Origin of the sequence: Pseudomaricurvus alkylphenolicus (genome assembly GCF_011683955.1) — a bacterium.
In the GTDB taxonomy this organism is placed as follows: Bacteria; Pseudomonadota; Gammaproteobacteria; order Pseudomonadales; family Cellvibrionaceae; genus Pseudomaricurvus; species Pseudomaricurvus alkylphenolicus.
The window spans coordinates 230,685-288,355 of sequence record NZ_JAAQPI010000001.1 but is presented as its reverse complement, the minus strand read 5'-3'; the positions used below and the strand labels follow the sequence as shown (position 1 = coordinate 288,355).

General features: G+C 53.2%; 43 protein-coding genes (2 of these 43 cut by a window edge). 19 read left to right on the top strand and 24 right to left on the bottom strand.

Going from position 1 to position 57,671, the window contains the following annotated elements; genetic code table 11:
• Window positions 1–1,260, bottom strand: the 5' portion of a protein-coding gene (gene glnT, locus HBA55_RS01135) for a type III glutamate--ammonia ligase (RefSeq protein WP_166985705.1). The gene continues 72 nt to the left of window position 1, outside the view; only the first 1,260 of its 1,332 coding nucleotides appear in the window; its start codon is at window positions 1,258–1,260; the stop codon falls past the left edge of the window.
• Window positions 1,261–1,546: 286 nt separating this feature from the next.
• Here glnT and HBA55_RS01130 point away from each other — a divergent pair, with 286 nt between their 5' ends.
• A complete protein-coding gene (locus HBA55_RS01130; protein ID WP_166985701.1) occupies window positions 1,547–2,143 on the top strand; it encodes a helix-turn-helix domain-containing protein in 597 nt (198 codons plus the stop codon).
• 128 nt (window positions 2,144–2,271) lie between these two features.
• Here the strand turns inward: HBA55_RS01130 and HBA55_RS01125 are convergent, their stop codons facing one another.
• The 9 genes from HBA55_RS01125 to HBA55_RS01085 all read right to left on the bottom strand — a co-directional run bounded on the left by HBA55_RS01125 (window position 2,272) and on the right by HBA55_RS01085 (window position 15,310).
• On the bottom strand, window positions 2,272–3,417 hold the full coding sequence (locus HBA55_RS01125) for an acyl-CoA dehydrogenase family protein (RefSeq protein WP_166985698.1): 1,146 nt from the start codon (window positions 3,415–3,417) through the stop codon (window positions 2,272–2,274).
• A gap of 148 nt (window positions 3,418–3,565) precedes the next feature.
• A complete protein-coding gene (locus HBA55_RS01120) occupies window positions 3,566–5,716 on the bottom strand; it encodes a 3-hydroxyacyl-CoA dehydrogenase NAD-binding domain-containing protein (protein ID WP_166985695.1) in 2,151 nt (716 codons plus the stop codon).
• Window positions 5,717–5,822: 106 nt separating this feature from the next.
• Window positions 5,823–7,031 (bottom strand): acetyl-CoA C-acetyltransferase, encoded by a 1,209-nt coding sequence (locus HBA55_RS01115; RefSeq protein ID WP_166985692.1) that lies wholly within the window; start codon window positions 7,029–7,031, stop codon window positions 5,823–5,825.
• 55 nt (window positions 7,032–7,086) lie between these two features.
• Window positions 7,087–9,078: an acetyl/propionyl/methylcrotonyl-CoA carboxylase subunit alpha gene (locus HBA55_RS01110; RefSeq protein WP_166985689.1), complete on the bottom strand. Its 1,992-nt coding sequence runs from the start codon at window positions 9,076–9,078 to the stop codon at window positions 7,087–7,089.
• Window positions 9,079–9,094: 16 nt separating this feature from the next.
• Complete coding sequence (locus HBA55_RS01105; protein WP_166985686.1) at window positions 9,095–9,919, bottom strand: enoyl-CoA hydratase/isomerase family protein; 825 nt, start codon at window positions 9,917–9,919, stop codon at window positions 9,095–9,097.
• Window positions 9,920–10,037: 118 nt separating this feature from the next.
• A complete protein-coding gene (locus tag HBA55_RS01100) occupies window positions 10,038–10,673 on the bottom strand; it encodes a glutathione S-transferase family protein (RefSeq protein WP_206019478.1) in 636 nt (211 codons plus the stop codon).
• Window positions 10,674–10,678: 5 nt separating this feature from the next.
• The gene (locus HBA55_RS01095; RefSeq protein ID WP_166985683.1) at window positions 10,679–11,851 is read right to left on the bottom strand and encodes an acyl-CoA dehydrogenase family protein; all 1,173 of its coding nucleotides are present in this window, start codon (window positions 11,849–11,851) and stop codon (window positions 10,679–10,681) included.
• Between the two features lie 22 nt (window positions 11,852–11,873).
• Window positions 11,874–13,496, bottom strand: coding sequence for an acyl-CoA carboxylase subunit beta (locus HBA55_RS01090; RefSeq protein ID WP_166985680.1), 1,623 nt, complete (start codon window positions 13,494–13,496; stop codon window positions 11,874–11,876).
• An 8-nt stretch (window positions 13,497–13,504) separates the two neighbouring features.
• Complete coding sequence (locus HBA55_RS01085) at window positions 13,505–15,310, bottom strand: acyclic terpene utilization AtuA family protein (RefSeq protein WP_166985677.1); 1,806 nt, start codon at window positions 15,308–15,310, stop codon at window positions 13,505–13,507.
• 177 nt (window positions 15,311–15,487) lie between these two features.
• On the opposite strand from HBA55_RS01085, the gene HBA55_RS01080 reads away from it, so the two are divergent.
• Complete coding sequence (locus tag HBA55_RS01080) at window positions 15,488–16,486, top strand: AraC family transcriptional regulator (RefSeq protein WP_166985674.1); 999 nt, start codon at window positions 15,488–15,490, stop codon at window positions 16,484–16,486.
• A 13-nt stretch (window positions 16,487–16,499) separates the two neighbouring features.
• On the opposite strand, the gene HBA55_RS01075 is transcribed toward HBA55_RS01080, so the two are convergent.
• Window positions 16,500–17,531 carry a helix-turn-helix domain-containing protein gene (locus tag HBA55_RS01075; RefSeq protein ID WP_166985671.1) on the bottom strand — a complete coding sequence of 344 codons (1,032 nt, stop codon included), beginning with the start codon at window positions 17,529–17,531 and terminating at the stop codon, window positions 16,500–16,502.
• Window positions 17,532–17,808: 277 nt separating this feature from the next.
• On the opposite strand from HBA55_RS01075, the gene HBA55_RS01070 reads away from it, so the two are divergent.
• From HBA55_RS01070 to HBA55_RS01050, 5 genes are all read left to right on the top strand, one after another.
• Window positions 17,809–19,971, top strand: coding sequence for a TonB-dependent receptor (locus HBA55_RS01070; protein WP_166985668.1), 2,163 nt, complete (start codon window positions 17,809–17,811; stop codon window positions 19,969–19,971).
• Between the two features lie 16 nt (window positions 19,972–19,987).
• Window positions 19,988–21,283 (top strand): serine hydrolase domain-containing protein, encoded by a 1,296-nt coding sequence (locus HBA55_RS01065; RefSeq protein WP_166985665.1) that lies wholly within the window; start codon window positions 19,988–19,990, stop codon window positions 21,281–21,283.
• 21 nt (window positions 21,284–21,304) lie between these two features.
• A complete protein-coding gene (locus HBA55_RS01060; protein ID WP_166985662.1) occupies window positions 21,305–21,676 on the top strand; it encodes a nuclear transport factor 2 family protein in 372 nt (123 codons plus the stop codon).
• A 141-nt stretch (window positions 21,677–21,817) separates the two neighbouring features.
• Window positions 21,818–22,591 carry a 3-hydroxyacyl-CoA dehydrogenase gene (locus tag HBA55_RS01055; protein WP_166985659.1) on the top strand — a complete coding sequence of 258 codons (774 nt, stop codon included), beginning with the start codon at window positions 21,818–21,820 and terminating at the stop codon, window positions 22,589–22,591.
• A gap of 13 nt (window positions 22,592–22,604) precedes the next feature.
• Entirely contained in the window at window positions 22,605–24,050 is a 1,446-nt protein-coding gene (locus HBA55_RS01050; protein WP_166985656.1) for an amidase family protein, read from the top strand.
• A gap of 50 nt (window positions 24,051–24,100) precedes the next feature.
• Here HBA55_RS01050 and HBA55_RS01045 read toward each other — a convergent pair whose 3' ends face one another.
• Window positions 24,101–25,153 carry a helix-turn-helix domain-containing protein gene (locus HBA55_RS01045; RefSeq protein ID WP_166985653.1) on the bottom strand — a complete coding sequence of 351 codons (1,053 nt, stop codon included), beginning with the start codon at window positions 25,151–25,153 and terminating at the stop codon, window positions 24,101–24,103.
• A 263-nt stretch (window positions 25,154–25,416) separates the two neighbouring features.
• On the opposite strand from HBA55_RS01045, the gene HBA55_RS01040 reads away from it, so the two are divergent.
• The 6 genes from HBA55_RS01040 to HBA55_RS01015 all read left to right on the top strand — a co-directional run bounded on the left by HBA55_RS01040 (window position 25,417) and on the right by HBA55_RS01015 (window position 33,323).
• Window positions 25,417–26,583: a M24 family metallopeptidase gene (locus HBA55_RS01040; RefSeq protein ID WP_166985649.1), complete on the top strand. Its 1,167-nt coding sequence runs from the start codon at window positions 25,417–25,419 to the stop codon at window positions 26,581–26,583.
• A gap of 5 nt (window positions 26,584–26,588) precedes the next feature.
• Entirely contained in the window at window positions 26,589–26,999 is a 411-nt protein-coding gene (locus HBA55_RS01035) for a hypothetical protein (protein ID WP_166985646.1), read from the top strand.
• A gap of 56 nt (window positions 27,000–27,055) precedes the next feature.
• A complete protein-coding gene (locus HBA55_RS01030) occupies window positions 27,056–27,916 on the top strand; it encodes an alpha/beta fold hydrolase (protein WP_166985644.1) in 861 nt (286 codons plus the stop codon).
• Between the two features lie 54 nt (window positions 27,917–27,970).
• Entirely contained in the window at window positions 27,971–29,212 is a 1,242-nt protein-coding gene (locus tag HBA55_RS01025) for a serine hydrolase domain-containing protein (RefSeq protein ID WP_166985639.1), read from the top strand.
• Window positions 29,213–29,385: 173 nt separating this feature from the next.
• Window positions 29,386–31,560, top strand: a complete 2,175-nt coding sequence (locus tag HBA55_RS01020) for a TonB-dependent receptor (protein WP_166985636.1) — start codon at window positions 29,386–29,388, stop codon at window positions 31,558–31,560.
• Between the two features lie 200 nt (window positions 31,561–31,760).
• Window positions 31,761–33,323, top strand: a complete 1,563-nt coding sequence (locus HBA55_RS01015; protein WP_166985633.1) for a long-chain-fatty-acid--CoA ligase — start codon at window positions 31,761–31,763, stop codon at window positions 33,321–33,323.
• 227 nt (window positions 33,324–33,550) lie between these two features.
• Here the strand turns inward: HBA55_RS01015 and HBA55_RS01010 are convergent, their stop codons facing one another.
• From HBA55_RS01010 to HBA55_RS00990, 5 genes are read right to left on the bottom strand one after another with little or no spacing between them, the layout of a single operon-like run.
• Window positions 33,551–35,512 (bottom strand): acyl-CoA synthetase, encoded by a 1,962-nt coding sequence (locus HBA55_RS01010; RefSeq protein ID WP_166985630.1) that lies wholly within the window; start codon window positions 35,510–35,512, stop codon window positions 33,551–33,553.
• A gap of 10 nt (window positions 35,513–35,522) precedes the next feature.
• On the bottom strand, window positions 35,523–37,523 hold the full coding sequence (locus HBA55_RS01005; RefSeq protein WP_166985626.1) for an acetyl/propionyl/methylcrotonyl-CoA carboxylase subunit alpha: 2,001 nt from the start codon (window positions 37,521–37,523) through the stop codon (window positions 35,523–35,525).
• A gap of 14 nt (window positions 37,524–37,537) precedes the next feature.
• Window positions 37,538–38,356 carry an enoyl-CoA hydratase/isomerase family protein gene (locus HBA55_RS01000; protein ID WP_166985623.1) on the bottom strand — a complete coding sequence of 273 codons (819 nt, stop codon included), beginning with the start codon at window positions 38,354–38,356 and terminating at the stop codon, window positions 37,538–37,540.
• 36 nt (window positions 38,357–38,392) lie between these two features.
• Window positions 38,393–40,015, bottom strand: coding sequence for an acyl-CoA carboxylase subunit beta (locus HBA55_RS00995; RefSeq protein WP_166985620.1), 1,623 nt, complete (start codon window positions 40,013–40,015; stop codon window positions 38,393–38,395).
• Window positions 40,015–41,847 carry an acyclic terpene utilization AtuA family protein gene (locus HBA55_RS00990; protein ID WP_166985617.1) on the bottom strand — a complete coding sequence of 611 codons (1,833 nt, stop codon included), beginning with the start codon at window positions 41,845–41,847 and terminating at the stop codon, window positions 40,015–40,017. The genes HBA55_RS00995 and HBA55_RS00990 overlap by 1 nt, the downstream gene beginning before the upstream one ends.
• Window positions 41,848–42,036: 189 nt before the next feature.
• Between HBA55_RS00990 and HBA55_RS00985 the strand changes: the two genes are divergently transcribed.
• Window positions 42,037–43,041 carry an AraC family transcriptional regulator gene (locus HBA55_RS00985; RefSeq protein ID WP_338109358.1) on the top strand — a complete coding sequence of 335 codons (1,005 nt, stop codon included), beginning with the start codon at window positions 42,037–42,039 and terminating at the stop codon, window positions 43,039–43,041.
• A 304-nt stretch (window positions 43,042–43,345) separates the two neighbouring features.
• On the opposite strand, the gene HBA55_RS00980 is transcribed toward HBA55_RS00985, so the two are convergent.
• Window positions 43,346–44,395: an AraC family transcriptional regulator gene (locus HBA55_RS00980; RefSeq protein WP_166985611.1), complete on the bottom strand. Its 1,050-nt coding sequence runs from the start codon at window positions 44,393–44,395 to the stop codon at window positions 43,346–43,348.
• A 100-nt stretch (window positions 44,396–44,495) separates the two neighbouring features.
• Here HBA55_RS00980 and HBA55_RS00975 point away from each other — a divergent pair, with 100 nt between their 5' ends.
• Window positions 44,496–45,434 carry a phytanoyl-CoA dioxygenase family protein gene (locus HBA55_RS00975; protein ID WP_166985608.1) on the top strand — a complete coding sequence of 313 codons (939 nt, stop codon included), beginning with the start codon at window positions 44,496–44,498 and terminating at the stop codon, window positions 45,432–45,434.
• 18 nt (window positions 45,435–45,452) lie between these two features.
• Window positions 45,453–45,824 carry a DUF1330 domain-containing protein gene (locus HBA55_RS00970; RefSeq protein WP_166985605.1) on the top strand — a complete coding sequence of 124 codons (372 nt, stop codon included), beginning with the start codon at window positions 45,453–45,455 and terminating at the stop codon, window positions 45,822–45,824.
• A gap of 167 nt (window positions 45,825–45,991) precedes the next feature.
• Here HBA55_RS00970 and HBA55_RS00965 read toward each other — a convergent pair whose 3' ends face one another.
• The 4 genes from HBA55_RS00965 to HBA55_RS00950 all read right to left on the bottom strand — a co-directional run bounded on the left by HBA55_RS00965 (window position 45,992) and on the right by HBA55_RS00950 (window position 52,721).
• Complete coding sequence (locus HBA55_RS00965) at window positions 45,992–47,542, bottom strand: carboxylesterase/lipase family protein (protein ID WP_166985602.1); 1,551 nt, start codon at window positions 47,540–47,542, stop codon at window positions 45,992–45,994.
• A 69-nt stretch (window positions 47,543–47,611) separates the two neighbouring features.
• Window positions 47,612–49,966, bottom strand: a complete 2,355-nt coding sequence (locus HBA55_RS00960) for a TonB-dependent receptor (protein WP_166985599.1) — start codon at window positions 49,964–49,966, stop codon at window positions 47,612–47,614.
• A 246-nt stretch (window positions 49,967–50,212) separates the two neighbouring features.
• Window positions 50,213–51,802: a class I adenylate-forming enzyme family protein gene (locus tag HBA55_RS00955; protein WP_166985596.1), complete on the bottom strand. Its 1,590-nt coding sequence runs from the start codon at window positions 51,800–51,802 to the stop codon at window positions 50,213–50,215.
• Between the two features lie 10 nt (window positions 51,803–51,812).
• The gene (locus HBA55_RS00950; RefSeq protein WP_166985593.1) at window positions 51,813–52,721 is read right to left on the bottom strand and encodes a LysR family transcriptional regulator; all 909 of its coding nucleotides are present in this window, start codon (window positions 52,719–52,721) and stop codon (window positions 51,813–51,815) included.
• Window positions 52,722–52,839: 118 nt separating this feature from the next.
• On the opposite strand from HBA55_RS00950, the gene HBA55_RS00945 reads away from it, so the two are divergent.
• Genes HBA55_RS00945 through HBA55_RS00935 form a run of 3 tightly spaced genes read left to right on the top strand, consistent with a single transcriptional unit; the run spans window position 52,840 to window position 56,591 of the window.
• Window positions 52,840–55,218, top strand: a complete 2,379-nt coding sequence (locus HBA55_RS00945; protein WP_166985590.1) for a TonB-dependent receptor — start codon at window positions 52,840–52,842, stop codon at window positions 55,216–55,218.
• A 9-nt stretch (window positions 55,219–55,227) separates the two neighbouring features.
• Window positions 55,228–56,058, top strand: coding sequence for an SDR family NAD(P)-dependent oxidoreductase (locus HBA55_RS00940; RefSeq protein ID WP_166985587.1), 831 nt, complete (start codon window positions 55,228–55,230; stop codon window positions 56,056–56,058).
• A 38-nt stretch (window positions 56,059–56,096) separates the two neighbouring features.
• On the top strand, window positions 56,097–56,591 hold the full coding sequence (locus HBA55_RS00935; protein ID WP_166985584.1) for a hypothetical protein: 495 nt from the start codon (window positions 56,097–56,099) through the stop codon (window positions 56,589–56,591).
• 30 nt (window positions 56,592–56,621) lie between these two features.
• Here the strand turns inward: HBA55_RS00935 and HBA55_RS00930 are convergent, their stop codons facing one another.
• Window positions 56,622–57,431 (bottom strand): alpha/beta hydrolase, encoded by an 810-nt coding sequence (locus HBA55_RS00930; RefSeq protein WP_166985581.1) that lies wholly within the window; start codon window positions 57,429–57,431, stop codon window positions 56,622–56,624.
• A protein-coding gene (locus HBA55_RS00925) for a Zn-dependent alcohol dehydrogenase (RefSeq protein ID WP_166985578.1) crosses the window boundary here: on the bottom strand, window positions 57,431–57,671 show its final stretch. Its footprint extends 872 nt past the window's final position; only the last 241 of its 1,113 coding nucleotides appear in the window; its start codon lies off the right edge, out of view; the stop codon is at window positions 57,431–57,433. The genes HBA55_RS00930 and HBA55_RS00925 overlap by 1 nt, the downstream gene beginning before the upstream one ends.

The following is a 57,671-nucleotide window of genomic DNA, read 5'->3' as shown; positions in this document are numbered from 1 at the left end:
CTTGAGCGCGATAAATTCCCGGCAGATGTCCTTGCCGATCAGCTCCTGTAACAAGGTGTTCTGTTCCAAAGCCGTAACGGCTTCCCCCAGGTTTTGCGGCAGCAGTTCAATCCCCTTGTCTTTACGCTCGTCCTCGGAAAGGCTGTAGAGATTGATGTTGGTGGGTTCGCCGGGATCGAGTTCGCGCTCGACGCCGTCCAGCCCGGCGGCAATCAGAGCCGCGTGTACCAGATAGGGATTGCAACCGGCATCGGGCAGTCGAAACTCCAGGCGACCGTAAGGGATACGCACCATTGCCGAGCGGTTGTTATCACCGTAGCAGATATAGGCCGGCGCCCAGGTGGCACCGGAAGCGGAGCCACCCACCACCAGACGCTTGTAGGAATTGACCGTGGGTGCGGCAAAGGCGCAGAGTGCCCGGGCGTGATGCATCAATCCGCCAAGAAAATGGTAGGCCATCTTCGACAGGCCCATGCCATGGGCATCACTGTCGTCGCCGAACAGGTTGGTGCCCTGATCGTCAGTGATGGACAAATGGAAGTGCATGCCATTGCCGGTACGGTCTGATGAAGGCTTTGGCATAAAGGAGCAGACCATGCCCATGTCATGGGCAATTTCGCCGGCGGCCATACGCACAAAGGTAAAACGGTCGGCGGAAGTCAGCGCGTCGCTGTAAGTGTAATTGATCTCGAACTGCCCGTTGGCGTCTTCGTGATCGATCTGGTACACATCAAAGTCGACCTGCTGCAGCGCCCCGACAAAGGTTTCCAGAAACGCCCGGGAGCGAGACAGGCCTTTGTAGTCGTAGCAGGGTTTGTCGAGCGTATCCGACTTATCGACCAGCGCCAGACTGCCGTCTTCGGTACGTTCGAACAATGACATCTCCGGCTCCAGGCCGGTATTAAGCGTCCAGCCTTTTTCAGTGAGTTTGCTGATTTGCTTCTTCAGGACCACCCGTGAGCAATAGTCATAGGGTTCGCCATTGACGTGTCCGTCACAGGCGATGCGGGCGTAGCCCGGTTGCCAGGGGACGATGGACAAGGTGTCCAGGTCACCACGGGCAAGAAAGTCGGGGCTATGTGGCTCCATACCCAGCCCCCAGACGGCAAAGCCGGCAAATCCCGCACCATCTTCAACAACATCCATCAGGTTCTTGGCGGGTACGGATTTGGTTTTGGCAACGCCGTGGATATCCACGAACTGGGCCAGGACAAATTGAATGTCATTTTCCTCGATAAACTGTTTTGGCTGTTTCGACATAGCGGGCTCCCGTAGCGAGTTGCTTGATCAGGACATAGAAACTGAAAATTCCTGATGGTTAATTTATTTTCTCTTTGGGAAAGGCAATAATAGCGCCAAATATTCCTAACAGGAATAAAAAATTCAATAAATTGGTAAGCTACTGATTTGTATGCAATAGTTGCGTATGCGGATAGTTGAAGGTTATAAAACGTGGCATGATGAGCGGCATTCGGTGCCCCCGGCAGGGGGCCGGCAGGAACTAAAATGGCGCAGCAGCGACCCCAATGCACCAACAGTGAGCACAATGACGGACGTTACAGGAAAGCAGTTTAACCTCGATCAGTTTATTGCCATGAAGGTCAAACAGGCTCGACTCAAGGAAAACCTGAAGATCACCGATGTCTCGCGCATCTCTGGCATCAGCCAGGGAATGATCAGCAAAATCGAAAATGCTCAGGTGTCCACCAGTCTGGAGACGCTCAGCCGCCTGTGTCTTGCCATTGGCTTACCGATCTCCAAATTGTTTCAAGACTTCGATCGCCCGGACGGTACCGCGCAGTTCACCAAGGCCGGGCAGGGGCTGGAGGTGGTACGCCGAGGCACTGACAAGGGCCATACCTACCACCTGCTCACCTATCAGCGCGGTGCCACCAAATCGTTTGAACCGTTCCTGGTGACCATGGATGACCTGGCGGAAGTTTTCCCCACATTTACGCATCCTGGCGAAGAGTTTATCTATGTACTGGAAGGGAAGTTATCCTATCGCCACGGCAATCATATTTACCATATGGAGGCCGGTGACAGTTTGACCTTTGATGGGGAGGTGCCCCATGGTCCTGAAACTTTGGTTGAGGTGCCGATCAAACTACTGTCGTTTATTAATTACTCTGCGGCGCATTGACTGTCGCGTGTTCTACTGGATGTTTGTAGCAGCCCGAGGGCGATGGGCTTGGCACTCCGTATCATTCGCGCTCAGAGCCCGCTCCTACAGGGATCGTGGTTGTAGGAGCCCGCTCCGAGGGCGATCAGCTAGTCGGCGAGTAGTTCGCGGCCAATAATCAACTTCATAATTTCATTGGTGCCGCCATAAATGCGTTGAATCCGGGCGTCGGCGTAGGCGCGGGCTACCGGATACTCCCACATATAACCATAACCGCCGTGCAATTGCAGGCATTCATCAATCACCTTGCCCTGCAGGTCCGTCGACAGCATCTTGGCTTTTGCCGCCGTTACCGGGTCGAGCTTTTTATCCAGATGCAGTTCCAGACAGCGGTCCACAAATACCCGCATTGCGGTGATTTCAGCATCCAACTGCGCCAGCTTGAATTGGGTATTCTGGAAGCCGGCGATCGGCTGACCGAAGGCTTTGCGCTCTTTCACATAAGCCACCGTTTGCTCCAGAATCGATTCCATGCTGGCCATAGCACCAATTGCCACGCCAAGACGCTCCTGGGGTAATTCCTGCATCAGGTAAATAAAGCCCTTGCCTTCCTCGCCCAGCAAATTTTCCTTGGGAACCCGAACATCCTGGAAGAACAGCTCGGACGTGTCCTGGGCTTTCAACCCGATTTTTTCGAGATTGGCACCTTTTTCGAATCCTGGCGTACCGGCTTCCACCAGAATCAGGCTGATGCCTTTTGCACCGGCAGATGGATCAGTCTTGCACACAACAATCACCAGATCAGCGTGCTGGCCGTTGGTGATAAAGGTCTTCGAACCGTTGATTACATAGTCATCACCGTCCAAGACCGCGGTGGTTTTTACGCCTTGCAGATCCGAGCCAGTCCCCGGTTCTGTCATGGCGATCGCGGTAATAATCTCACCGGAAAGGCAGCCCGGCATGTATTTTTGTTTTTGTGCTTCGGAACCGTTGTTGATGATGTAGGGTACGCCAATGTCGGAGTGGAGACCAAAGCCGGGGCCAGACAGACCCAGTCTGACCAGTTCTTCGTTGACGATCGCGTTATAACGAAAATCGAGGCCGAGTCCACCATAGGCCTCGGGTACGGTGGGGGCTAAAAAGCCCATTTCACCGGCTTTGGTCCACAGGGCGCGGTCAACTTGGCCGTCCTTTTCCCATTGGGCGTGGTGGGGCACGGCTTCAGCTTCCAGAAATTTTCGTACACTGTCGCGAAACTGCTCGTGTTCGGGTTCAAATAATGTTCTAGGAATCACGGTGTCTTCTCTTTGTCTATCATCTTCGTAGGGTGGATTAGCGAAGCGTAATCCACCGGTTCCTATTCACATTCGTAGTAATTTGGTGGATTCCAAAAGTAGGCGCTCTAGGCGACGCTTCGCTAATCCACCCTACGGGAATATGGAGCTAGTTGAATAATTCACCAGCTTCGAGTTTTTCAGCCACAATCGCCGGCGTCTTAAAGCGGTCGCCATACTTTTCCGCCAGCTCATCGCAACGATCGATAAATCGCTGCAAGCCGTAGGTATTCACGAACTGCAGATACCCTCCGGTCCAGGTGGGTGCACCAATACCCAAGAGAGAGCCAATATTGCCGTCAGCGACAGAGCGCAGTACGCCCTCCTGCAGACATTTAAGGCTTTCGATAACATTGCTGAACAGCAGGCGGTCTTTGATATCGTCGTCGCTGACCTTAAGCTCTGGTTTGTAATAGAGTTCGTGCAGTTTTGGCCAGATGATTTTGCCGGCATCGCTGTATTCGTAAAAACCACCGTCTCCGTGGTAACGGCCACCGTGGTTGTATTCCTTGACCAGGGTATTGATCAAATCGGTGGCGAGGGGACGCAGGTCGTCATCAGCTGAAATCAGACCTTGAGATATCTGGGTTTCGCGAATCTCCATCCCGAGACGCATGCTGATTTCATCGTAGATGGTCAGGGGACCGACGGGCATACCGATGGCTTTACCGAGATTATCAACTCTCAACGGGTTAATCCCCTCGGCGACCATCTGTGCCGCTTCATTGAGTTGCGAGGTAAACGTCCGGGAGGTAAAGAATCCCAGGCTGTCGTTGACCACAATTGGTGTTTTTCGAATCTGCCGCACAAAGTCAAAGGCCTTGGCCAGGGTTTCATCGCTGGTCTTTTCACCACAGATGATCTCCACCAACGGCATTTTGTCCACCGGCGAAAAGAAGTGAATACCAATAAACTTCTCCGGGTTGGCACTGGCTTCGGCCAACTGAGTAATGGGCAGCGTGGAGGTATTGGAGCCCCAGACGCCGTCCTCGGCCAGCTGGCCTTCGGTACTGCGGGTAATCTGGTGTTTCAGTTCCATTTTTTCGAATACGGCTTCGATAATCAGATCACAACCAGCCAGATCTGTATCCTGATCGGTGGCTTTGATCAGGTTCAGCACGGATTCCTTTTTGGCCTCGTCGGCACGGCCGCGCTGGATGGCCTTATCCATAAGTTTGGCTGTATAGGCTTTACCTTTTTCCGCCGCTTCGAGAGAAACATCCTTAAGTACTACCTCGATTCCCGCCATGGCGGACACATTGGCAATACCTTGACCCATCATGCCGGCACCGATCACACCGACCTTGGTAACCTCACTGCGTTCGATGCCCTCGGGACGACTGGCGCCACCGTTGACCTGCCCCATCTGGAAGAAAAAGGCCGTGATCATATTTTTGGCAACAGCGCTGGGCACCAGTGACATAAACTTGCGTGTTTCGATACGCAGCGCGGTATCAAAATCCACGGTCACCGCTTCCACCGCCGTCTCCAGTATACGCTCCGGTGCCGGCAACAGCCCACGGGTTTTCTGCATCAGCTGTTGTGGTGCCATGCTGGCCAGTTGGGCGACCTTGGGGCTCTTGATATTGCCGCCAGGTACCTTGAAACCTTTTTGATCCCAGGGTTGCAGGGCGGCGGTGTCGTCGCCTTTTTGCGCCAGTATCCAGGCTTTGGCACGGGGTACCAGCTCATCGACGGTGTCGACAGTTTCGTTGATCAAACCTTCGCTTAACGCCTTGGCGGCCTTGATCTTTTTGCCTTCCAGCAAATAGGGCAGGGCTTTTTCCAGACCGAGGAGATTGGTGAGACGTACAACACCACCCGCACCAGGCAATAAGCCTAATCCTACTTCCGGCAGGCCTACAATGACGGCTTTGCTGTCCCAAGCAATGCGGTAGTTGCAACTCAGGCAGATTTCAAAGCCGCCGCCCAGTGCTGCACCGTTGATGGCCGCCACCACGGGTGCTGGCAGTTTCTCAATCCGGCGCAGGAAGTTCTTGGTTTCGACACCTTCCTTAAAAAAGTCCTCGATTTGATCAGCTTCCACCTGCACCAGGTCGTTGAGGTCTCCGCCGGCGAAAAAGGTTTTTTTGGTGGATGCGAAAATGACGCCGGTGAGTGCCGGTTCCGCTTCGAGGCGCTCGATGGTGGTTCGCATCGCATCGTTGTATTCCGCGTTCATGGCATTGACCGGTCCGGTCATGTTCATGGTGATGGTGACGATGTCGTTGTTGTCTTTGTCGTAGTTGAATACACTCATTTTGGTTTCCTGAATTGTGTTTGAATCCTTTTCCAGGATATGGTGGATTACGGCTTCGCCTAATCCACCCTACAAAATTTTTCCCGGAGGGTGGTGGCGTTGGTCTTTAGAGACGCTCAATAATGGTGGAGATACCCATGCCGCCGCCGACACAAAGGGACAGCATCGCGCGTTTCAATCCACGCCGCTCCAGCTCGTCCAGCATGGTGCTCACCAGAATGGCTCCGGTAGCACCCAGCGGGTGGCCCAGGGCGATGGCGCCGCCGTTGACGTTGGTGATCTCTGGGTCAATATTCAGGTCTTTCATATAACGCAGGGCCACCGAAGCGAAGGCTTCGTTGATTTCCCATAGATCAATATCACTCTTCTTCAGACCCGCAATTTTCAGGCACTTTTGCGCCGCCGGCCCCGGGCCGATCAACATGATTGAGGGCTCGGTCGAGGTGACCGCTCCGGCGACAATGCGACCGCGAGGCGTCAGGCCAAGGTCTCGACCGGCCTGCTCGCTACCAATCAACACCGCACTGGCACCATCGACGATACCCGAGGAGTTGCCCGGGGTGTGAACGTGGTTGATTGATTGCACCTCGGGGTATTTGGAGAGCAGCATATCGTCCATACCCATCGCTCCCAGCTTTTCGAACGAGGCATTGAGCCCGGCCAGGCCCTCCATGGTGGTATTGGGCTTGATAAAGTTGTCTTTTTCCAGGATGGTGAGGCCGTTAACATCTTTTACCGGCACTACCGACTTGTCGAAGTAGCCGCTATCGCGGGCAAAGCTGGCACGATGCTGGGATTGCAAGGCATAGGCATCCACATCTTCGCGACTCCAGCCTTCCAGGGTGGCAATCATATCGGCGCCTATGCCCTGAGCCACAAAACGTTGACTCATCACATATTCAGGATCACCACCAAAGGCCCCCCCGGCAGAGCCCATAGGAACGCGGGACATGCACTCAATACCACCGGCTACCATCAGCTGGTTCCAACCCGACATCACGTTCTGGGCCGCGGAGTTAACCGCTTCCAGGCCAGAGGCGCAAAAGCGGTCCATTTGCACGCCGGCGACACTCTCATCCCAACCGGCAAACTGCACAATCGACTTGGCGACGTCCGCCCCTTGATCGCCCACAGGCTGGGTACAGCCCAGCATCACGTCATCGACATAGGCGGTGTCCAGCTGGTGACGCTGCTGCAGCTCGCGCAGCAGGCCTGCACCCAGCTCGATCGGTTTGACTTCATGCAGCGAACCATCCTTCTTACCCTTGCTGCGCGGCGTTCGAATAGCGTCGTAGATATAGGCCTGATTAGTCATGATTACCTCGTTCTGTCATGGCGACTGTTTTGTGTTTGTGTTTCATTTTGTGGCGTCATTCCGCCGCTTCGACTTGGATCAGCAGTTCGTCCGCTGCCACCTGGGTTCCGGCTTCCACCAGGATATCCGTCACCGTGCCCGCGGTTTCCGCCGTGAGTTCATAGAACATCTTCATCGCTTCCAGAATCGCCAGGGTTTGACCGGCCTCGACGCTGTCGCCGGTCTGCACCTTGAGCTCCAGCAATTGGCCGTGCATCGGGGCGATAATATTGCCGCCTCCGGCAGTTTGATCTTGTAAGCCGTCGAACGGAATTTCATCCCGATAGACGCTGGAGACACCACCCTCGGACAGATAGAGTTTATCTGCGGTCTTCTGGAAGCAGGCTTTGACTCGTCTTCCATCCACACTCAATTTTGCGATACCGTCGTTGATGCTGATGACATTAACAGTGCAGGTATGATCGCCTTCATCGGTAACGATGTAAGTATCTTCATCGTCAGGGGTGATCCACAAATCGAGAGCTTTCTCACCGTGCTGGTAGCGCTTGCGGGAAGGCATTGGTGTTGAACTGGACCAGTTTTTTAAACCGGCGGCGACATTGACGCTGCTGGCAAAAGCCTGTTGATGTTGTAATTGCAACTCGATGACGGCGGCAATGGCATTGTTGCAGAAGGACGGGGGGCGCTGCTCCAGCTGCTCGGGGGAAAACTCCTCGCCAATAAAGGCGGTGGTAGCGGCGCCTTCGATAAACACTTCGTTTTCAATACAGGCCTTAAGAAAGTCCCGATTGGTTCGGGTGCCAAACAACAAGGTCTGGTTCAATGCCTCAATCATGCGCAGACGGGCCACCTCCCGCGACGGACCACTGGTGATCACCTTGGCGATCATGGGGTCGTAGTAGGGGGAGACTTCCTGGCCGCTGCGGATACCGTGATCCACCCGAATACCTTCGCCTTGTGGAGGCGACCAGAGATGAATTGGGCCGGAGGTGGGTAGAAAATCCTGGCTGGTATCTTCCGCATAGAGCCGCACCTCGATGGCATGCCCCTGCAGCTTAATGTCTTCCTGAGTCAGACCCAAGGGCTCACCTTGGGCAACTTGAATCTGCAGAGCGACGAGATCAAGACCGGTGATTAGCTCAGTGACCGGATGCTCCACCTGCAGGCGGGTATTCATTTCCAGGAAATAAAACGCTCCGTTTTCAGCCAACAGGAATTCAACGGTACCGGCGCCCTGGTAGTTTATGCTTTTGGCGGCGGCCACGGCGGCGGCTCCCATTCTTTCCCGCAGGGCATCGGTCATGATGGGGCAAGGGGCTTCCTCCACAACCTTCTGGTGACGTCGTTGCACCGAACAGTCTCGTTCACCCAGGTGAACGGTGTTGCCCTGACTATCGGCGAACACCTGCACTTCTACATGGCGGGGTCGAATAATGGCCTGTTCCAGAATCAGCTCATCGGAACCAAACGCCGACAGGGCCTCCGCCCTGGCCAGTTGTAGGGTATCGGCCAGCTCTTCACGATTGTGCACCAGGCGCATGCCACGACCGCCACCTCCAGCGGCAGCTTTTACCATCATCGGCAGATCAATCTTTCCGGCTTCGCGCAACAGTGTGTCATCGCTCTGGTCGACGCCTTCGTAGCCGGGTACACAGGGCACATCTGCCTGGATCATGCGGCGCTTGGCCTCAGCCTTGTTACCCATGAGGTTGATGGCCTCAGCGCTGGGACCAATAAAGATGATGCCTGCGTCGACACAGGCTTGGGCGAAATCGGCGTTTTCGCTGAGAAAGCCGTAGCCGGGATGAATCGCCTGGGCACCCGTTTGCCTGGCTGCATCCAGGATACGCTCTGCAAGCAAATAGGATTCATTCACCGGACCGGCACCGATACACACGGCATCATCGGCCATTTGCACATGCAAGGCGTTGCTGTCGGCCTCAGAATAGACCGCAATGGTGCGATAACCGAGCGCCTTGGCGCTGCGGATAACCCGGCAGGCGATCTCACCACGGTTGGCAATAAGTATGCTGTTAAATCGTGACATGGGTGACTCTCCGAGGTTACTGTTCGGCCCAGGATGGGATGCGTTTTTCCACAAAGGCGGCAATGCCTTCCTTGCCTTCGTCGCTAAACATGCAGGCGGCGAACTGTTCAGAGGCGAAGTCCAGCACGTCATTTTTGGATTGACGGGTGGATTCGAAAATAAGATTTTTTGTCACCGCGTTGGCGTTAGGAGCGCAATGGGCGATCTGATCAAGTACTTCCGCGCACTTCGCTTCAAGGTCATCACTGTCGTCGGCAAGGATGTGGGCCAGTCCCAGATTAACCGCTTCTTCCCCTTTAAAACTGGCCCCAGTCAGCATCAGGCGACGGGCCTGGGTTAAGCCAATTCGTTCGGTGACAAACGGAGAGATCTGCGCTGGAGGGATACCGAGGCTGGTTTCGCTGAGACGAAAACGGGTGTCGCGGGTAACAATGGAAACATCACTCAGACAAGCCAGCCCCAGGCCACCGCCAATCGCGGCACCCTCAATTAGAGTAATGACGGTCTGTGGTTGCTCATTAAGTTTTACCGCCAGGAAACCAAAGCTGCGATTGTAGCGGGCCATGGCGACCTGGGCACCGGCATTGGAGGCCTGGTCGCCATCACCCTGGTCTGCTTTGAAACCCTTGATATTACCGCCGGCGCAGAAAAACCCACCCTTGCCGCGAATAATCAGCGTGCGAATGCTGCGATCGTCTGCAATGGCATCCAGCGTCGCGTGCATCTCGTCAATCACTTCGTCGGTGATTGCGTTTCTGGATTCAGGTTGATTGAACCAGAGCGTCAGGACGCTGGCGTTTCGTTCCAGCAAGATGCTGTTTGTTTCCGGAAGATTTGACATATTAATTTATCTCTCTATAGCCACCAAACCCGTAGCAGCGGGCTCTGACCGCGACTGACTCGAAGTGCCAATCCCAGTCGCCCTCGGAGCGGGCTGCTACAGGTAAGTGGAATAACTCTTAAACACCAACCGTGTTATGTTCTTCGCCAACCATCGCCGCTCGCTGAAACCCGGGCCGGGCTTTCATGCGTTGCAGGTAATCGTCAACCTGGGGCTCATAGTCACTGCCAATGCCCAGGTATTCACCCAGGTACAACGCATAAGCGATATCGATATCGGCGATGGTAAAACGCTTGTCTACTAAAAACTCTCGATCCAGCAGGTGACGATTGAGACGTGTCAGGCGTTTCAGATACCACTTGCGATAGTCCTCTCCGGCTTCGCCCAGACCGCGATCCGACTCAAAGCGGGAATAGCGAAGGAAGATGGTCTGCGGGAAGGTCAGGGTGGCGTCACTGTGAAACAACCAGTTGAGGTAATCGCCGTACTCGGGGTGATCCGGTTTCAAACCAAACTCTTGCTTGCCGTAGCGCTCCACCAGGTACAGCGGTATGCCGGAAGACTCGGTCATATGGGTCTCACCATCGATCATATAGGGAATGGTGCCCAGATCATTGACCTCCAGGAAATCTTTCTGCAGAAAACGTGGCGGAAACGGCATGGACACAACCTCGTACTCAATGCCCATTTCCTCCAGGGCCCAGAGTGCGCGCATGGAGCGGGCCTTGTAGCAATGCCAGACTTTGATGGTCATGCCGATCAGACCCCGTACTGTCGCGACGACAAGTCTCGCAGAATTTCTTCAGAGCCTCCGCCAATCGCATTGACACGAACCTCGCGGTAGATGCGCTCGACCCGGTTATCGCGCAGGTAACTGGCGCCACCCAATATCTGGCTGGCCTCGCGGGCACAGAATTCCATGGTCTCGCTGCACATCACCTTGAGCATGGCAATGTCGGCGGGGTTGGGTTTGTTCTCCATAATTTCCCTGGCGCAGTGATTGATAGTGGCCTGGCAGGCGTTGATGCGTTTCTTCATCTCTGTGATTTTGTGGCGGATCACCTGGTGATCGGCCAGTCGCTTGCCGAAGGTTTTGCGCTGCTGGGCCCAGTTCACCGCTTCTTCCAGGCACACGCGCGCGCTGGCTTCCATCACTATCGACATATTGATGCGCTCGGCGTTGAGGTTATTCATCACTACCTTGAAGCCCTGGTTTTCCTCACCCAGTAAATTGCTTACCGGTACCTTGACGTTGTCAAAGTAAATGGTGGCAGTATCGGAACACCACCAACCCTGTTTGCGATCCAGTGGCGTGCGAGAAACGCCCTCAGTGTCTGTGGGAATCAACAACGCGGACACCCCCCTGGGACCCTCACCACCGGTACGCACGGCGGTGGTGATCCAGCTGGCGCGCATGCCTCCGGTGATAAAGGTCTTGGAGCCGTTGACGATGTAGAAATCACCCTCACGGCGGGCGGTGGTCTGCAGATTGGCCAGGTCAGATCCGCCACCGGGCTCGGTCAGTCCCAGGGAGATACCCTTGCTGCCATCCAAAACGCCGGGAACAACATCCCGCTTTATCGCTTCGTTGGCAAAGTTGGCAACCGGAGGCAGACCAATACTGTGTACCATCATCATCGATTGAACACCGCCGCAACCAACCCGGGCCAGCTCTTCGTAAAGAATACCGTGATAGAGGATATCGATCCCCTCACTGATGCCGCCATAAGCCTCCGGGTAGCCCAGGGCCATCACACCGGCGGCTCCCGCTTTGGCAAACAGCTCCTCAGGTATTTCTCCAGCTTCATCCCACTCAGTTGCGTAGGGCATAATTTCCCGTTCAATAAAACGACGGATTTGCGTGCGCCACTCCTCGTGTTGCGGGGTGAGCAGTGGGTTTGAGATACGGGCACTATCAAAATTTAAAGACATGGATTTGTTTCCTGAAAGACATTTATATGCGGGCAATACCAAAGCTGTTGTCGCGAACTTTTCGATGCCGCGCTTCCCACACGGTTTCCAGCAGGAAGCCCAGTGTCTGGCGCGTGTGCCTGGGGTCGATCATGCCGTCGTCGAGCATGCGGCCGGAGGTATAGAAGGCACTGGATTGAGAGTCGAAGATTGCGGTGATCTTTTCTTCTTGCCTGGCCAATGCTTCTTCGTCAACAGCGGTGTTGGTCGCCGCTGCTTTACCGCGCGCTACCATCGACATGGTTTGCGCCGCCTGGGCACCACCCATCACGCCCGTGGAAGCGTTGGGGAAGGTGTAGAGGAAATCTGGTTCATAGGCGCGACCGCACATGCCATAGTTTCCGGCACCGTAGCCGGCGCCGGTCATCAGGGTTATGCGCGGGACTTCGATATTCTGCACCGCCTGAATCATCTTGGCGCCGTGTTTGATCATGCCGGCCTGCTCGGACTTGGTGCCAACGATATAGCCGGTGGTATTCTGAAGAAACACCACGGGGGTATCGGATTGGTCGCACAGCTGCAGGAACTGGGTTGCCTTGGTCGCGCCGTTGGGATCAATGGAGCCGTTGTTGCCGACGATGCCGCAAGGCATGCCCATGATTTCCGCTTGCAGACACACGGTTGAGGCGCCGTAACGGGGTTTAAAGTCCATAAAGTCCGAACCATCCACCACCCGGGCAACCAGTTCGCGCATATCGTAAGGGGTACGATAGTCGCAGGGGATCACGCCGGCGAGTTCATCGGGATCGTATACAGGTTCGAGAAAACTGCGACGGTTGGGGCGGTCGCAGCCTTTGTTCCATTCCAGCCGGTGGGTCAACTCACGCAGCATATTCACCGCCTGCCCATCGTTTTCTGCAAGGTATTCCACCAATCCGGAGGTGGTGGAGTGCATTTCGGCACCACCCAATTCCTCTTCGGTGGCGATTTCTCCGGTCGCGGCCTTGAGCAGAGGCGGACCGGCGAGAAACGCGCGGCCGTTGTCCTTGACGGCAATGACATAATCACTCAGCCCTGGCATATAGGCGCCGCCCGCCGTGGAGGAACCGTGCAGAATGGAGATGACTGGAATGCCGGCCTTACTCAGCTTGGCCTGGCGGCCAAATAGCTTGCCGCCGTTGATAAAGTTCTCCACCGAATAGTTCATCAGGTCGCCGCCGGCGCTTTCCACCAAGTGGATAAAGGGGAGCTTTTGTTCAAGCGCTATCTCTTCGGCACGCAGCACGCGGTAGCTACTGGCCGTGGTGATCGAGCCGGCCATAATGCCGCTATCGTCCACGACGATCATGGCGCGAATGCCATTGACGAAACCAATACCGGTAATCACAGTACTGCCGGGAATGGATTTTTCCGGATCATCGGTGTCCATCAGATAACCGGCCAGGTTGGCAATTTCAAGAAAGGGCATACCGGGATCAAGCAGGCGTGAAAGGCGCTCTCGCGGCAGTAGCTGGCCGCGAGCCTCAAAGCGAGGCTTACGCTTAGCGGAGATGGCAGCGCCACGACGATTTAAGCCCTTCAGCTTTTCCACCAGCGACAACATTTCGGCACGATTGTTACGGTAGGCGTCAGAGTTGGTTTTGATCTTAGAGTTAAAAACAGTCATAGCAGGCTTTACACCAAAGATGAAGGAATGAGAACCGGGCAGGCCAGCAGCAATTGGGCGTAGCCTTTGGCTTGAGGGTCATTGCGAAGACTGGCAATGCCACCGCCGGCCAATACATCGTGCAGTAAAAAGTTAATAGCGTTGAGGCCGGGCAGCTGAAATTTTTCGACGTTTACTTCCTTGCCATCATCAAAAAAATGCTGAAAACGTGAGGCTACGACGTCGGTTGAAAGGGCCTCGTTAATGTAGGGCAGGTACTCTGGTTTGCGTGCAATAATGCCGATATTGGCCTTGTTGCCTTTGTCGCCGCTGCGGCCCCAGGCCAGTTCGATCAGTGGCACGGCGATCAGTTTTGCGGGTACCCCGGCTTCACTGGTGGCCTTGCCAAGGTTACCGCTCTCAGGCGGCTTGGCTTCAAAGGCCTGGCCGTCCGGGTCAGGGCATGCGACGCTGCAACCGTCTATGTGAACCTTGATGTCGATGCCGGTCTTTGGCACCAGGAACGAAAACAGTCGTACCTCCGGCGAGGCTTTGGCACGGTTGCCGCCAAAGCTCGACAGACCCGGCGGTGTGGCCAGACCTAAACCGGTGCTTTCCTTGAGCATAATGTCGATACCGCGCTTTTGTGGGTGCTTGGCGGCAAACTTCAGTATCAATTCCCGACAGTGACTGTGTTCCTGGTACTGACCATACTGGCTTTCGGCACCGATCAACTCTATGGAGGTCTCGCTGAAATCTGGCAGTCGTTGTTTGGCAAATGTGTTGCGCGAGGCCTTGAAAATGGACTCGGCGAAGGCCGCCGCTTTTTTGTCCGCATCGACACCGTAAAATGTCCAATAGCTGCCGCCGCGAAACTGGTCGGCATAGGTTGCGCTGACCTTGTAGCTGTCGGGAGCCGCACGACCTTTGGCGCCGCTGACCAGGACGCGATCGGGCCCCAGCTGTTCCAGCTTGACGTCGGTGAAGTCACAGACTACGTCCGGCAACAGGTAAGCGCCAGGGTCACCGACTTCGTAGACCAGCTGTTCAGCCACGGTGCCGATATTAACCAAACCACCGGTGTTCCGGGGTTTGGTGGTCACAAAACTACCATCAGCGTTAATTTCGGCGATCGGGTAGCCGATGGTGTCTCTGTCGGGTACATCTTCCCAGTCAGTGAAATTACCACCGGTGGCCTGGGGGCCGCATTCCAGGATATGTCCCGCCAGTGATCCCAAGGCCAGCTGGTCAAGGTCTTCCCGATGCCAGTTGAAGTGGTGAATGCAGGCGCCGAGAGTGACGGCACTGTCGACACAGCGGCCGGTGATAACGATATCGGCCCCCCGGTTCAGAGCTTCGGCAATGGGGAAGGCACCCAGGTAGGCGTTGATACTTTGAATCTTGTCCGTAGCCGGGAAAACATCGCCGGAGAACATTTCTGTGATCTTGTCTCCGGCAAAACTCTCCCGCTGGGCGATGAGATCATCGCCTTCCACCCAGGCGACCTTAAGGTTCAGGCCTTTTTCATCCAGCCCTGATTGCAGGGCCTTGGCGCAGGCCTCGGGATTGACACCGCCGGCATTGGCAATGACTTTTATGCCCAGCTCGGCGATTCGGTGCAAGTTGGGTAACATCGCTTCGGTCATGAAGCTGACTGCATAGCCCATGCTGCTGTCCTTGGCGCGGGCGCGAGCCATAATCGACATGGTGATCTCGGCCAGGTAGTCGTAGACGATATAATCCGGATGATCGTCTCCGAGGAATTGAGCCGTCGCGTGGGCGGAATCCCCCCAGAAGCCACTGGCACCGCCGATTCTAACTGTATTTGGGTTCATTGCTGCCTCGTTTCACCGATATCAATTTGATTAAGCGTTGATTCTAAAGAACCGGGTTGCAGCCGGCGTCCGATAGAGCGCCATGGATTTCAGAAAACACGCCATCCATGGGTTCGGACTTGGAGGGAATACTGCTATTATCAAGTACAGAACAGGGTGTTAAGGAGGATTCTCGTCTTGTCAGTTGTCTATGCGCGGTCGTTAAATTTATTGAGTAATTTGGCCGAAGCGCTGGGAGTGCCATTTGAACCACTGGCGCGAGAAGCGGGTGTCGATCCGAGATTAGTTGATCTCGTCGACGCCACCATTCCAGCTGAGAATTACCTGCGGTTGCATAAAGCCATTCTGCATGCAACGCAAAACCCGGACTTTGGTTTGTTGATGGGGCGAGTCGCCTATATCGAAAATTTTCATCTCTATATGTATCTGGCGTCCGCCAGCAAAACCCTGAAGGAGTGGATTAATCTGGTGCCCAACGCCCCCAATACAATGAGCGACCTGGTCAAAACCGCGGTAACGCGCAAGGGCGAACACCTGATCCTGGCCATGGAATTTAACTGCCCACCCGATCCCGTTCGATGCCTGGTTACGGATCACCTGTTATCACTGACCGCCATGTTAATGGATGGTTTCAGTCTGCTTCCGGTGCGGCCGACCAGGGTGAACTTCTCCTATCAGCACCCAGGCGATATCAGCGCACTTAGCGACGTCTTTCGCGCTCCGCTGTATTTTGAGCAGCCTGTGAGTGCCCTGTACTATGACGTGGGCATTCTGGAACTGCCTCAAGTGCATGTGGCAACCCAGGTTTATGATGGGGTCAGAAGAGAGCTCGATAATTTTCTTCCAGACTTACCATGGAGTTCAGATCCGTTTAGCGTAAGCTTGTATTCGGCGATTCGACACCAGTTACCGGCCGGAAACTACTCAGTAATCAGGATTGCAGAGGAGCTGGGCATATCCAGTCGTACGTTGCAGCGTCGACTGCAAGAGCGAGAGACTAACTATCAGAAGTTTCTGCAGGAGGTCAGATCCAGCCTGGCGGCGAAGTATCTGGAAGATCAAGCACTGACGGTTACTGATATCGCCCTGCTGCTGGGCTATGGGGATCTGCAGTCGTTTTCGACGGCATTTAAATCCTGGCAGGGGATAACACCCAGTGAATTCCGCCGGCGGTAATGGAAGGCTCGTATCAACCTTTCTTGCGTGCGTCTCTGGGAGACAGACCAAAACGACTCTTAAAGGCGTCTGAGAAATAATTTTGATTCTTAAACCCCGTGTCCTCGGCGACAATGGCGATGGGTTTTCCGGTTTGCTTAAGCAGTCGGAAAGCTTCGGTCAGTCTCGCTTCCCGTCGCATCTCCGTTGCAGTAACACCAAACTTGCGACGAAACTCCATGGCGAGTTTGGTTTTGCCAATGCCGACCTTTTTGGCAATCGTGTCCAGGGTGTAGCGGGCGCTGAGGTCGCTTACCAGCAGCGATTTCGCTTGCTCAAGCCTGTCTGTATAGGGGTCTTTGCTTTTATCGATGTCTGCCAGAGTCTGCAGGAACTGCAGTAACAGATAATTGGCCGCCGAAGATATCTGCCGATACCGAAGGGCGCCCTCGGTTGGCGAATCCAGTAGGTCCTGAACCACCGCCGATGCGCTGAATGACAGAGGTAGAGGCATGTATTGGCAGCTATATTGTGAATCCTCGTAAAACTGCCTGAATGAACTTGGGCACTGTGCGATGCTCATGCCCAACGCGTTCTCGACACGGTCTCTTTCAAAATAAATACAAACGGTCTTTTGTTCTGAGAAGGCTCGTGTCTCGAAGATTCCGGTTTCGTCATAGGGATAGCTGAACAGAAAGGCTTCTCCATTCCTGGGCGAAGCACTGATATCACCAGCGGGTGTGATGGCATCGAAGCTGCCGCCAACGAAGAACCCCATAACGTTGCGGATCTTGGAAACATTTCGAAAAGGTGAATCACTGGAGATGCAGACGGCTGCAGAGTAAAGATCCTCTGATAATCGAGCCAGTTGCAAGTAGTCCCCGCAGGTCCTGCCAAAATCCTGATTATGCAAGGAGGTTTCAATCGAAGCGGACGGCGTTTGATAAGACAGGATGGCTGGAACTCCAGGCTCTGGTTTGCTTTCCAGGAAACCGGCAGCTCGGTCAAGGGCATCCTTATGCAGCTGGCCAATAAAACCGGTTTCTAAACCCTCATCAATGCGCATAACACTCACTAGCCATATGACAACAAGTTATATTCGATCTCTCCAATAACCCGATTCTAACAAATTCCCCCGGGATAACACAGCCACTGTCGCCTTAGCTGAAGTTATCATGAATAAAGCGGAATCTTCTGTTCGAAAGCTGAGAATTTGCGGTCGTAATCTGAAAAGCGGGCGCTGGAATAGTACTACTATGGTCACAACACGGTGACTAAAAATATCCAGACAATGTACGAGCCGTGTTCAGCTCGAAATACCGTACGAGGGGAGAGGACAAAATATGAAAACAAAAGCAATAGCATTTGCCATAAGTACAGTCGCCGGCAGCGTCTATGCACTCAACAGTCACGCCGATAATGATTTCCTGATCGAGGAAATAGTGGTAACCGCTGAAAAGCGGGGTGCCGGCAGAGATCTGCTGGAGGTGGGCCAGGCCATCTCCGCCTTTACGGGAGACAGTATGGAAGCGGTAGGGGCCACTTCCATTACCGACGTGCTGGAGATGTCTCCTGGCGTGAACCTGGCGCAAACGGCGCGCGCCACCTCTGCTTCCATTCAGATAAGGGGCATTTCCTCAGACTTTGGAGACGCGACGGTCGGCTACTATCTGGATGATTTGCCCTACACCAGTGTTAACACATCGTTTGTTCCCATTGTTGGAACCTTTGATCTTGAACAAATCGAGGTCCTGAGAGGGCCCCAGGGCACTTTGTATGGTGCAGGTTCGTCCAGTGGTGCTGTGCTGGTAAGAACTAGGAACGCCAGTACAACGGATTTCGAGGCCAAGTTGGATACATCGGTGTCCACCACCACCGAAGCCGGTGAAAACTATGAAGTGTTCGGCGCTGTCAATGTGCCCCTGATAGACGGTGTTCTGGGCGCCCGCATTGTTGCAGGATACGAGGACAATGCCGGCTATATCGATGACGTCGCCAGGGGGAAGGACGACTATAACGACCATAGAAACGACAGTGTCCGCGCAAAATTGACCTATACACCCACAGACGAGCTGACAGTGCGGACCTCAGTATGGTACTCGAAAACAGATGCCGCCCCCATTTTTGTCAACGAAGACTATAAGTATGATTCGCCAAATTTGTTGTTCCCGATAGGTACCTCTGAGAGGGAAGCGCTCTTTGATAATAACGAGTACACACTCTACAACCTATCAATCGAATACGATTTCCCGGAGGTAAGCCTGTATTCCGCCACCAGCCTGATTGACCTGGAATCCGAAAGTCTCAACTCCACCACTACTCTGTTGAATGATCTGTGGAACCGGGGAGAAACCCGGTCTTTCAATCAGGAAATTCGCCTGGCATCCACGCATGAGGGTGCGCTGCAGTGGACCGTCGGTGCCTTTTATCAAGATTCGGAGGAAGCATCGGACTTTCTCACGGTGTCCCAGTCATCGCCCAGCCAGGTCGTACAACTGGTGGGTGATCGTTACGAATCCGAACAATGGTCTGTGTTTGGCGAAATGCACTATCGGTTCTGGGAAGACAGGCTGGAGGCGACTGTCGGCCTGCGCTATGTCGATGACGAAAGGGAAGCCGATGAATCGGCCCTGGGAAACATCGCAATCGCCTCTTTCTTTGGGGTGCCGACTCACCGGGAGACGGGATCCAGCAATGTGACACCAAGATTCAACCTGACAGCTCAGTGGACCGACAGGGCCATGAGCTATATCAATATCGCCAAAGGTTTCCGGCCGGGTACGCAGAATTCACTAACTTCCGTTTTATTTGCCTTGGGTACCGAAGTGGTGGACCCCTCGGCCGATGCTGATGAGTTGTGGACTTATGAGATTGGTGGAAAACTCCGCTCCGAAGATGATCGCTTTATGGTTGAGGCCGCACTTTACTACAACGATTGGTCGGATGTGCAGGCGTTTGAAACCATATTCATCAGCAACCCGGCGGCACCGGGGGTCAATATTCCCTTGTTGGTAGGTCGTAATGTCGGTGAAGCGGAATCTTACGGGTTAGACCTCAAACTGGTTTATGTACCTGTTAATGATTTGCGCCTTCAATTTGGGGGCAATGTTAACAATTCCGAGTATAAGGACTCCTTTGGGGTGCAGGGCGGTGCTATTGAAGCGGGCACGCGTATCGCCCAGGTGCCGGAGTATTCACTGTTTGCCTCGGTGGATTATAACCGCCCGATTAATGACAGTCTGGAATGGACTCTTCATCTGAACCTGCAGAAAACCGCAGAGAAGCCAACCTACTTTACCGGCATCGAATACCAGAGTGACAGCAATACACTGGCTAATTTCCGTACCGGTGTTCAATCGGAACAATGGGGCCTGTTCTTCTATGTGGACAATCTCCTCAATGAAGATGGTCTGACTACCGCCGTCAGTTCCACGCTCGACCCAGGTGTTATCGGTACTCGCGTCAAGCCCAGAACGGCAGGGCTTAATCTTAAGTACGCCTACTAAGCTAAGTGAATGACTTATGGAAAATTTTTCTAAATTACCATTGCCCTGCACATCGGCAAAAGACGTAGGCTTCTCACAGCAAAGACTGGATGGCCTCTCGGCAATGATGGATTCGGCGGTTGCTGAGGGTTCGATTCCGGGCGCTACGACGATAGTCGCCAGAGAGGGAAAGATCGTTTATGCCAGGGCAACGGGCTATAGCGATATGGAAAAGAAAACGCCTCTGTCGGAAGACAGCCTGTTCAGAATGTATTCGCAAACCAAGCCGGTTATCGCGGCATTAACCATGCGACTCTATGAAAAAGGCAGCCTCCTGCTGGATTCGGCGATCTCTGAATTCTTGCCGGAATTTTCCGATTTAAAGGTGAGATTGCCTGATAACTCTGCAGCCGATCTCGTTCGGGGGGCTATCGCGGGAGTACCTCAGGAGGTGGCCTTCCGGGAGATTACGGTTCGGGATCTGCTGACCATGACCAGTGGCCTGTCGACGTCCCCCCAGGATGTGAGTGCCGACCAGATATACCCGCTGGGAAAAATATGGAGCGCTACCGGGTTTTATCCTCCGGAAATGTTCCCGCGCGAACCTCACGCGTCTTTCCACGACAGCGTCCTTGCCATAGCGGCGTTGCCGCTGGCGAGTCACCCTGGCAGGAAATGGCGATATGGGTCTGACTATGATGTCCTGACTCTGCTGTTGGAGCGCATAACCGGCAGCTCCATCGATGAACTGTTAAAGCAGGAGTTGTTGGCGCCTCTGGGAATGGAAAGTACATCCTTCTATTGTTCTGAGAGCAACGTCGACGACCTGACGTCGGAGCACGCATGGGGCCCTGAAGGCGATTTAATAGTGGCCACCCCACCACAGTCGGCTGAAAAGGCATCCTTCCCGGAACAAAAGCGCATGTCGGGCAACGGCATTTATGGTGGTCTGCTCTCTACCGCCGGCGACTACCTGAAGTTTGCGCAAATGCTGTTGGATAATGGCATATGGGAAGATCAGCAGATATTGGGGCGAAAAACCGTTGAGCTGATGTCGGCTGATCACATTCCCAATGACGAGGTCAATCTCTACAGAACGCCGGGCTATGGTTTTGGTTTTGGTGTTTCTGTAAGGCGTACCCTGGCGGGTGCACACACGCCGGGATCCATCGGCGAGTTCGGTTGGGGAGGCGCGGGTGGTACCAGTTTTATGGTGGATCCGAAGGAGAAGCTGGTAACGCTGTTTTTTACTCACGTATTTGGTTATCAGTTTCACCCCTTGGCGGATCTCTATGAGCAGTTTCAGTCCCGCGTTTACCAGGCAATGCTTTGAAGTAGAAAGGAGGAAATAACAATGTCAGTAGTTGATGAAAAAATCGCAGTCAGAAATACGGTGCAACAGTATCTGGATGCCTGGCCAAAAAAGGACGTTGAGGTCTTTGACCGCTTGTTCCATCCGGATTTCATAATGACTTCCCTGAAGGACGGCAAGCCGGTGTTTACCGGCGTTGATCTAATGATCAAGGTGATGACCGAATCGACGGCCTCCTGGCAGGACTATGCGGCGGATATCTCCCATATCCAGATCGCCGGGCCCATTGCCACTGTGGAGGTGGATGAGTACAGCTTTAACGATATCAACGTGGTCGCCACGGATTTCTTCCAGTTGATGAAAATTGACGGGATCTGGCAATTTACCGCGAAGACCTACCATTTTCACGATTGAGCGTTTGCAGTCGCAGTTTCAAAGAAATCTTGATCGTATATACACACATTCTGTCCGCATTGAAACCCCATTTTTCCTAATCAAAGTAAGATGATGTCTGGTGGGCCTGAACTGAACAAGCACAGAACTTAGAGGTAATAGATGGATATTTCCGGAAAAATAGCAATTGTCACTGGTGGTGCCTCCGGCCTGGGGGAGGCGACGGTAAGAGCCTATGTCAACAGGGGCGCCAAAGTCGCCATTTTTGATATGAATAACGAGCGTGGCGAAGCTCTGGTCGCTGAACTGGGTGCTGAGGATGTGGCATTCTCTCATGTCAATGTGGCGGACGAAAGTTCCGTTGCGCAAGCCATTGCCGGTGTGATGGAGAGCTATGGTGCTATCCATATCTGCAACAATTTTGCCGGCATAGCCCCCGCCTGCAAGACCTATGGCAAGGATGGTCCTCATCCACTGGATATCTACCAACACGCGTTAAACGTCAATCTGGTGGGCACCTTCAACGTTGCGCGACTGGCGTCCGAGCAGATCGCCAAAAACGAACCCTATAACGAACATGGTGGCCGTGGTGTGATCATCAATACCGCTTCTGTTGCTGCCTACGAAGGCCAGATGGGGCAGGTTGCCTATAGTGCGTCCAAGGGCGGTGTTGTTGGTATGACCTTGCCGATGGCACGCGATCTCGCTCCATTGGGGATTCGGGTTAATACCATTGTGCCGGGACTAATCCACACCCCCCTGTTCGATACCGCCCCGGAGCATGTCTACAAGGCCCTGGAGCAGATGGTCGTTAATCCCCAGAGACTGGGACGCCCCGAGGAAATTGCGCATCTGTCGGTGATGATGGCGGAGAATGAATACCTGAATGGTGAATGCATTCGACTGGATGGTGCCATTCGTTTGCAACCGCGCTAGAAGGAGACCTGTTGTGAATCCACTTGACTACGATGCTATTGGATTGGCACAGCGGATAAAGGAGGGCGAATTTACGCCCGCGGAGGTTCTTGAAGCCAGCATCCGTGCCTGCGAAAAGATCAACCCCAAGATCAATGCGTTCTCCTCCACGCGATTTGAAAAGGCTCGCCAGGAGGCGGATCAAATTGATTCGGGTTGCGGTCCGTTGGCCGGTGTACCGATGGTGGTTAAAGACATGGTGACCCCGGAAGCGGGAGAGCCGGAATATACCGGAAGTCGTCTTCTCAAGGAGATAGGTCTCACCGGTCAACGGGATTGCCATATCGTAGCCTGTTTAAAAAAGGCCGGAGTGATCTCAGTCGGCAGAACCAATGTTCCCGAATTTGGCTCCAGCAATGGGCCTTGCTCGTGTGAAAACGAATTCTTTGGGGTAACGCGCAACCCCTGGAACCCGGAACATTCCACCATGGGTTCCAGTGGCGGTACGGCTGCCGCGGTAGCCGCCGGCATAGCGCCCATTGGTATTGGTACCGATGCGGGCGGCAGTATCCGTTTACCCTCAAGTGCCAATGGTTTGGTTGGCCTGAAACCATCTCGGGGACGAATTTCGAAAGGTCCTGATTTGGGTGAAACCTTTGCGGCAATTCATACCCAGGGTGTGATGACCCGTTCGGTGCGCGACAGTGCCCTGGCGCTGGACCTGGTACACGGCAATCTGGCCGGAGATTCTCACTACTGCCCGGCCCCGCAGAGGCCATATCTGGAAGAACTGGAGCGTGCGCCGGGGGCGTTAAGGATCGGCGTTTGCGATATTAACGGGCTGGGCGACCTGCACGAAGAATGTCGCGATGCGGTCATGTCTGCCGCGGATCTGTTGTCCAACCTTGGTCACAGAGTCGAGTCGGCCTGGCCTGAAACCTATTTTCAAGAGCGCTGGATACGGCTGCTGAGAAATATTGTCGGTACCGGTATATCCCAGGCCTTTGACAATATCGAAAAACTACTTGGCCGCCCGGTTACGGAAGCCGATGTTGAGTTTGGAACCTGGGTGGATGCTACCTTTGGAAAGACATTGTCGGTTGCGGATTGTGCCAACACCCTTGTCGGCATTAACAGCTTTGTGCGTGAGACTACCGCCTGGTGGGAAGGTGACGATGGCTATGACCTGCTGCTTTCGCCGGTCATTGCGTCGCCGCCTCCGAAATTGGGCTTTATACCCAGCCTGGCCGCAGACAGGGATGCCATCGCCAGCCAGGTGATGCCTTTTACCGCTCAATTCAATATTACCGGTCAGCCGGCGATTTCACTGCCGCTGGCGATGAGCAAGGATGGGTTGCCGATCGGTGTGCAATTGGTGGCTCGCTACGCGGATGAGGCGACGCTGATTCGTGTGGCGGCTCAGGTGGAAAAGACTGCACTTTGGAACGATCAGCGTGCCCCCATTCGGGAACAGGGTTGAATCTCCCGAATTCCAGGGGCCTTCTGCAGGGCCTCGGGAGGGCCAGATCTCTACTTACCACGTAATTCGATATTGAGCTTTCTGATTTCACTGGGGGTTTTCTGAAACCGTTTTTTGAAGCAAGTGGCAAAATGATTTGAGCTCGAGAATCCCGTCTCATCGGCAATGATTGCAAACGTTTTTTCGGTTTGCCTGACAAGGCGGTAGGCCTCCTTGAGTCTGACTTCTCGATGATAGTCGGCTACCGTGCTTCCATACTGATCCTTGAATCCAGTAACAAGTTTGGTTCTGCAGAGCCCCACTTCCTTTGCCAGCTGTTGAAGACTGTACTGAGCGGACAGATTCTGCTCTAGCAGCGATTTGGCTCTTGCCAGAGATTTGACATCTTTGTTGGTCTGTGTTGTGTCGTCAATGGAAAGCGATCGCAGGAACTCGAACATCATGGTGTTAGCCAGGGATAACAACTGCATGTAGCGAAGGTTACTTTCTTCCTGACTGTTGAGCATTTCTGTGGCGAGTTCAATTGAGCGATAGGGCAGCTTCAAGGATTGCAGTTGATACCCTTTGTCAGCATGAGACAAGAAACTCGACAGATGCCTGGGTAATTCTTGTCTGCCCATCCCCAGGGCCTGCTCAATCAGTGATTTCTTGAACACTATGCTAACTGCTTGATAGTCAGAGTCATTGTTTGATTCTATGGTGACTTGCGCCTCCGGCGGGGCATAGACAAGAGCGCCAAATGGATTGCCTTGCTCAACACAGGTTGAACCTAAGGATGGAAGATAACTTCGTCCACTCAGTCCGATACAGAAGCCCATCAGGTCATTGCCATCGAAACTCAATTTGTGACCGGAATTCGCCGACAGCTTGATGATAGAGCAAGAGGTATAGGGGGAAAGCTGAAATGCTTCGATGTAGCTGTCATGACATTCTCGGGAAGGGCGAATCTTAAGCAGATTGCCCCCTCCGCTAACCTGGCAACTGGCATAGTTTTCAGAAAAAACGGGCGTTCGTAAATGTCCGCCGTTCAGCTGAGAACCAGCAATAAAAGGTCTACCGTGGAAGATTTCTAAAGGTGTTAATTGGTAAAAACTGGGGTTCATACTAATAGTCAACCAGGTTCTAATCGGCTATCTGGCGTCTTTAAATTCCCAAAATTTATAAAAGTTGCCACTTGATAGTCCCAGAGGAGATAAGGAATTTTCCCTTCCCTCGCGTGTTTTCAATAATTTACCCGAAATTCATATTGAGCGTAATCATGATCAATTGCAAAAGGTTTATGGCCTTCGCTGTACATGGTTGCCTCAAAACTCTCGTTACAATATCCCTTATCTGTTACTGACCCATACGTTGTTTCGAGGAGCTTATGAATATTGATCCCGTTTTCACCTTCCCAGAACCTGAAGAAATGGACTTGCGTCTTGCACGTGTGAGAGCGGAGATGATCAAGCTGGGGCTGGACTATTATGTTGCTCAATGTCCTGACAATGTGTTCTACCTGACTAACTTTGCGAATTACGTACACGAGCGACCCTTTATCATTATTATTCCGATCACCGGAAGATTGAAATTTATTGTTCCAAAACTTGAGATTCCACACGTAACTGCTCGTAAGGTCGGTGAAGTCGATTTGGTGGAGTACTTTGAATTTCCCGCTCCTGCAGGTCGGACATGGGCAGACCGGTTTAAGGATCAGTTCCAGCCAGGGGGGAGGGTCGGTGTCGAGTCGATTTGCCCCCTGCAGGTCTACGAGGAAGTGCCCGGCACTACTGTTCGTACCGATATTGTCGATGATGTCCGTCAGGTCAAAACGGCCTTCGAGATATCTCGAATCAAATACAGCAGTGATTTGGCCGTCGAAGGCCTGGGATCTTTGTTAGCGAATGCGCGACCGGGCAGGACGCTGATGGACGTCAGTTCTTCCATTAGTGGGCAGATGATGCTGCAAGCCCTGAAGGATATGCCGAATACGAACATGCTGTGTTCAAAGGTCGCTGCCGTATTTCAGCCGCCGGAAATATCCGACGACCCTCACAACTTTACCGACATCAACGTTGCCATGACTGAGGGTGGTCCACATGTCTGCATTATCAACGGCACCATCAACGGTTATGGAACCGAAGTGGAACGCACATTCTTTCTGGGACATGTTCCGGAAGTGGCTAAGAAACCCTACGAAGTAATGATGGAGGCGCGGGCGAAAGCCTATGAATTGGCGGTTCCGGGTAATGTGATGCACGATGTTGACGAAGCCGTAAACAATGTTCTGAAGAAAGCCGGTTACGAGGACAATCTGTTGCATCGAACTGGACATAGTATCGGGGTAACGGGCCATGAGGCACCGTTCCTGGCGGAGGGCTACCATCGTGAAATCGAACCGGGTATGTTTTTTACCATTGAGCCTGGTATCTATCTGCCCGGGGTTGGCGGTTTCCGCCACTCGGATACGGTTATGACCACCGACAAGGGTAATGTTTCGATGACACCAATGGCAGACAGTCTGGAAGAGATGACACTGCCTATCAAGGAGTGATTGTGTTGAGTCAGCTCTCATTTTGGCTTTCCGCTCAGATACTGTGGTTGGTCATGGCCGTTGTCTATAATATCGTGGGAATATACCGAGTGTATCGTGGAGGGCGAGCCCTGGTCGGTGAGCGTGATCAGCCGCTGCACTCTTTGATGAGTCTGCCGGTGTTTGCATTGCCAATATTAGTAGGTTTTTTAAGCCTGGAAGTTCTTTACTGCTACACCGCGCCGATTATTCTGCTGTTGCTGGGTCGCCTCGGGTTTTGGCGTCACATCGAGGCTGCAAGATCGCCTGCGGGCATGAAGGCATATTCTTCTTCGGCTGCTTGGTGGTGGGCGGTAATTATCAATGGTTATGGCAGCCTGGTACTCGCCATTGGCCTGTTGATTGCCTGGTCGACCTATCTCAGTAGTCCAGTATAAAAGCAGTCAAATCGACAAACGTAACCTCCCCAAGACAGAATTGAAGGTGATGCTGAATGCCATATGCCACAACAAGTGATGGATGCCGGCTGTACTACGAGATAAAGGGAAAAGCTGATGGTCAAGCCCTGTTTGTAAATTATCCCTGGGCTGATGCCTTCGCAGAATTCGGTGTCGGCGGCGCTGATCACCAGAGAAACATCAATCGAGCATTTATTGAAAGGTTAGGAGAACATTTCAAGATTGTTCTCTTTGATTACCCTCGAGGGGTGGGGAAGTCGGATCGCAACAGTGAAGATCTCACGGCCGAAACGGTAGCTTCGGATTACCTGGTTGTCGCCGATGCTGCGGGTGTCGATCGGTTTGTCGCTCTCGGGTATTCATGGAGTGCAAATGCCGTTCTTCAGGTTGCTATCCGAACGGATCGATGTGCGGGTGTCGCTATCGGAGGCTGGCCTCCCTTATCCGGTCCTTATGAGGAATTGCTGGAATTCATGGTGAAATGGAACGATGGATTGTCCGCTAGATTTTTGAAAGTGATAACCCGAAATTCGATTGTCAGGAGATTGATTCCCAGCAAAAAACTTATGGTATTCAGAAACCTGACAAATATGTTGGACTCCATCACCAATTACTACAAGTCTCTTGTTGGCAAGTGGGACGAAGAAAAAGAGATTGCGAAACTGACGGGCCCCAGGATCACCTACTTTGGTTCCGACGATATTGGCGAGCCGGATATGAAGCTGGTCATCCCACTTGCTGAGAATAATCGAAAACGCCGGAGTGATCTTGAGCGACTCGGCTGGCGGGTGGTAGAGCTGCCGGGCTACGATCATACATCTCTGGCGAAGGCTCCCTCTGGAATTGACGATATTGGAACCTTGTTGCTCAACGAACTAAAAGCGTATCAATGGTAATCAATATGAATAAATTCCGACCCGCAATGACTGGCTAACTGGAAGGGATAAGTGATGGATATAGCAAGTATGTATAAGGTCTCTGAGAGCGTAGAGGGTTACCCCATCGCTGGGTCGATTTTACCTGGCTTCGAGCCGGTTCTGAGTGCCTTCAAGGAGAACTTTCGCAAACGCGGTGAGATTGGAGCCGCATGTTCGGCTTTTCGAGGCAATAAACTGCTGTTTGATCTGCAGGGCGGATACAAGGATAAGAACAAAGCCAGACGTTGGGAATACGATACAATGGCCTGCGTTCATTCCAGCACAAAAGCTATTACCGCCATCGCTATGGCGATGGCCATGTCGCGAGGATACTTTCAATTAGATGATAGGGTGGCAGCTCACTGGCCGGAATTTGCGGTTAACGGCAAACAGGATATCACCATTCGCCAGATTCTCAATCACTCCGCCGGCCTGCCAATCGTCAACGAACCTCTAACACTGGATTTGCTTGCAGACTACGATACGCTCAGTGAGATTCTGGCTTGTCAAAATACACAATGGGAGCCTGGAACCCGTCATGGTTACCATGGCTGGACTTATGGAATGTACTGCAATGAGATCATGCGGCGAACAGACCCGAAATCGAGAAGCATTGGCTGTTTTGTCAGAGAGGAAATCAACCAACGACTCAATGAAGAGTTTTACATCGGTTTGCCGGATTCGATTTCAGACGATCGTGTGGCCAATGAAATCGTGAATTGGAGGACTTTGGTTGAGGCCGTTTCGGATTCGCCAAGAACAGCAGTACTGGGATTTATTCCAAAACGATTTCAGAAGCAATCGCTTCAGGTCCGAATGCTGCATAATCCACCTGAGGTAGGGGATCTTTCCGCATTCCATAGTCGTGCATTGCGAAAAATCGAATTGCCGGGAGGGAATGGTATTGGAACCGCTCGCGCCATGGCCCACATTATGGGAGTGTGTGCTTCGGGTGGTGAAGTGCTGGGACTAGCGCCGGAGATCCTTGCTGAGCTGGAAAAAACGCATCCCAAAACGGGGGTCGATGAGCGGGATGCAGTTTTGGAAGGGAAGACCACCTTGTTTCAGGGGGGCTGTATGAAGCCAAACTCAACGCAACAACACCTGATTAATCGGCCCAGGAGCTATTTCCATTTTGGCGGCGGGGGTAATCTGGCACATGCAGATCCGGACACGGGCATAGGTTTTGGTTACTGCAATAACCGCATGGGAGTCACAGTGGGCGATGTGCGTAGTGATCGTCTGCTTGAGGTGACTCTGAAGTGCGCAAACTAGACGGCTCTTTCAATTACGATCAATTACAAAAGGTTTATGACTGTAGCTATACATCGCTGGCAAGATTCATAAGTACAATATCAGTTATCTGATGTGAAAGATGCAGCGGTAGCATTCCCAAGTCTTTTATTCAGTCTGTAACTATTAACACAAAAAACGTGGAGAGACTCACTATGAACTACCAGGCTAACTTTCGATTCAAACGAGGTCTTCTATTTATGGCATTAAGCGCCGTCGCCACAACGGTATCGGCGGAAAAGGATAATTGGATGCTTGAGGAGATAATTGTCACGGCCGAAAAACGTTCGGAAGGCGCATCAGTTTCCGATACTCCACTCTCCATTTCAGCCGTCGGTGGCGCGGAGTTGGAAGCACGAGGTTATACATCGTTATTTGAGGCCATATCTGTCAATCCTGGAGTAAGTTCCTCGAAGGCGGGAGGGCAGGGTGAGTCCATCAGTATTCGTGGTATTTCCGGTGTTGTTGGTGATTCTCCTGTCGGCTACTATCTGGACGACATGCCATTTACACGTGTCGGACAAAACATATCCCCGGAATTAAATCCGTTCGACCTCAATCGCGTAGAGGTCTTAAGAGGTCCCCAGGGGACACTTTATGGATCCGGTTCTTCAGGCGGTACTATCAGAATCATCACTCAAGACCCGTACATAAATGAATTCTCGGGTAAGGCCACGATTGCGACCTCGGCTACTGACAATGGAGGAAACAACTGGAAGATTCAGGGAGCGGTGAATATCCCGTTGATTGAAGATACTCTGGCTCTACGTGTGGTTGGCTCTCATATTCAAAAAGCAGGTTATATAGATCGGCCCCTTGAAGGAGTTGACAACTTCAACGATATGGAGGACTCCTCGCATCGAATCAAGGTACTATATACGCCGACGGAAAAGCTCTCCATAAAAGCGTCCTATTGGCACATGGAAAATAATCAGCCTTCACCTTTTGCGGACGAAAACCTGGACTATAGTGCGGTTTTTGTTGAGCTTGATCCGGCAACATTTCTACCTTCGGGAAGTGTACGTGCTGCGGAATCAAGCTATTCGTTGACTGAGAACGAGTCAGACCTCTACGGTGTAAATATCGAATATGAGCACGATTGGTTTGTATTCGTGAGCACCACTTCCTATTTGGAGAATGATTCTTATCAAGGATATGACGCATTGTTGGCTCCCTTCACTTTCCAAAATACGTCCGAGAGCTTTTCACAGGAGTTTCGACTAAGTTCCAATCTTGAGGGCCCAGTAAACTGGACAGCAGGATTTATGTATTTGGATATGGAGACAGAATCCACTACCACAGCAGGGTTCGTTCTCCAGGGTATCATACCCATTTCCTTCGCTGACTTTTCAATTTACACATCCTCATCTGAGCAGTGGGCTCTGTATGGTGAACTTCATTACCAGCTGGCAGATAACTGGAAATTAACGCTGGGTGCCCGCTATTTTGAAGATGATCGAGAAATTGTTGATAGCGGCCCTTCGGCTCCATTTCTGGAACTGTTTGGCATCGGGAATCCGCGCACCGAAAGCTTTGATAAACCCACGGGAAGGGTCAATATCTCATGGACCCCTGACGAGGATTCTCTCTATTTTCTTAATGTAGCCCAAGGCTTTCGCAGCGGCTATATGAATATTGGCTTCAGTATTCTGTCAGGTGCCGGTGTGGGCGTTAATGTACCTCTGGTAGCCAATGAAGAGCTGGTCACCAGCTACGAACTGGGTGCGAAGGTAAGCTTTTTGGAGGGCGACCTGTCTTTGGAAGCTGTGGCTTACCACCTTGAGTGGGATGATATACAAACCTATGTGACCTTTTTCGACGCGCAATCTGCTCCTGGCAGCTATGTAGAAAATGCCGCAACAGCCGAGGGGGCAGGGTTAGAGTTAGGGTTAGTCTATCGCGGTGTTGAGGGCTTGGTGTTGACCCTATCAGGCAACGTCAATACGTCAGAGTATCAGGAAGACGGCACAAATACAGGTACACTCAAAGGCGATCAAGTGACTATGGCACCGAAAAAGACTTTTTCAGCGTCTGCAGCTTACCGCTGGACACTGTCTGATATGACCGCTTCAGCTTTTCTCAATGCGGTGTATGTCGGAGAACGCACAGACTATACCCTCGATTCGTCGTTTACCTCCGATGCAACGACAGTGGTTAATGCAAGAGTTGGCCTGAATGTTAATGATGATCTGGGTATTTTTCTAACCGCAGAAAACCTGACTAACGAAGATGGTGCTGTTTCACAGCTGGCCGTGTTTGATTCTTTTGGAGTTCCAGCCGTTAGAATGCGACCCCGCACGGTTGGCGTTGAAGTTAACTATAGCTTTTAATGGCGCATTCTCTTAAATTTGTGGCGGTATATCTGACGTCGATCGAGACATGTTTCGATACACTTAAACTACGTGGTCTCTGGAGGATATTACGAACCCTTGGGGAACCAGAGAATAGCCTGTAATTTCGTGTTGTATTCGGGAAACTAGCTCTAGTGAAGCTAACTGATCTAGACATTGCCGTGAATCGAGGAGAACAGATGTACAACCTTACTCAATCATTGAAGAGCGTTGCTTTAAGCAAGCCGGCGGCTATTGCTACGATTATGGGGAATAGGCAGCATACATGGTCCGAAATGCAATCCAGGGTGTCCAGACTGGCATGTGCATTGCGTGAATTGGGTGTCTGTGCAGGCGACCGTGTAGCAATGTTGTCACTAAACTCAGACAGGTATCTGGAATACTATTTCGCAGTCTGGTGGAGTGGTGGTGTAGTGGTTCCGTTGAACACTCGCTGGTCTTCTACGGAAAACGCATATGCGATTAATGATTCTGGTGCAAGAGTGCTCCTGGTTGATCATAACTTCTCTTCCATGTGGGGAGATATTGCCGAAAATGTTGATGGTATCGAAAAGGTTATATTTTGTGGCGATGGTGATGTTCCAGACGACATGCTGGATTACGAGTCAATTATTCGCGAGCATTCAACCTGCGAAGACGCGAATCGCGGTGAGAACGATCTGGCAGGTATCTATTACACCGGTGGCACTACCGGATTTCCGAAGGGTGTAATGTTGTCCCATTCCGCCATGTGGTACAATAATATTGCTTACGCGCCCTATACGAATTACAACTCTGGTGGCGTGTATCTTCATTCGGCACCAATGTTTCATCTGGCGGATGCAGCTTATTCTAATGCGACCATCAGTAGCGGTATGACACATACTTTTCTGCCGTCATTTGATGCGCTCAATGTCATTGAAATGATCGAGAATCATAGGGTTACACACGCCTTCCTGGTGCCGACTATGTGGGGAATGTTACTTTCTCATCCCCAGTTTGAAGCTGCAAAGCTGGCTTCTCTCCATACTGTTCTTTACGGAGCCTCACCTATGCCAGAGGGGTTGTTAACCAACCTTCTGAAGCTATTCCCCACGCTTAATGTTGTCCAAGGATACGGCCAAACTGAATTGGGTCCAATCATATCTTTCATGAATGCGGAAGATCATCGTGCAGCACTTGAGGGCAGCGGAAAACTGCGCTCAGCTGGCGTGGCTGTTCCTGGCGTAGAGGTGAGGATCTGCGATGAAGAAGGTAAAGACCTTCCAAATGGAGAGGTCGGTGAAATTTACGCTCGATCACCCGGCTCAATGTTAGGTTATTGGAATTTGCCTGAGCAGACGGCGAGTACATTGGAAGACGGATGGGTAAAAACTGGCGACGGCGCTATTCGAGACGATGATGGGTTTCTCTATATCGTTGATCGAATGAAAGATATGATCGTTTCTGGAGGTGAAAATGTTTTTTCTGCTGAGGTAGAGAGTGCAATCTCCACGCACCCGGATGTTGAAGCGGTAGCTGTTATCGGTATCCCTTCTGAGAAATGGGGGGAATCAGTACATGCAATCATTATTCCCAAAAAGGGGGCAGAGCTGAGCGAAGAGAGCATTCTGTCTACTACCAAAGAAAAAATCGCGAACTATAAACAGCCTCGTAGTATCTCGTTTAGAACAGAGCCATTTCCGCTTTCTGGGGCGGGTAAGGTCTTAAAACGGGAGCTGAGAGAGCCCTACTGGAATGCTAAAGAGAGTGGAGTCAACTGATCCTAGTGAATTTATCAATCAAATCAGGAAGGAACTATGTCAATCTCCGAAGATAAGAAAGCAGTACGCAAAGTTAGAACCCTATGAAAACACGCCAGGCCGCTGTTTTGCGCGGAGCTACCGTTTCCGGCAATTCTATTATTTGCGGATGATAACAATCATCATTCGCTTATTATTTATGAGCTTTATAGCCCTTTTTCGCCCTTATTTGGGCTGTCACCGGTCTGTCAGACAAGCTTCCAGGGATAGGTAAACTCATTGAGCGGATCCGCGATGAGTTCTTCTATGTTTTCAAGGGTGCCGCCACGGGTGAGTTCCAGCGTCACACTGATGCCATTGGTTTTGTCATCCGTGGTCTGCACGCTGAACTCACAATCGCCTGCCGCCGCCTGCGCCGCTTCGCGATAGGCGCGGCTGATGGCATCCAGCCGCAACTCCGGCTTAAAGATCTTGCCCACGGCCGTCAGCGGTATCTGATCCAGAATAATCACTTCTTTGGGTGCCGCCGCTCTTTCAGCGCAGTGCTCCCTGGCAAACGCCATCAACGCCTCGGCGCTAACCTCGGCGCCCTCGTTAAGTTCCACATAGACGATCGGAACCTCACCGGCGTAGCCGTCGGGCTTGCCCACAGCGGCAGCGGTCATCACCTGGGGATGAACGGACACCGCGTCTTCGGTAATCATCGGATCGATATTGTGCCCGCCGCGGATAATCAGGTCCTTGGCGCGGCCGGTCAGCCAGAGAAAACCCTCCTCGTCATAGCGGCCCATATCACCGCTGTTGAGCCAGCCGGGCTCAGGCCAGGCGCCTTCGTTGGCGAAGTCTTGCTTGTAAGCGCTGATTACGGTGGGTCCCTTGTGCAAAATCACACCGACTTCGTCGGGATGGCAGTCTCTAACGATATTGCCGCTGTCGTCCAGAATAACGGTACGAATACTGTGGTAGGGAAGCTTCATGCCCACCGAGCCAATGGGGCGTGCGCCATAGTAGTAGTGGCTGGTTGCCGCGGCGGTGAGTTCGGTCATGCCGTAGCCCTCCATAATGTCGGCGCCCGTGCGCTGATGAAACTCCTGCATCAGGTTTTTGGAGATGGGGGCGGAGCCGCTGGAGCAGCAGATCAGGCTGGAAGTGTCATAGCTGCCGCTGTCCAGGCCCAACAGGGCCGAGTAGACCGTGGGAACCGTTGAGAAAAAAGTGACCTTGTAGCGTTCGATCAATGGCCAGAAATGAGCGAATAACATGGGGTTTCGAAAACCGTGTTCGCCGGCCAGGACCAGCTCGTTGCCGCTCATCAAAGTTGACAATACAGAGACATACATCGCGTTGCAGTGAAACAGGGGCAGTCCACTCAGTACAACGCCCTCAGGCCAATCCTCACCCTCTTCAGGCTGAATGCCCGTGACAACCATCATACACACATTCAACACGGCGGCGCGGTGGGTATGCTGGGCCAGCTTGGGTACGCCTGTTGTGCCTCCGGTATGAAAATAGGCAGAGATGCTATTGCCGTCGACAGGACCGAACGGGACCCCTGCCTCGTGTCTGTGTGCCTCGATGCAGTCGTCCCAGAACAGCAATTGCCCGGGGGCCGGACCAGTGGCGGCAAGGCTGCACTCAAAGGCGTCACGATGACCAGCAACGACAATGTGTTCAATGGCCGGGTTTTCTCTCTGAATCGCTATCGCTTTTTCAACGAAAGAGTGATCCTGTCCGTCCGTCCAGGTCATCAATACGCGAGCATCGGCCTCTCTACTGATGGCGGCAATTTGTTTGGGTTTTAAATCCGGATTCACGGGAGTGGCGATGCCCGTCAGTTGCACGCCCCAAAGACCAAACAGCATTTCGGGTATATTGGGGCACATAAAAACGACAGACTCGCCGGATCGAATGCCCAGGGCGTGAAACAGATTTCCCGCCGCCTGGATCTCCGCCCGGTATTGGTGGTAAGTCCATCGCCTCGGCTTGTCCGTGAGCAGATCTGAAGAGGGCAAAAATGTAAGCGCGGTATGTTCCCCCTGTTCCCGGCAAACAACATCCAGTGCTTCGAATACCGAACTGCAGGGAAATCGCTGGGTGTCGGGGACTTGCTCTAAGGCGTCTACATCCGCGAGGGTGGCGAGGTTTTCCGGGTCTGTTGGAAACGTCTTGGCAAAATGTTTCCAGATAGGGTGTTCATTCATCGTCGACATAGTGTTTCCCTCACTGGGCCGTTTCCAATTGGATCAGCAACTCTTCGGCCGCAACCTGCGTACCGGCCTGCGCCAGGATATCGGTCACCTTGCCATCGGCTTCCGCCACAATTTCATAGAACATCTTCATGGCTTCCAGAATGGCCAGGGTTTGCCCCGCCTTGACGTGGTCGCCTTGCTGCACCTTGATTTCCAGCAATTGGCCGTGCATGGGGGCGATGATATTGCCACCGCCGGTGTTCTGATCCAGCTGCCCATCGAACGGGATCTCATCGCGGTGGCTGCTGGAAATACCGTCAACTGACAAGTACAGCGTGTCACCCTGTTTGTGGTAACGGGCTTCCGTTTTGCGGTTCTCCAACAGCAGTTTTACGCGGGTTTCCTCAATTGACAGGATGGTGATCTGGCAGGAACGCTCGTCATCGCTGACGGTATAGCCGTCTTTGTCGGTTGGAGTGATCCACAGGTCCACCGTTTCATCACCGTGCTGATAGCGTTTGCGCGATCGCAAGGGTGTTGCGTTGGACCAGTTCTTCAGCGCGGCCGCTACATTCACGCTATTGGCGAAATCCTGTTGGTGTTGCAGCTGCAATTCGATCACAGCGGCAATGGCGTCGCTGCTGAATGCCGGTGCCTGTTCGGCCAGTTTCTCCGCGGGGAATTCATCACCAATAAAGGCGGTGGTGGCCTCCCCGGCGATAAATACCTCGTTCTGCAAACAATCTTTGAGAAAATCCCGATTGGTCTTGGTACCGAACAACAGGGTGCTGTTCATCGCCTCCACCATGCGCTGGCGGGCGACTTCCCGGGTGCTGCCGTAGGTGATGATTTTGGCCACCATCGGGTCGTAAAAAGGCGATACCTCCTGGCCGCTGCTGATGCCCGTATCTACGCGCACGCCTTCACCTGTGGGCGCAGACCACAAGTGAATCGGACCGGAGGTGGGCAGGAAGTCCTGAGCGGTATCTTCGGCGTACAGACGCACCTCAATGGCGTGACCTTGCAATTGAATATCACTTTGCGTCAAACCCAATGGCTCGCCCTGGGCCACCTGAATTTGCAGCTCCACCAGGTCCAGGCCGGTGATCATTTCCGTTACCGGGTGTTCCACCTGCAGGCGGGTGTTCATTTCCAGAAAGTAGAAATCGCCGTTGGCGGCGAGCAGAAATTCAACGGTGCCCGCACCGCGATAGTTGATGCTTTTGGCGGCTGCTACTGCCGCTGCCCCCATTCTTTCGCGCAGGCTTTCGGTCATGATGGGGCAGGGGGCTTCTTCGATCACCTTTTGATGGCGACGTTGTACGGAGCAGTCGCGTTCACCCAGGTGGATGGTGTTGCCGTAGCTGTCTGCGAATACCTGCACCTCCACATGGCGTGGCTCGATAATGGCTTTTTCCAGAATCAGTTCGTCGGAACCAAACGCCGACAGTGCCTCTGCCCGTGCCAGTTGCAGGGTGTTGGCAAGTTCTTCGCGCTCATGTACCAGGCGCATGCCGCGCCCGCCACCGCCGGCGGCGGCTTTGACCATTAACGGCAACTCTATTTTCTCAGACTCGCACAGCAGGGTTTCATCGCTTTGGTCTATGCCTTCATAACCCGGTACACAGGGCACGTCGGCCTCAATCATACGGCGCTTGGCTTCGGCCTTGTTGCCCATCAGCCGGATAGCTTCTGCGCTGGGGCCGATAAAAGTAATTCCGGCGTCGACACAGGCCTGGGCAAAGTCTGCGTTTTCGCTCAGGAAACCGTAACCGGGATGAATAGCCCGGGCGCCTGTTTGACGCGCGGCATCCAGTATTTTGTCAGCCAACAGGTAGGATTCGTTGACGGGACCCGTGCCGATACACACAGCGTCGTCTGCCATCTGTACATGGACGGCGTTACTATCGGCCTCGGAGTAAACGGCAACCGTTCGATAGCCCAGGGACTTGGCGCTGCGGATCACCCGGCAGGCAATTTCGCCCCGATTGGCGATCAGAATACTGGTAAAGCGTGTTGAGGTGTCAGACATGCTGGTCTCCAATCTTATTGTTCGGCCCAGGATGGGGATCGCTTTTCAACAAAGGCGGTAATGCCCTCGCGGCCTTCGTCACTCATCAGGCAACTGGCAAAACCCCGGGCGGCGAAGTCCAGTGCTGCGGCTCTGGGTTGTCGGGTGGATTCGAAAATAATGTTCTTGGTGACGGCATTGGCGCCGGGCGCGCAACTGGCAATCTGCTCTAACACCTGTTTGCATTTTGTTTCAAGATCTTCGCTGTCGTCGGCGAGAATATGGGCCAGGCCCAGATTAACTGCCTCTTCGCCCTTAAATCGCGCACCGGTCAGCATTAAACGTCTGGCCTGGCTGAGCCCAACTCTTTCGGTAACGAAGGGGGCAATCTGTGCGGGTGGAATTCCCAGGCTGGTTTCGCTTAACCGAAAACGGGTATCCCGGGTGACAATGCTGACATCGCTCAGGCAGGCCAGACCCAGGCCACCGCCAATAGCGGCGCCTTCGATCAAGGTGATGACGGTCTGTGGCTGTTCATTGAGCTTGATCAACAGATCACCAAAGGTGCGGTTGCCTTTGGCAATGTAGGCGGCGATCTGTTCTTCCGTGTAGTCGCTGGTCTGTCCGGATTTAAAATCCTTGATATTACCGCCCGCGCAGAAAATACCACCCTTGCCGCGAATAATGAGCGTGCGGATACTGCGCTCATCTCTGATGGTATCCAGCGTTGCGTGGACTTCCGAGGTCACTTCCTCGGTCAGGGCGTTTCTGGATTCGGGCTGATTGAACCAGAGGGTCAGTACACTGCCATCTTGCTCGAGAATTATGCTGTTGGTATCAGGTAAATTCGACATAGACAAAGTCTCATTGGAATCATTGTTGCGGAGTGGTTACAGGCGCGCTATACCAAAATTGTTAGGGCGGACCCTGCGATTGCGCGATTCCCAAACCGTTGCCAACAGGAATCCCAATGTCTGGCGGGTATTTCTCGGATCGATCATGCCGTCATCCAGCATTCGACCGGATGTGTAGAAGGCGCTGGACTGGGAATCGAATACGTGGGTCAGGTGCGCTTCGAACTTTGCCAGGCCGTCTTCGTCAACGGGTTGGCCACTGGCTGCTGCTTTGCCACGCGCCACCATCGACATGGTTTTGGCGGCCTGCTCGCCGCCCATGACACCCATGGAGGCATTGGGGAAGGTGTAGAGAAAGTCCGGAGAAAAACCACGACCGCACATGCCGTAGTTACCCGCACCGTAGCTGGCGCCCGTCATCAGGGTAATACGGGGCACATCGATATTGGTCATGGCCTGAATCATCTTGGCGCCGTGTTTGATCATGCCAGCCTGCTCGGATTTGGTGCCGACGATATAACCGGTGGTGTTTTGCAAAAAGATCACTGGAATATTCGACTGATCACAAAGCTGCAGGAACTGTGCGGTTTTGGTGGCGCCGTCCGGATCGATGGAACCGTTGTTGCCGATGATGCCGCAGGGGTGCCCCATAATATGGGTCTGGATACAAACCGTGGAGGCACCGTAGCGAGGCTTAAAGTCCATAAAATCGGAGCCGTCTACGGTGCGGGCCACCAGCTCACGCATGTCGTATGGCGTGCGGTAGTCACAGGGGATCACACCGGCCAATTCATCCGGGTCGTAAAGGGGTTCGCTAAAGCTGCGGAAGTTGGGGCGAGCGCAGTCCTTGTTCCATTCAAGTCGCTGTACCAGCTCGCGCAACATATTAATGGCCTGGCCATCGTTTTCCGCCAGATATTCCGCCAGGCCGGAGGTGGTCGCATGCATTTCCGCTCCGCCGAGTTCCTCCTCGGTGGCAATCTCACCGGTGGCCGCTTTCAGCAGCGGCGGGCCGGCGAGAAAAGCGCGGCCGTTGTTTTTCACGGCAATCACATAGTCGCTCAAACCCGGCATATAGGCGCCCCCGGCGGTCGAGGAACCGTGCAGGATGGAGATGACCGGAACGCCGGCCGCGCTCAGACGTGCAAGACTGCCAAACAAGTTGCCGCCGGAAACAAACCCCTCGACACTGTAATTGATCAGGTCGCCGCCGGCGCTTTCCACCAGATGAATAAACGGCAGCTTTTGCTCCAGCGCAACCTGCTCAGCACGGGCGATGCGATAGCCGCCGGCAGGGGTCATGGCGCCGGCTTGGATGCCGCTGTCGTCGACAACAATAATGCTGCGCACGCCGTTGACAAAACCGATACCGGAAATCACCGTGCTGCCGGGAATGGATTTTTCTTCTTCCTTGGTGTCAAACAGGTAGCCCGCAAGGTTACCGATCTCAAGAAAGGGCATGCCGGGGTCCAGTAAGCGTGCCAGGCGCTCGCGGGGCAGCAGTTGGCCGCGTTCTTCAAAGCGGGCTTTGCGTTTGTTTGAGATGGCAGCACCGCGGCCATTCAGCTCCTGCAGCTTTTCCACCAGGGTCAGCATATCCTCTCGGTTTTTACGAAAGGCATCAGAGTTCGTTTTGATTTTGGAATTAAAAACGGTCATTACAGGCTCTCCGCCAGGGACTGAGGTATGGAAACAGGGGTATCCAGCAGCAGCTGGGCGTAGCCCTTGGCTTGCGGATCATTGCGCAGGCTGGCGATGCCGCCACCGCCGAGTACATCGCGAAGCAGAAAGTTAATGGCATTCAGCCCGGGTAACAGAAACTGTTCGACCTTGCCACCGTCACCTTCGGCAAAAAAGTGAGCGAAGCGTGCGACCACGTTTTCTGTGGTCAGTGCAGCCTGAATATAGGGCAGGTATTCCGCTTTGCGGGCAATAATGCCAATGTTGGCATTATTGCCTTTGTCGCCACTGCGACCCCAGGCGAGTTTGACCAAAGGCACTTCAGTGTCACCGGGCGCTAGCGCTATCGGATTTTTGCTCTCGTCATTCGCTACGGCCAGTTCTGATATTGGAGTTTGAGATTCCGTGCTAGCTGTCTCTTGGCACTCAATGGTATTCCCAGCAATGTGCACTTTTACACTGACGCGGTCTTTGGGAATCAACATGGAAAAAAGCCGGACAACAGGAACGATTTTGGGACTGTTGCCGCCAAAGCTGGACAGGCCTGGAGGCGTCGCCAACGACAATCCGGCCAGTTGTTTAAGCATGATGCCGACGCCCAGTTTTTCCGGATGTTTTGCCGCGATCTTTAACACCACTTCGCGACAGTGGCCCAGTTGCCGGTAATCCCCGAATTGGCTTTCGGCGCCGAGCAATTCCACCGAGGTCTCGCTGAAGTCGGGCATAGACAGCATCGAAAATATATCACGCGATGACTTGAGCACCGATTCGGCGAACGCGTCAGCTCTCTTGTCGGCGTTGTTGCCGTAGAAGGTCAAATAGCTGCCACCGCGGTATTGGTCGGTATAGGTGGCGCTCACCTTAAAGTTGCGCGGTGCCGGACGGCCCTTGGCGCCGATCACACGAACTCGATCAGTGCCGGACTGCTCCAGTCTGACTTCAGAAAAATCACAGGTGACATCCGGCAGCAGGTAGGCATTGGGGTCGCCGATCTCGTACACCAGTTGTTCGGCGACCGTACCAACATTGACCAAGCCACCGGTATTTTCAGGTTTGGTGCAGGTAAATGTGCCATCGGCCTCGATCTCAGCGATAGGGTAGCCGATGTACTCGCGCGCGGGTACCTGTTCCCAGTCGGTAAAATTGCCGCCGGTCGCCTGCACGCCACATTCCAGAATATGACCGGCCAGTGAACCCATGGCCAATTGATCCAGGTCTTTACGGGTCCAGTTAAAGTGATGAATGCAGGCGCCCAGGGTAACCGCACTGTCTACGCACCGACCGGTGATGACAATATCGGCGCCCTGACTCAATGCCTCGGCAATTGGAAAGGCCCCAAGGTAGGCATTGATGCTTTGCACTGAGTCCACGGCCGGAAAATTCGCACCGGTAAACATCTCGGTTTGCTTTTCGTCGGCGAAAGATTGTTTTAAGTGGACAAGGTCGTCTCCTTCGACCCAGGCAACCTTAAGGTGCAGGCCCTGCTTGTCAATGGCGGAGGCCAGAGCCGATGCACAGGCCTCGGGATTGACGCCACCGGCGTTGGCAATGATCTTCACGCCCTGGCGGGCTATCCGCTGCAGGTTGGGAATCATCGCTTCGGACAGGAAGTTGTGGGCGTATCCCATAGTGGGGTCTTTGGCTCGCGCGCGCGCCAAAAGCGACATGGTGATTTCGGCCAGGTAATCGTAGACAATGTAGTCCAGATGGCCACCGACTGGATGATCTGATTGCAGCAGTTGGGCTGTAGCCTGTGCCGAATCGCCCCAGAATCCGCTGGCTCCGCCGATTTTTAAGATATTTTGAGACATTGGTATTTCTTCTGTTGCGAGTTACTGTTTGTTGTACGATTCTATTAAAATCGGTGTTTTTCAGAGCCTGAAAGCACGACAGTAATCCCAGAATTCGCGCCAAATTAACAGGCGATGAATTGACTGGCGAAATAAGGGGAGGCGTAATATGGGCAGACGAAATCTAGAGGGAAAAGCAACTTGAGCCACGTGTACACCCATTCCCTGACGCTAGTGCGCAAGGTAACCGATACCTTGGGTGTCTCGTTCGAGGATCTGCTTGCCAGGGCCGATATTGACCTGGGTCTGTTCAATGCAGAGGACACAACCATCCCCTCTGATCGCTACTATCGATTCCTGGACGAAATTGTTCGGCAGACCGGCAATCAGGATTTCGGTTTATTGAGCGGAAGAGTTGCCTACATAGAGGGTTTTCACCTCTACATGTACCTGGCCTCCATTTGCAATACGGTCAAGGAATGGATCAACACAGTTCCCTCGGCGTCGAACTTCTTGGGCGATTTGCTGTTGACGCAAGTGAGGCTTACCGCCGATCACTTTATCCTGGAGGTGCATTTCAACGAAAACTCCCGATCAGCCAGGCGCCTCGTCACGGACCATGTGTTGTCTTCCACCGCGGCGTTGATGGATGGCTGCAGTGTGCTGCCGATACGGCCGGCACGTGTGGACCTAACCTACCCGCAACCGGACCATACGCGGGCGCTCAATGATGTTTTCAGGGCACCGCTCCACTTTAATCAACCGGTAAGCGCCTTGTTTTATGATCGGGGGATTTTGGATCAAACTCTGTTGCACGTTAGCACCAATGTCTATGGCGGCGTCAAGGAAGAGCTCGACGTGTTTTTGTCCGATTCCTCCTGGGGTGCGGATGCTTTTTCCGTCAATCTCTATACGGCGATACGTCGCCAGCTTCCCTCAGGGAACTGTTCCGTTAATTCCGTTGCGAAGCAATTGAATATATCCAGTCGTACGCTGCAGCGTCGCTTGAAAGAGCGGGACACCAGCTTCCAGCACTTTTTTCAGGAGGTGAAATCGAAGCTGGCCATTAGGTATCTGGAAAACGAAAACCTGAATGTACTGGATATTTCGCTGTTGCTCGGTTACGGCGGGCCAACCGCATTTACCGCCGCATTTAAAAGCTGGTTTGGCACTACCCCGAGTGATTACAGGCGCCGGACGGAATTACCCAGGTAATGGGCAATCCGCCAATCTGTGTTTTTATCAGGCGGGCTGCGTTCCCCTGACATGGGGCAACCATCCCATTCCAAATTTGGTGCGTTTGATGCTCCGGTATGTTCATCGGTGCTCCTCAGTTTCGATGTCCGATTTGTACTGCTCTTTAGACTGAGGAGGGAATAAGCTGTAGGTGATGAACAACCCCTCTTTGGTCATTTTCGGAGTGTTATTTTAAGCGCTGTAGGAGCCCGCTCCGAGGGCGATGGGGTTTGGCACTTCGCATCGGTCGCGCTCAGAGCGCGCTGCTACAGGGAGAGGGGGCTTAATGGATCTGTTTTCTGTACTGGCTGGGCGACTGACCATAATTCGCCTGGAATGCCCGCCGAAAGTTGGCATAGTCGCTGTAGTCCAGCCGATAGGCGATTTCCTCAATACTGATATCGGTTTCACGCAGATAGTATTCCGCCCGCTTCATTTTGGTGTTCAGTAATATCTGCCGGTAGGAGGTATTGAGTTTATTGAGGCTGCGCCTCAAAGTCCGTTCGCCCATATTCAGCTGATCGCAAATTTGCACAAGGGACGGAAAGTTACCGTGATAACTCAACAGGATGGTTTCTATTGAGTTAACCAAGCGGCCAGACTCTTGTCGAGGTTCAAGCAGTTCACTCAATTGTTGCTCATAATACTGATGCATCACCGGGTCACTGGAGATAAAGGTCTGAAACAGATAGTTTCTGGGAATATGAACTTCCGTAGCCGGCGCACAAAAAACGATATTTTCACCCAAGATATCCCGATAGGCCTGGTGATAGTCCGGTGCCGGGTACTCAAAATAAAACCTGAATTGCATATCTCGGCTGCCCAACAGGCTTGTGTAGCCACGCACCAGGGTGGCTGCGGATAACTCTGTGTAGGGCCTGAACAGACGATGACTGACAGGCATGGAGCTGAAAGGTTGTACGATAACCTCACCATCGCCGGAACCGGTTTCGCGATAAGTTTCCAACTCGTCTAGAGATTCGTCTGAACTCAGTCCATACAGGCCATGCAACTTTGGCAGAATGTCGGCAAAGTTTTTCCCGGTCAGGATCCAATTGCTCAATTCCAGGTGATAGTTGTGAACACTGTAGCTGTCGCCCAATCTCAGCCAGAAATCGTCTGACAGCTTCAGCTCCATCGCCAACCGGTAAGCCAGTTTGATTTTGTCTGTTTCAATACGGGTATTTTTCTCGTTGAGCTGGCTGAAGTCCATGGTCAGCGCATCGCGGATACACGCGTAGTCCACACCTTCCTCTTCCAGTGCTCGCACCAAGTGGATGACACCACCTGAAGGAGCCAGTCGCGGGGGATGAGTTTGGGTAGATGGCTGCATCGATGAGACCGAAAGTGACTAACTTCGAGTAAATCATAACCTACAAGAAAACACCGCCACAAGTACCATGAACCTACCGCTGACCAAAGGAGACGGTGATATGAATCAAGACACAATACAAGATGACCAGGCCCGACACCGGATTCTGGAAAACATCGAAACACTGGGGCTCAACGACAATCTGCTGGAGCTGACGAGCGAGGGTTATACCGTCGTTCGCAACGTTTTATCTGCTGAACAGGTGGAGCGCGCCAAGGCGGCGATCCTGCGCCGGGTGGAAAAGCAAACGGGAAATAAGGTAGACCCGGATACGGCCACTGCCGATGACTACAACGGCATGAACTATCACAACTACCTGATATTTGACGATCCGGTGTTTCCCGAAATTCTGCTTGAACCGAAACCTCTGGCACTGATTACCTACCTGTTGGGGGAAAGCTGTATTTTATCATCCATGGGCAGCCACTTTCGCGGTCCCGGCGGTATTCCACTGCCGATGCACGCAGACGCTTCGCAAGCGAGTTTGTTCGAAACTGCCACTGTGGCCAATTGCAACTATGCGCTTACCCCCTACTCCAGGGAGGCAGGCGCGCTGGTCTTGACGCCCGGCAGTCATCGCAAAAACCGCCATCCGACGCCCCACGAAAGCTGGATGGCGGGTAACCGGACCTTCCCGGAGGTGATGGCGCAGAACCCGTCTCCTGAAGCCCTGGCCGACATCGAATGGAGCGCGCCGGTGGGCTCGGTCACCATGGAAATCAATCCCGGAGACGCGGTGATTTTTCATGGCAATACCTGGCACGGTGGCTGGCGCCGAGAACTGCCGGGTACGCGCATTAACCTGGCGGCCTATTTCTGTCGGACCCATATCGCCACTCAGGAGCGCCGCGGAGACAAGCGCTATCCGGAAGTCTTTGAACGTTATGCCGACGAGCCCAGGTTTGCGCAGCTGATGGGTGAAAATATATTTACCGGCTGGCGAGAGGAGGGACCGGACTATGGCAAACTGGCCCATGCACCAACCGGATTGTACGATTAACAGCGGGGAAGACCGACTATGACTAAAGATCAAAAACCGGCGTTTTTTGTGGTCTGTGGTACCAGTACCGGTAGGGAAATGGACCCGGAATATTTTAAGCGGGCAACACCCATTGGTTTGCAGACTGGGCTAAAACCCCTGGCGGTGGGCGAGGTGGGAGCACAGGTTGAGGTGCTGGAAGGGGAGTTGCCCGAGGGCACTACTTTTCTTGCGGTGGAACAGTTTCCGTCGATGGAGGCATTGAAGGAATTTTATAATTCGGAACAGTATCAGAGTGCGATACCGTTTCGGTCCGATGCTGTGACGATTCATTTTCTGGCGGCGGTTGATGGGATTTCTGAGGCGGAATTATTGGCCCGAGCCGCGATGGTTGAAGAGTTAGTTGAATAGATAAGTGGAGCTTGGGCTTTATTCCCGAGTTGTTAATGCTGTATGGAGAAAACCAGTCGCGCTCAGAGCGCGCTGCTACGGGTGAGAGAAGAAGCTCGTAGCAGCCCGCTCCGAGGGCGACTGCGCTCGAAGAGCGCACTGATCAATAAACCTTTCCAAGCAGAAAACTACCCATCCCAAATATCCCGCATGGCCCGATCGACATCGTGCTGCAGTTCTGAATTGGTATCAAACACCATGGTGGCCCGCTGCTCACTATCAAACGGTCGCCACTCGGGTAGACCAGGAGCAGCTGGCTTGCCACTACGGGCAAAGTTTACCCAGGTGTCACTCATGGTATCTGCCAACTCCCTGATAGGTTCAAGATCGCCGAGTATTGGAGAACAGACATCCAAATTCCGATTACAGAAGGGCACTTCCAAGCCGTGTATGGAACCAATAGCGCCGTTCAGAACTGGCGATGACCAGTTGAATTGATACAGATAAGTCCGCCCGCGACTGACGCCTGCGTGGCATTCAGCCGCCTTGACCGAGCCCCGCCGAAACATGGCATCGGTAAGAATTTGTCCGCGGACGGCGGATTTGGATGCTCCGGGCATAACACTTTGATAGCGCTGAAAAACCAGATCTATTTCATTCGCCGGTTTCAACAGCGCCTTCAGGAATTTCATGCTCAACCAACTCGAGAACCATTCCGGCCCGGGCAGAACCAGGGGGAAGAGTCTGCCATCTTCACGCACAGTACCTATCATCAAATCAACATCTGACCCTATTCCTTGAGTCAAGGCGTCCAGAATACTCTGCGGCATGAAACTGTCGCCGTAAGTACAGCCAAGGTTGCCATAGGTGGCAATCTGCCCGTAACGTCCGTTCGCACCCTTTGGGATCAGTTTGCCGGCGACAACGTAGGCCTTAACGGTGTCTTGCGCCGTCATTTGTGCCAATGCAGAGCGATCCCCGGGCTTAATACCCAGGGCGTGTAGCAGATCAGCGGCAAAGTGTTCATGGTCAGCAACAGGCACGGCAAATTCAGGCGTTGCACTTTGCGCGATAGCACGTTTGAACAGGCCTTGTGCCGCGGGGCTGGCAAGCAGCACGGCAATACTCTGACCGCCGGCGGATTCTCCAAAAATCGTGACATTGTCGGGATCACCACCAAACCTGCGGATATTCTCTTGAACCCAGCGCAACGCCGCTACCTTGTCAAGAAAAGCGCGATTCGCCCCACAGAATTCATCGTCAAACATTCCTGGAGCGGTAAAAGATCCCATCAACCCCAGGCGGTAGTTGATGGATACCACGACGACGTCTTTTCTTGCCAGGTTATGGCCATTATAGAGTCTCAATGATCCGGATCCGGTGGTGTAAGCGCCGCCGTGGATCCAGAACATCACCGGCAGATTGGCATCAGGGTCGGGACTGGGAGTCCACACATTCAAATTGAGACAATCATCCCCATCGGGCTCGGTTTGCCAGATCGTATCAATAAATGCCCAGCCCGCCCTTCCTGCCAGCCACTTATTAGGGGGTGACATCTGCGTGCAAATATTACCGAAGCGGGTGGCATCGCGTTCGCCCTCCCAGGGTTCAACCGGCTTGGGTGGTAACCAGCGATTTTCACCGGAAATGGGCGCGGCATAGGGGATGCCTTTGAACGAGTGAATACCGTTTTCTTCACGGCCGACCAGTACGCCATCACTAACGCTTACCTTACTCATACATCTTTTACCTAATACAGCGTTTCTACTAAGGGGTTTTCCGACACTTCCCTGTGTCGTAGATATTAATCAGAAGACCGTACCCACAGTAACCCCCAAAGTTCTGGGCGTACCGACCGAGGTCAGATCAGGATTGGAACCGGCAGTGATAAACGACGAGGCATAGCCGTACGACAGCGCGTAACGCTCATCGAACAGATTATGGGCATAGGCAGTCAGATACCAGCTGTCTGTGCGCAGACCAACGGTGAGATTGGTGATCTCGTAGCTTGGCAGGATGGTCAGATCATCGTCATAGGGAAACGAGAAGGGAGCCACCGGCTTCACTACCGAGCGCTGGTCGTCCACAAAGCGGTATTCCACGCGGGTAAACAGCTCGCCCATATCCAGTGTGTGGGTATACTGGGCAAACAGCGATACCGTCAGGTCCGGGGCGTTGGGCAGGTCAGACCCCTTGACGATATTGGAGTCGGGCAGGGTGTCAGTAAACTCCGCTTCCTGGAAGGTGACGGACAGGCCGCTGGAGAAATTCTCGCTGAACAGGTAGTTTGCCATCACTTCCATGCCCTTGACTTCGGCATCGCCCGCTGGAGTCAGAACACTGGTGCTGGCAGAGGTAATACTGGGTACGGAGATCGATGCCTGGATATCGCTCCAGTCGGAAAAGTACAGGGCTCCGTTCAGAGTCAGTCTGCCGTTGTACCAACTGGTCTTGGCGCCGATTTCGTAGTTAATCAGACTATCGGAGTCGTAGGTACGGAAACGATCCGGTTCTAGCGTGCTCGCCGCGTGCAGGTTGGAACCGCCCGAGCGGAAGCCTTCGGCAATATTAAAGTAGTACAGCTGGTCGTTGGTGGCTGTCCAGCTTAAGCCGACTTTAAAGAGAACATCCTCATCCACGGACTTGTTGCTGCTGGCAGGCGTATTGAAACCGAATACGCTGAAGGCGCCGTAGGCAAGGGATTCATCGACAAAGGTGACTTCCTCCCGGAAGTAACGCAGGCCCATGGTCAGTTCCAGACTGTTGGTAAACTCCCAGTTAAATTCACCGTAGGCAGCGTGCTGTTCAAAGGTTTCTTCAGCCGTGCGGTTAACGGAATCGAGGCCAGACATTGCAGATACGTCGCAATCGAAGGTGGTGGCCGGCAAATCGAGGAAAACAAAATCTGGCAGATAATCATTCAGGGCATTATGTGCCGGACTGTCATAAGTGGTGCAAGAGTCGCGCTGCCGGTCTCGGTAGAAGAGGCCAACGGTCCAATCGACGGCATTATCTCCCGACGATACCAGGCGCAGCTCCTGTGAAAAAGTTTCTTCGTTGTCAAAAACAGCCAGGATTGAATTGTCTGAATACCCCAATGGCAAGCCTTCAAAGCCGAAAGACGGACCAAAGAATACAGGAATGAAAAACTCATCGAGAGAGAAATTGATACGGGAGGCCAGTGTACGTTCTTTTTCAAACAGCGAGGTGATGGAGGTGAATTCCGCAAATTCGAGATCGTACTTTAACGTCAATGCGTAGAGATCAACCTCGACGTCATTAAACTGGTCTTCCAGCAGGCTGGTTTCCAGATCACCCAGGGCAGTGACCGTGGTGGCGTAGCCGTCGTTTTCCTGTTGGTCATGCAGGACCAGCAGTTCCGCCGAGAATTCATCGGTAATCTGTGCGAGCATGGTGGCGCGCAGGGACCAGGCTTCGGTATCGTTAACACCATCTTCACCGGTGGCGATATTATCTATCCAACCCTTTTTCTCTTCGGAGCTGGCGACCAGGCGGACTGCCAGTTTGTCTTCGATCAATGGAATATTGACGGCACCACGAACGCGGTGGCCAATGTCGGCATTGTGGGTGTCGAGCGCGGTGGCTTCGGCCTTGCCTTCAACTTTTTGCAGATCCGGGTTGTTCAGGACCATCTTGATGGCGCCACCCATGGCGCCGTCGCCGTAGAGTGTGCCCTGGGGACCCTTAAGAACCTCGATGCGCTGCAGGTCGTAGAGGTTCATATCGGGGAGGGCGCCGGCGCCCTGAACGGCAACGTCATCCAGGTACATGCCGACGGTTGACACGGTGCTGGCAAACGCAAACTCGTCGATCTGGCCCACGGGGCTGATGCCACGCATACCGATTTTTACCGAGCCGCTGCCGCTACGGGTGAAACCGGTGCCCCCAATGGAGTTGATATAGTCCTCCAGGCCAACCTTGTTGAGTTCGTCCAGATCAACGCCGGTAATGGCATCGATGGAGTTGGCCACTTCCTGAATGCTCTGGGAGCGGCGCTGGGCGGTCACGATAATTTCCTCAATGGCGAAGAAATCGTCACCGCTGTCTACAATTTCTTGCGCCAAAGCGGATTCGGTGGCGGAAAGGCTGATGGTCGCTGCAAGGGTTAAGGTGGCGGGGAGGTATTTGCTGTGCTTTGTCATAGTTGGCTTCTCTCTTGTCTCCGGCAGTCGGTTTAGAGGGACTGGTTTTTATTATGAGCACTCATAGTCTCCAAGCTTAGGCATAATGTCTAATACCTTTTTTGCTTTAGGTATTAGTTCTTGTTATGGATTTCTCGCCCGTAGCAGCGCGCTCTGAGCGTACTGCTACGGGGAATTGCGCCGAACTGGCGCGGGAAGCGACATCCTATTCTCTGGTAAAGCTTGCCATAGGGTTTGCCAAAGCCGTCAGTCCACGGCTTGATCTGCTGTGGTTTCCCGCTTCGCCAGCGCCAGTCTCTGAACCTTTTGGTTAAAGTCACGGGGGATGGCATCAATATATTCGATATAACGCGGGCGTTTGTAGCCGGCGATATGTTCGCGGCACCAGGCCACAATGTCTTCGCGGCTGAGGCTGGCGCCTGGGGCGAGTACCACAAAGGCTTTTACGGCTTCGCCCCAACGTTTATCGGCAATGCCCACCACGCAGGCGTCCGCAATCTGCGGGTGGCTGACCAGCACGGAATCCACCTCGGCCGGATATACGTTTTCGCCGCCGGTTTTGATCAGTTCTTTTTTACGGCCGGTTAAATACAGGAATCCGTCTTCGTCCTGGTAGAACAGGTCACCGGTATGCAGCCAGCCATCGACGATGGTTTCTGCCGTGGCGTCTGGCAGGTTGTGATAACCCATGGTAATGGTATCGCCCTTGATCAGCAGTTCGCCCACCTCGCCCTGGGGCAGATCCTGGCCGTTGTCATCGACGATGCGGGTGGCCAGGTGGGGCATGGCTTTGCCGCAGGATTTTGGGTGCTGCAGCTGGTCTTGCAGTCCGAGCATACTGATCCAGCAACCGGATTCGGTCTGGCCGTAGATAAAACGCATGTCTATATTAGCGGCGGCGAGCATCTCGATAAATTCTGTCGGCAGTGCGCCGCCCGGGGCGATCAGTAGTCGTAGCTTAAGGGGCAGTTGTCGTTCGCCTTGCAGCTTCAGGTAGGCGCCCGCGTCCTGCCACAGGGGCTGAAAGGTGACTTGTTCTTCGGCGGTGAGTGTCAACGTTTCTTCCACGGAAAAACTGCGGGGCGGGATAACGACTTTGGCACCGGCGACCAGCGCGCACAGAAAAGTGCCAAAGCCATGCACGTGAAACAGCGGGTTGATGGACAGCAGGCAATCTTTTTCTGAAATGCCCAGCTGAGATAACCAGCTAAGTACGTTGGTAAAATAGGCACCCTGGCTGTGCTGGCAGCCCTTGGGGCGGCCGGTGGTGCCGCTGGTGTAGAGCATATACCAGCGGTCGGTGCGCTTAACATCGATGTTAATTTGTTCTGAATCGTTTGATGCTGCTTGCGGCTGTTCTTGTGATTGTTGCTGTGATTGTAGTTGCGATTGTAGTTGCGACAATGACGCGGCAGCGCCGTTAGGGTCACCAGGCTTAATGACGTAAGCGTTTGTACCGCCGGCCTCTTCAAACAGCGACTCGAAACAATCCGATACAAAATACAAATCCGGCGAGGCATCGCCCATGATATAGCGCAGCTCGCCGGGTGCCAGCCGCCAGTTAAGCGCAAGCAACGTAGCGCCGAGCTTGGCGGAAGCGATGGTTAATTCCACCATGGCCAGGCCGTCGAGCAACAAGGTGCCGATGATAGTGTTGCCGTTAACCCCCTGTTTTTGCAGGCTTTTAGCCAGCGCGTCGGTGCGAGCGTCCAGTTCGGCATAGGTGAGCCGGGCGTTGTCGGCCACCAGTGCTTCACGGTTGCCGCAGCGAGCGGCGGTATTGCGAAACAGGGCGGCCATGGTGTGTGTGTCGGTGCGGGTTGTGGTGTTGTTCATGGTTGTTTACCTAGGTGTCGAGCATTTCCTTCATGATGGCGGCGAAGGTTTTTGCCAGTGGTGAAACCGAGCGGGTTTTTGAGTAGGCCAGGCACAGCTGATGCTTTTTGGAGGGGGTACCCATGCTGATCATGCTGAATTGTTGCGACAGTTCCTGCATCGAAGTGCTGATGGAAATGATCGGGAAGTAGGCATTGGTTTGGTTCAGCAGAGAAAAAATCAGCGTGAAATCATCGGTAACGTAAGTGGCGTTCAGCGGCGGCAGGCCTTGTTTGCCAAACACTTCGGCCATATTCACTTGCAGCGCATCGCTGGTGGCACCGAGAATGGCCGGAAACTCCTGCAAATCCTCCCGGTTGATTTGCTTTCGATTCTCCAGCGGGTGACCTTTTTTCACCATAAACGCCATTTGTAACGGCGCGAGGTTTTCCATGGGTAGATCCGGCCAGTGTTCCATGTGGTAGGTGGTGGTCAGCACCACATCCAATTCGCCGGTTTCCAGCCTGGGAATAATTTCGCGAGGTAAACCGGTGGAGGTGGAAATGTCCACATCGGGGTTACCTTGGGCAAACTTTGCCAGCGATGGCGCTGCCAGTGTCAGGTAGGTGCCGGGGGCGCCGCCGATTCTTAATCGTTGCCTGGAGGCTCCCTTGCCGGAGTGAAAGTCTTGCCCCAGCGCCTCGAGATCGGCCACTAAAACGCGGGCGCGATTGACAAATTTTTCACCTTCTTCGGTAAGTTCCACCCCACGGGGAAGACGCATAAATATTTGAATGCCAAGGTCTTCTTCCACTTCCGAGATGCATCGGGTAAGCGCCGGTTGCGTGATCGAGAGTAACCTGGCTGCCGCCGTCAGAGAGTGGACTTGTGCCACTGCAACCACATAGCGAAGTTTGCGGAAATCTAATCTGTCTGCCATAACAATTCCTTATACCAAGCCACCAAAAGGTATTAGACATTATGTCACTGCTTGCGCACCATACACAAATATTAAGAAATAACCAATAACGCAAACGAAATCAGAGGGTAGCTCGATCATGAACACAGTCACTCGAATTCTTCCTGCGGCATTAATCCTGAGTGGTGGTGCAGGCAGCGCTTTTGCCGAGGAGCCACTGGGGTTGTTTGAGGAGATCATTGTTACCGCAGAGAAACGAGCAGTGTCAGTACAAGATGTTCCCATCGCCATTTCGGCATTCGATCGTGACATGCGCGACAGCATGGGCATCGTCAGTAATGCCGATATTGCTAACCATACGCCCAGCATGACCTACAACACCAATCCCAATCGGGTATTTATCCGCGGTGTGGGGCGGGTGGATAACGCACTGGGTACAGAGCCTGGTGTGGCCGTGTATCGCGACGGTGTTTACACCAACGAAATTGGCGCGGTTGCCGATTCAACCTTTTTCACTGATCGGGTTGAGGTGTTGCGTGGACCACAGGGCACGCTGTACGGCCGCAACGCCGTTGGCGGTGCGGCCAACTTTATTTCGAAACGACCAACCGAGGAATTTACCGGAGAAATCCGCGCCGGTGCCTACAGCAACCAGGGGCATCAATTGGGGGTCGTACTCTCTGGACCGGTCACGGATAAGTTGCGTTATCGTGTTGGGGCCGAGACTGACAAGAATGAGGGCTGGGTTGACAACATTGCCGGTGAAGACGTTAACGACAAGAACTTTAAGCGTTGGGAAGTGCAGCTGGATTTTGATGTGACTGAAGACCTGAATGTTTGGTTTCAGTACGAGGGCTCGGAGTGGGATCATAATCGCCACGGGGGCTATATGATTTCCTCATACAACTCGGCTTCGCCTGCACCTGCGGTGGGGGACTTTAACTCGGACTTTCAGCAGTTGGTGCCCAACCCTCAGTTTGGCTATAGCGAACAGAATCCCGGCACGGACGATATCCACACAGTCAATTGGGACGAGCCGGGATATATCAAACAGGATATGGAGCGCATCACCGCACACGTCAGTTACGAATTCGACAAAGTCACCCTGAAATATGTGTATGGTTACACTGACTACGAATTCGATTTTCTCGAAGACAATGACAAAACCAGTCGCGCCGATCTGCAATACTTTACCTATCTGGGCCAGGCGGAGCGATCCGAGCAGCACGAACTGCAATTGATCTCTGACCTTGGGGGTAAGGTGGAGTTTATTCTGGGCCTGTTCTATTGGGACAGTGAAAACTTTCAGCCGCTCAACGCGTTTGCGCCGGACAACCCGGTGCTACAGACGCCTGTTTGGGCAGACCCGGCCGGTGAGGTCTGCTACTGTGTGATTGACGCCCCGGCCAACCCGGATGCCAGTTACTATGAGCAGTGGGGCGATCTGTACACCGAGTCCACCGCCGCCTATGGGCAAGTGGATTTTCATCCGGATGAAAATTGGCACATTTCTGTGGGGTTGCGTTACTCCAAGGATGAAAAAGAGGCATCAGAATATCAACGGGTGATTTTCGATGGCCAGGGCACCTATGCTTTTCTGTTCAATGCCATCGGTATGTCTTGGTTGAATACCCAAACACCCACCGCCGGGCCCCAGGGACGCATCGCCTGGGATTTTACCAATGGCGGTTTGACGGCGGATCACGACGACGATTGGTCATCGGTGGATGGGGCCATTGGTCTCGATTACACCTTTGCGAATGGCAATATGATTTTTGCCAAAGTCTCCACTGGTTATAAGTCTGGCGGCTATAAGCTGGGTAGCCTGCAAGCGGATGCTGCGGTGGATGAAGAAAGCGTTGTGGCCTGGGAGCTGGGTTTAAAGAGCGAGTTTGAGCGGGCCAAAGCGAATGTGTCAGCCTACTATTATGACTATGACGATATGCAGGTGCCGGTGGATACCTTCAGCGGTGGTGTGACTACCCGACGTTTTGAAAATGCGGAAAAAGCCAGCGTATGGGGTATCGAGTTGGAGCTGCAGTGGGCGGCCACCGATGCGTTGATGTTCTATTCCACTTACTCCTATATGGATACCGAGATCGACACCATGGGGCAGCCGGTTTTCGATTCCACGGCGCAGCTCCCGGAGTTGACGGATCTGGCGGGTAATGAATTGATCCAATCGCCCAAGCATCAATTTTCCCTGATTGCCGACTACAGCTGGCAATTGGCTTCCGGTGAGCTGAAGTTTGTGACGGCCTATGTATATAAAGATGAGCAGTGGTCGTCTATTTTCAATCGCGCCGATACTCAGGTGGATGCTTACGAGCGCACGGACTTCCGCCTCACCTATAACGCCAATGATCACGATCTGCGCGTTACCGCTTATGTTCAAAATGCTTTTGATGAGGACATTATCGAGAGTAAGACTCGCAGCAGCTTTTACTACAACAACCAGCTGGACGCGTCCATTCAGCCTCCGCGTATTTACGGTGTTGAAGTGAATTACGGGTTTTAGGAGACGGTAATGATGAAGCTAGTGGCTAAAACCATTGTGGTGACGGGAGGGGCGTCCGGCATCGGTCGTGCCCTCGCCATCGAGTGTGCGCGACGCGGCGCTTCGGTGGCTCTGGCGGATGTGGACCTGGAAGGGGCTTTGGAAACCAAAGTCCTGGCGGAGTCAAAGAAGCGAGGTGGGGCTGAAATTACGGCCCATCGGCTTGATGTTTCCAGCCTGGAGTCCTGGCAGTCATTTCGTGATGCGGTAATGAGCGAGCACGGTACCGTTGACGGCATCATTAACAACGCCGGTGTCACGTTTACCGGTACGGTGGAGAACACCGATTACGATCAGCTGGAACGGGTGATGTCCATCAATTTTATGGGGATGGTGTATGGCACCAAGGAGTTTTTGCCGGTACTGAAAACCCGGCCTGAGGCATTTGTTGCCAATGTCTCCAGTGTTTTTGGTTTGTTCCCGATGAAGAACCAGTCGGCCTATTGTTCGTCCAAGTTTGCGATTCGGGGGTTTACGGAGGTGCTGGCCCAGGAGCTGAAGTCTACCAATATTACGGTGGCGTCCATTCATCCGGGACATATTGGCACTGATATTCTTAAAAGCGCGCTCAAGCAGGGGAATATCGTGGGGGTCGAGCTTTCTTCCCGGGAGCAGGAGGGCTATGTGCGGGCCTTTAAGGCGATGGGGTTGTCGCCAGACCGGGCCGCAACGACTATTCTTAATGGTCTGGAGAAGAAAAAGTCGAAGATAGTCGTTGGGCGGGATGCGGTTCGCGGGGAGTTGCTGAATCGGTTGTTCCCCCGATTTTTTGTCGATTCGGCCAACAGGGCGGTGCCTTAACGGCCTGCCCAAAAGTCTGTGTCATAGAGTATTTGGATATGCTGAAACAAGATGTTAAAAAGATGACGATTAACAACGTCATTGGTAACCTGGCTGGTCATGCGGGTATTACTTACTGGATCAAGCATGACGGTGGTGATATTAGTGCTTGGGGTGATCAGGGCTATATTGCCGATTTTCTGGTTACCGGTTTTTTGTTCTGCGGTATTGTTGCGGCGATCTTTGTGTTTATGTACCGCGGTAAAGTGTCCCGTGGCGAGTTTGATCTGCACGAGGTGCCGTCCGAACGATGGGGCAGTTGGTTGCCCGCCAATGCCTGGATGGCTGTCTTGGTGATTGGTTTGCTGGGCTTGGTCAGCGCGGGTTTGCCGCTGGTCGGTTATTTGCTCGCTGCCGGTGTTCAACCTCTTTCTCCGTTGGCTGTGGCTTTGTCGAAGGGCATTTGGGCGGCGATGGTCAGTGCTATTATTGTGCCCGTTGCAATTTATCATGGCGCTTCCATAGCGACCTTGAAGCTGGAAGCGTCACAATAATCAAAGGGAAGCCACTACGTCTTTGACACTTTAATGTGACCTCAATTGATGAAAAAACCAAAGTGAATCCGCCACCTGCAGGTGCCAGTACTCCCAGGAGTGCTCACCGGGGAATACCTCAAAACTGTGAGGAATATCCAACTGCATCATGGCTTTGTGCAAGGTCAGATTTTCTTCGAACAGAGCATCGGATTCACCACAATCGAATCGAAAAGGAGGCAGTTGCGTCCGGTGCCGGGAAGCCCACGCCAGAATGTCAGCCTCTGCGTCGGAGCAGTTATAGATGCTAAGACCGTGGCCGACAAACTTTTCCAGATCCGACTTGTTTGTGCAGGCGGAATGGACGGAAATTGCAGACACTTGGGTAGCGTATTTGAATCCCATACGTAAACAGCCGTAACCCCCCATAGACAAACCGCACAGATAAACTGGCGAGTGCTTGTCCACATTGTCGACGCTACGCCGGGTGGCTTCGACAACATCCTCCATGATCCAGCGGTCGTAGTCAGCCAGTGGTGTTGGAAGATAACCGGAACCGTCACCAATCAGGCCATCAGAGGGCATCACCAGCACAAATTCACCCAAGCCTTCCTGCTCACGGAGACGTTCATAGACCTGGTGCACGCCGCCGCTGTACATCCAGGCCCAGTGACTGCCATAAACACCGTGCAACAGGATGATGATCGGTGTCTGAGGTGCGGCCGGGTTGCAGTTGTAAATGGTTACATCACCGCGCCCGGGAATTGCCTTACCACCGAGACAAGTGGAAGTAATGGTCATAAACCGGGTTTTGGGTGGTGCGTATTCAGGATTTGATTGTTCGATTCGAATAATCGCCATCAGAACACCACCACGCCTTTGGCGATACGTCCCGAAAGTAAGTCGTCAAAACCCTTGGCTAGTTCCTCCAGACCATAGGTCTTGCTGACCATTTCGTCTAACTTCAGTTGGCCCTTATCATACAGCTGTAATATGCGGGGAAAGTCGATATCCGGCTTGCATTGGCCATAGAGAGGGTTGAGGTAAATTTTATCCCACTCAAACAGCTCACAGTCAAATTCCACTTTCTGTTCGATGCCG

Coding starts and splice junctions, on each gene's coding strand:
- HBA55_RS01130 (WP_166985701.1), top strand. CDS start 1,547: ATGACGGACGTTACAGGAAAGCAGTTTAACCTCGATCAGTTTATTGCC.
- HBA55_RS01120 (WP_166985695.1), bottom strand. CDS start 5,716: ATGAGTGTATTCAACTACGACAAAGACAACAACGACATCGTCACCATC.
- HBA55_RS01115 (WP_166985692.1), bottom strand. CDS start 7,031: ATGACTAATCAGGCCTATATCTACGACGCTATTCGAACGCCGCGCAGC.
- HBA55_RS01110 (WP_166985689.1), bottom strand. CDS start 9,078: ATGTCACGATTTAACAGCATACTTATTGCCAACCGTGGTGAGATCGCC.
- HBA55_RS01105 (WP_166985686.1), bottom strand. CDS start 9,919: ATGTCAAATCTTCCGGAAACAAACAGCATCTTGCTGGAACGAAACGCC.
- HBA55_RS01100 (WP_206019478.1), bottom strand. CDS start 10,673: ATGACCATCAAAGTCTGGCATTGCTACAAGGCCCGCTCCATGCGCGCA.
- HBA55_RS01095 (WP_166985683.1), bottom strand. CDS start 11,851: ATGTCTTTAAATTTTGATAGTGCCCGTATCTCAAACCCACTGCTCACC.
- HBA55_RS01090 (WP_166985680.1), bottom strand. CDS start 13,496: ATGACTGTTTTTAACTCTAAGATCAAAACCAACTCTGACGCCTACCGT.
- HBA55_RS01085 (WP_166985677.1), bottom strand. CDS start 15,310: ATGAACCCAAATACAGTTAGAATCGGCGGTGCCAGTGGCTTCTGGGGG.
- HBA55_RS01075 (WP_166985671.1), bottom strand. CDS start 17,531: ATGCGCATTGATGAGGGTTTAGAAACCGGTTTTATTGGCCAGCTGCAT.
- HBA55_RS01070 (WP_166985668.1), top strand. CDS start 17,809: ATGAAAACAAAAGCAATAGCATTTGCCATAAGTACAGTCGCCGGCAGC.
- HBA55_RS01065 (WP_166985665.1), top strand. CDS start 19,988: ATGGAAAATTTTTCTAAATTACCATTGCCCTGCACATCGGCAAAAGAC.
- HBA55_RS01060 (WP_166985662.1), top strand. CDS start 21,305: ATGTCAGTAGTTGATGAAAAAATCGCAGTCAGAAATACGGTGCAACAG.
- HBA55_RS01055 (WP_166985659.1), top strand. CDS start 21,818: ATGGATATTTCCGGAAAAATAGCAATTGTCACTGGTGGTGCCTCCGGC.
- HBA55_RS01045 (WP_166985653.1), bottom strand. CDS start 25,153: ATGAACCCCAGTTTTTACCAATTAACACCTTTAGAAATCTTCCACGGT.
- HBA55_RS01040 (WP_166985649.1), top strand. CDS start 25,417: ATGAATATTGATCCCGTTTTCACCTTCCCAGAACCTGAAGAAATGGAC.
- HBA55_RS01030 (WP_166985644.1), top strand. CDS start 27,056: ATGCCATATGCCACAACAAGTGATGGATGCCGGCTGTACTACGAGATA.
- HBA55_RS01025 (WP_166985639.1), top strand. CDS start 27,971: ATGGATATAGCAAGTATGTATAAGGTCTCTGAGAGCGTAGAGGGTTAC.
- HBA55_RS01020 (WP_166985636.1), top strand. CDS start 29,386: ATGAACTACCAGGCTAACTTTCGATTCAAACGAGGTCTTCTATTTATG.
- HBA55_RS01015 (WP_166985633.1), top strand. CDS start 31,761: ATGTACAACCTTACTCAATCATTGAAGAGCGTTGCTTTAAGCAAGCCG.
- HBA55_RS01010 (WP_166985630.1), bottom strand. CDS start 35,512: ATGTCGACGATGAATGAACACCCTATCTGGAAACATTTTGCCAAGACG.
- HBA55_RS01005 (WP_166985626.1), bottom strand. CDS start 37,523: ATGTCTGACACCTCAACACGCTTTACCAGTATTCTGATCGCCAATCGG.
- HBA55_RS01000 (WP_166985623.1), bottom strand. CDS start 38,356: ATGTCGAATTTACCTGATACCAACAGCATAATTCTCGAGCAAGATGGC.
- HBA55_RS00995 (WP_166985620.1), bottom strand. CDS start 40,015: ATGACCGTTTTTAATTCCAAAATCAAAACGAACTCTGATGCCTTTCGT.
- HBA55_RS00990 (WP_166985617.1), bottom strand. CDS start 41,847: ATGTCTCAAAATATCTTAAAAATCGGCGGAGCCAGCGGATTCTGGGGC.
- HBA55_RS00980 (WP_166985611.1), bottom strand. CDS start 44,395: ATGCAGCCATCTACCCAAACTCATCCCCCGCGACTGGCTCCTTCAGGT.
- HBA55_RS00975 (WP_166985608.1), top strand. CDS start 44,496: ATGAATCAAGACACAATACAAGATGACCAGGCCCGACACCGGATTCTG.
- HBA55_RS00970 (WP_166985605.1), top strand. CDS start 45,453: ATGACTAAAGATCAAAAACCGGCGTTTTTTGTGGTCTGTGGTACCAGT.
- HBA55_RS00965 (WP_166985602.1), bottom strand. CDS start 47,542: ATGAGTAAGGTAAGCGTTAGTGATGGCGTACTGGTCGGCCGTGAAGAA.
- HBA55_RS00960 (WP_166985599.1), bottom strand. CDS start 49,966: ATGACAAAGCACAGCAAATACCTCCCCGCCACCTTAACCCTTGCAGCG.
- HBA55_RS00955 (WP_166985596.1), bottom strand. CDS start 51,802: ATGAACAACACCACAACCCGCACCGACACACACACCATGGCCGCCCTG.
- HBA55_RS00950 (WP_166985593.1), bottom strand. CDS start 52,721: ATGGCAGACAGATTAGATTTCCGCAAACTTCGCTATGTGGTTGCAGTG.
- HBA55_RS00945 (WP_166985590.1), top strand. CDS start 52,840: ATGAACACAGTCACTCGAATTCTTCCTGCGGCATTAATCCTGAGTGGT.
- HBA55_RS00940 (WP_166985587.1), top strand. CDS start 55,228: ATGATGAAGCTAGTGGCTAAAACCATTGTGGTGACGGGAGGGGCGTCC.
- HBA55_RS00935 (WP_166985584.1), top strand. CDS start 56,097: ATGCTGAAACAAGATGTTAAAAAGATGACGATTAACAACGTCATTGGT.
- HBA55_RS00930 (WP_166985581.1), bottom strand. CDS start 57,431: ATGGCGATTATTCGAATCGAACAATCAAATCCTGAATACGCACCACCC.